Origin of the sequence: Amycolatopsis sp. NPDC049868, from assembly GCF_044461365.1 — a bacterium.
In the GTDB taxonomy this organism is placed as follows: Bacteria; Actinomycetota; Actinomycetes; order Mycobacteriales; family Pseudonocardiaceae; genus Amycolatopsis.
The window spans coordinates 1023592-1081262 of the sequence record NZ_JBITKV010000002.1 but is presented as its reverse complement, the minus strand read 5'-3'; the positions used below and the strand labels follow the sequence as shown (position 1 = coordinate 1081262).

The following is a 57671-nucleotide window of genomic DNA, read 5'->3' as shown; positions in this document are numbered from 1 at the left end:
AGCACCATCTTGATCACCCCGGCCACCCCGGCCGCGGCCTGCGAGTGCCCGATGTTCGACTTCACCGACCCCAGCCAAAGCGGACGGCCCTCCGGCCGCTCCCGGCCGTAGGTCGCCAGCAGCGCCTCCGCTTCGATCGGGTCGCCGAGCGTGGTCGCGGAGCCGTGCGCCTCCACCACGTCGACGTCGGAACCGGACAGCCGCGCGTTGGCCAGCGCGGCGCGGATCACTCGCTGCTGCGAAGGACCGTGGGGCGCGGTCAGCCCGTTCGACGCGCCGTCCTGGTTGATCGCGCTGCCCCGGATCACCGCGAGCACGGGGTGGCCGTTGCGCTGCGCGTCGGAAAGCCGTTCCACCGCCAGCACGCCGGCGCCCTCGGCCCAGCCCGAACCCTCCGCGTCCGCGCTGAACGAACGGCAGCGCCCGTCGGTCGACATGCCCCGCTGGCGCGAGAAGCCGACGAACACGCCGGGCCCGGAGATGACCGTGACCCCGCCGACCAGCGCCAGTGAGCACTCGCCGGAGCGCAGCGCCTGCGTGGCCAGGTGCAGGGCCACCAGCGAGGAGGAGCACGCCGTGTCAAGCGTCACAGCCGGGCCTTCCAGCCCCATCGTGAACGCCACGCGTCCGGAAAGGACACTCGTCGACACCCCGGTGACGAGATGGCCTTCCGAACCGCCGGCCTCGGCCGTGGGGTTGGCGCCGTAGCCCTGGTTGTAGGCGCCGACGAACACGCCGGTCTTGGTGCCGCGCAGGGAATCCGCCGGAATGCCCGCCCGCTCCACGGCCTCCCAGGCCACCTCCAGGAAGAGCCGCTGCTGCGGGTCCATCATCAGCGCTTCGCGCGGGCTGATCCCGAAGAACTCGGCATCGAACCCGGCCGCGTCGTAGACGAAGCCGCCGTGCCGGGCGTATGAGGTGCCCGGATTGTCCGGGTCGGGGTCGTAGAGGTTCTCCAGATCCCAGCCCCGGTCCTGCGGGAACTCGCCGATGGCGTCGGCGCCCTCGGCGAGCAGCTGCCACAGCGCGTCGGGGCTGTGCGCGCCGCCGGGGAACCGGCAGCCCATGCCCACGATCGCGATCGGCTCCTGTCCGCGCTGCTCGACGTCGGCGAGCTGGCGACGGGCCTGTCGCAGGTTGGCCGTCACGAGTTTGAGGTAGTCGCGGAGCTTGTCTTCGTTCGCCATCTGGTCCCAACCTCGCCTGACTACCGGGGTTCTGTCTCTTGCGCACTACAGCGCCGCGGTGGGGCGACCGCGGCGTAATAACAGACGGATTCGCGGCCGCACCCCGAACGGGCGCCCGCACCGTGCGGCCCAGCGCATTTCAGTGACGCGTGTCGAAATCGGCTTCGGTGACCGGAGAGTCCCGCGAGGTTCACGCCGTCGGCCGAGACCCGCGCGCCACCGTGACCCGACGGCGGCGCGCACCCGGAAACTCGAGAGCACCAGTCATGACCTCAGCCTCGTCGTCGGCCGGGAAAAAGCGCAAGGCCGAGAGAGTTGTTCAACTGCCCTTTCCGTGCGGCTGAACGACTTCCGGACGCGCGGGCGGTTGAACGCCCACCCCCGCGACCCCGGTTCTCCTAGTGTGCACAGCACGCCAGCCAATGCACGAGCCTGCCAATTCACCAGCCAGCCGGGGAGAGCCAAGGGCCATGGAAGTGTCACTGCTGAGTCATGTCATGGGGTCGATCTCGTCGGCCGCGATCGGCGCCGTCGCCCGCCTCGGCATCGCGGACGCGCTCGCCGACAGGCCGAAGACCGGCGCCGAGATCGCCGAAGCGATCGAAGCCGACCAGGTCTCGCTGGAATCGCTGATGCAGGCAGTCGCCGCGCTGGGGATCTTCACCGTCGACGAGGACCGCCGCTACGCCAACACCGCCGCCTCCGAGCAGCTGAAATCCGACCACCCGCAGTCCATCCGGCACCTGGCGTCGCTCATCTGCGGCCTCTACGGACAGGCGGCCGCGGGCGGGCTCGCGAAGGCGGTCAAGGACGGCACCGCGGTGATGCCCGCCGCGTTCGGAGTTTCGCTGTACGAGTACCTGGAGAACGACGCCGAGACCTCGCGGATCTTCGACCTCGCCATGCAGGACTGGTCCCGCCCGATCGGCGTGGTGCTGGCCGAGCACGTGCCCTTCGAGAACGTCCGCGTCGTGGTCGACGTCGGCGGCGGCAACGGCGCGCTGCTCAAGACGATCCTGGCGGCCCATCCGCACCTGCACGGCGTGTGCGTGGACCGGCCCGACACCTGCCATCGCGCGGAAGCGGACCTCCAAGCCTCCGACGACGAAGACCTCAAGCAGCGCCTCACCTACCGCCCGGCGGACATCCTGAAGGAAATCCCCGAGGGCGGCGACCTCTACCTGATAAAGAACGTGCTGCACGACTGGAGCTCCGAGAGCAGCGTGCGGATCCTGTCGAACATCCGCACCGCGATGGCCGCCGGCGACAACCCGACGCTGCTGGTCATCGACCCGCTGGCCGAGCACGATTCCGGCGCGGCGTTTCGCAACGTGATCAAGATGGTGGTGGGCGAGACCCACGCCCGCGAACGCACCGAGGCCGACATCCGCCGCGAAGCCGCGGACGCGGGCCTGCACGTCGAGTCGATCACCCCGTGCCCGGCCGACCTCAGCGTCGCCACCTGCAAGCTGGCCGAGGCGCCGGCCCCGGTCTGATCCGCACGTCGAGAACGCCACGGGCCGGGCGCCCGTGGCGTTCCTTTACGTCCGCTGCTGTTTTCACGGTTGTCCGATCCCGTTTCCCCCGGTGTCAGGTTGTTTGTCCGGCTCCGCTTTCTTTCGCACCCCCGGAGCGGAAACGCGCTCCCCCCTGAACCCGAACATTCGGACACCCCGCCTCCGGCCGCGATCCCGAAGCACACACCAGAAAAAGCGGCTCCCCCGCCACACCGGCGGGGGAGCCGCGAAATCCTCTCTCGGGCCGGTGGCTCAGGCCACTCCGCTAGCCCTTGCGCGTCGAGCCAGTTCCTGGGCGAAGTCCTCCCAGATCCGGGAGTTGTCCCGGGACAGCTGAGTGACCATCTCGATGCAATGCGAGGGAACCGACGCCGCGATATCGGTCAACGCCTTCGCGCCCAGCACGTTGTCCCGGAACATCCGCAGCAGCCGACGGCCCAGTTCGCTCTGCCGCAACGACGGATCGCGCATCAGCACTTCCAGAGTGACCGCGGGCGGCACACCCGGTTCGGCCGGCTCCGGCGCGGGCGCGGCAGCCTTCGGGGCGGGCGTTTCGCCACGGTCGCGACGGTCCTGGCTCGGCACCGGACCCGAACCGCGCTCCAGGCGGCGGCGCACGTCGAGCGCGGTCGCGGGCGACACCCCGGCCGTCCTGGCCAGCTGGCGCAGCGACGCGTCCGGGTTCTCCCGCATCAGCTCGGCCACCCGCAGCCGGCCCTTCGTGCTGTTGAGCGGACGGACCTTGCCGTCCCGCCCGACCCGGAAATTCGACTGCGGCACCGAATCCGACGACCGCCGCAGCGCCGCGACGGCCTGCGCGCCGAGCCCGGTGGACTTCGCGATGGCCCGGTCGGACATGGTGGGATGAGAGCGGAGGATCCGCAGCGCGGCGGCGGAGCGGTCGGCTTGGGTCAACGGCAGACCGTGCTCGACGTTCGCCTCCACCGATTTGAGGAACGCGTCTTCCGGGCTGCCGTCGAAGAACTCGACGGCGATGGTGTGCTCGCCCTTGAGCGAGGCCGCCATCAGCCGGTGGATGCCGTCCACGACCCGCATCGTCGCGCGGTCCACCTGGATCGGCGGCAGCATCGTCTCCATCGCCGCCAGGCGCAGCACGTGCACCTTGTCCTCGCCGTTGAGCCGAGGCGAATCGCCGGGGAGCAGGCGCACGATCGGCACCGCGTACACCCCCGGCCCGATCAGGTCGTAATCCTGCGGACCCGTTTCGGCAGAAGACACGTCGCTGTCTGCAAGCAACACTGTGCGAACCCCCATATGACGATGGAAAACCGGGGCGGACAGAGAATGGGAACGCCTTCCGTGACCGCGCCCACAGCGACCGCGCCGCAGCCGTCCGCCCCCAGACGCGGCCGCGCGAAAAACGGTCCCCATTATCACGGCAAACGTCGCCGGACTTACCGGAAACATTCGCCGGAACACCCGCCTTCATTGGCGGATGCCTCGCTTCCGACACTATTTCCGCGCCGACCCCCCAGCAACCCCTAGCCGATCACCCGGCACCCCTTACCGGGCCCGCACCGCCCCTCGAATCGGCGGGGCGGGCAGTTGAACACCGGGCTGAACACCCGCGCGGCTGCGTATCTTTCGAGACGGGTGCGTGGAGCAGGTCGTGTCCGGGTGCCCGCCTACCGTTCACAATGCTTGGCAACGTTGAGAGGTGACGTTACGTGGGGCACAAGTTTTCCCTCGTCCTCAGCCGCGAGATCACCGAAGAAGAGTCGGTCACGCTGAAGGAGCTGGGGTTCGGCGAGGCGACGTTCGGCACCGACTCGCTCCCGACCAACGCGGACATTCAGGTCACCAAGGTCGATTTCGACGAGACCGTTTCGCCGACGCTCGCCGAGGCGATCGAAGCGGCGCTCGCCGCGGTCAAGAAGGTCCCGGACCTGACCGTGCCCGGCCTGTCCGTGCCCGCCGTGCCGAAGCAGGCGTCGGAAGGCGATGTGATCGAAGGCGAGACCGTCGAGGCGGCCGTGGGCGCCGACAAGGCGTGAGGCGCGCACGAGAGCGCGGCGACCCGGCCGAGACCGGGTCGCCGCGCTCTCGTGCGTTCAGTCCGGCAGCGCGTCCGCCGCTGTTCGGTCCAGTTGCGCCAGCAACGCGTCCGCCGCCAGCACCGCGCCGCGACGTTCCCGCAGCTTGGCACTGATTTCGTCGAGGTTCGCGCGGATCCGCTCGTCGGCGGCGACCGCTTCCACGCTCTCCCGCAGCCGCGCCGCGGTCAGCTCCTCCGGCGCGAGGACCGTGCCGAAGCCCAGCTCCGCGGCGCGTTCGGCGTTGATCAACTGCTCAGCCTGTTGCGGCACCCCGACCAGCGGGACCCCGAAGAACAACGCCTCCATCGTCGAGTTCATGCCGCAGTGCGAGACGAACGCCGAGGCCTCGCGCAGCACTTCGAGCTGCGGGAAATGCGGTCGCACGTCGATGTTGCCCGGCAACGGGCCCAGCTCCGCGAGGTCGACCTCCGCGCCCACCGACATCGCCACCTGCCATTCCGTGCCGCCGAAAGCGTCCAGGCAGCTGCGGTAAAATTCCAGGTTGTCGTTGAACAAAGTCCCGAGCGAGATGTACAGCAGCGGGTTCCCGGCGGGCTGCCAGTTCCCGGCGTCGGGTCGTTCGACGATCGTCGGCCCCGGGAAACGGAACCGGTCGTCGAAAGTCTCCCCCTTGATCTGGAATTCCCGGGGGATGAAAACGAGGTTGTGGTCGGCCGGATAGTCGAACATGTCGTAATCGGGGTCGACCCCGTTTTCCTCGGCGAAAGCGCGGACCTTGCGGCCCACCTCCTGCACGGCGCCGACGACCACCTCGACCGAGGCCGGGTCCGAAAGCGCTCCTTCGATGCCCATCACGGTGGCACGGAGCGAGAATTCCTTGTTGCTGGCGTGGGTGGGATGCATGGCGGCCAGCGGGACGCCGAGTTTCTGCGCGACCATCCGGCCGACCGGCGTCATCGCGTCGACACAGAACAGCTCGGGCCGGTCCGCGGCGAAATGCTCCACCAGCCGGGGGAAGACCTCGACGACCGATTCGTAGAACTCCTCGAACCGCAGGCCGACGGTGCCGGCGTCGAGGAGTTTGCCGTCCCCGGGCGGCAACGGCAGCCGGAACGGAGCCGGCACCGGCTCCGCACCCGCCGCGGCGACCTGGTCGAGCCGGGCCGGCGCGGTCGCGTAACTGACCCGGTGTCCGCGCGCGACCAGTTCGGACACCAGCGGCAGCGCGGGATTCACGTGGCCCTGCGCCGGGATGCTGACGAAAGCGATGTGTTTGCCCATGGATGTGCCCCTCTGCGAGATTCCCAGAACAGTGGTGGGGACCGGATCAGGAAAAGCCGGGGACTCCGCTCACATGTACGGGACGCCCGCTTCGACCTCGACCGCTTCGGCGAAACCCTTGCGGCGCGCGTAGATCCGGGTGGCGACCTCGATCACAATGTACACACCGATGAACTGCAGACCGCTGATCAGCGGCACGCTGTCGATCGGCAGGGTGTAGGCCAGCAGCACCCGCACCCCGGCGTCGAGCACCAGCACCACGCCCCAGATCGCGGTGATGACCCGGATGATGTGCCGGTAAGTCGGCGATTTGGCCCATTTGAGATCGGCGCGCTCGCGGGCCTCGTCGGACATCATCGACCGGGTGAGCTGGAAGATGAACGGCATCCGCAGCAGGCTGAGCAGGATCCAGCCGCCGATCACCACCGTCAGCAGGCCGTCCTTGGCCAGCAGCAGCCGCGGGCTCCCGGTGACGAAGGAGATGACGATGCTGAACAGCATGACGCTCAGCGAAAACAGCGCGGTGACGTCGATCTTGCGTTGTTTGACGACCGTGTACACCGCGCGGAGCAGGGCGGGCGCCATGCCGATGGCGAGCGCGACCCACTGGTTGAGCCCCGCGCCGCGCAGACCGTAGAACAGCGCCATCGGGGCCGCCACGTTGATGCCGAGGTTGAGCAGCATCTCGCGGCGGATGTTCTTGGACTCGTGCTCGCTCGAGACGGACTGCACCGTGCTCGTCTGGCTGATGTTCACTGGAATTCCTTTCAGGGGAAGAAAATCAGCTGCCGATGGTCGGTTCGGGTGCGGACGGGGGCGGGCAGCAGCGCGTCGGGCGTCCAGCCGCCGTCCGGCCGGTCCGCGCGGACGCGGTCGACCAGGACGAACCAGGCGGTCACCGTGACCGTGAGGCAGGCCGCCATGGTCAGCGCGAGCCGCAGCGGCTCAACGAGCGCCGCGGCCGCCGAAGCCCCGCGCCTCCGGCGGGCGAGCGCGGCGGCGGTGTAGGCGACCGGCGGGCACACCGCCACCGCCCAGCGCAGCGCCCGCGCGTAGTCGGGATAGGTCTCCGGGCTGATCAGCACCGTGGCGCGGTCGGCGTAGTGCGTGGCCAGCCGGCGGGGGTCGCCGAGGTCCCCGAGCGTGGAGTACTCGGCCTCGTAGGTCGATTCGCCCAGTGCGATGCGTTCGTCGATTTCACTGGTGATCACGGCGCGCAGTTCCCGTTCGAGCTGCGGCCGCGCCCGACACGACACGTGCCGCAAAGCGGCGGCCACGTACCGGTCGGTCAACGTCGCGATCATGCTGCCTCCTTTCGAATGAACTGAGAGTGGTTGATCCTGTTCGCTGTGTAAGCGGCTGAGGGCATGACGAAACCCGGGCGCCGGAGACCCGTGGGGACCGGTGCCGCTGGCCCGCCGGACTGGCTAGCTGGCTCTGTTCAGGTAGGCGAGGACCGCCAGCACGCGGCGGTTGCTGCTGTCGTCGTCGGTGATGCCGAGCTTGCCGAACAGGGAGGTGGTGTACTTGCTGATCGCGCTGTCGCCGAGGAAGAGACGCTTGGCGATCGCCTGGTTGGACAGCCCTTCGGCCATCAGGCCGAGCACCGAGTGTTCACGTTCGGTCAGTGCTTCCAGTCTGCGGTTCGAACTGCCGCTGGCAAGCAGTTTGCTGATCACCACCGGGTCCATCGCGGTGCCGCCGCCCGCCACGCGCTCCAGCGCGTCCATGAACTGGTCGGCGTCGAACACGCTTTCCTTCAGGAAGTACCCGACGCCGCCGGTGCCGTCGGCCAGCAGTTCGCGGGCGTAGAGCTGTTCGACGTGCTGGGAGAGGATCAGCACCGGCAGGCCCGGCATCTCGTTGCGGGCGGCCAGCGCCGCGCGCAGCCCCTCGTCGGACTGGGTCGGCGGCATCCGGACGTCGAGGATGGACACGTCCGGCTTCAGGGTCCGCAGGGCTTCCAGGGTCTCCGGGCCGGTGGAGGCCGTGCCGACCACCGTGTGGCCGTACGCCTCCAGCAGGCGGACCATTCCGTCCCTCAGCAGATACAGGTCCTCGGCAACGACTACTCGCACGGCACGCTCATCCTCACTCGGGTCGGACCGCCCACGGGGCTGGTGATCTTCAGGTCGCCATCGAACACCGCCAGGCGCCGCCGCAGTCCGGCGAGCCCCCCGCCGTTCTGTTCGTTCGCCCCGCCCTTGCCGTCGTCCTCCACTTCGATGGCGATGCTGGTGGAGTCCCGGGCGATCAGGACGGTCGCCTTCGTCGCGCTCGCGTGCTTGGCCGCGTTGGTCAGCAGCTCGGCGACGCCGAAGTACAGCGCGGACTCGATGGGCGCGTCCAGGCTCAGCTGCACATCCGTGCTGACTGTCGTTTCGAGCGGGCTGTCCAGTGCGAAAGCGCGCACCGCGTCGGTCAGTCCTCGTTCGTTCAGCACCGCGGGCCGGATGCCGCGGACGAGTTCGCGGAGTTCGGACAGCGAGGCGGCCGCACCGGCCCGCGCATCCCGCAGCAGCGCCCGCGCACTTTCCGGGTCGGTCTCCATGAGTTTTTCCGCGGTGGCCAGCGAAAGCCCGAGCCCCACCAGCCGCGCCTGTGCGCCGTCGTGCAGGTCGCGCTCGATCCGGCTGATCTCCGCGGCCTGCGCGACCGTGGTGTCCGCGCGCTGGGCGGTCAGCTCGTCCACCCGGTCGGCCAGGATCATCGCGGGCGAGCCGCGCAGGAACCGATCGGTCACGGGCGCGATGACCCGCCAGGCGTAGGGCGCGGCGCCCACCGCCGCGACCAGGCCGACCCCCGCGAGCAGGATGCTGGCCAGGCCCGGATCGAGGATCCCCCAGACCAGGCAGGCGACCCCGGCGAGCGGGACGGCCGCCACGATCCCGGCCGTGAACGGCGCGATCCAGACGAATCGCAGATCGCGCCAAGTGGCGGGGTCGCTCCAGAGCATCCGCAGCCGCTGGTCCTTTTCGGCCTCGCGGCGGCTCTTCGCGTACGAGGACCCGTTCCACCAGTACCCGGTGGACATCTGCACCGCCGGCACCGGTTCCCGGTACCCGCCGGGCACGACCACGCCGGTCCAGCTCCGGCGGAAGAACCGGAAGGTCCAGCAGATCGGCCGGGCGAGCAGGAAGGTGGCCACCACCGCCCACAGCGCGGGCGCGGTCGCCGCCCACGGGCTGCCCCACGCGATCATCAGCCACACCGCGGCGGCCCACATGGCCGGGACGACCATGCTGACCGCGGTCAGCGCCGCTGCCCGCCAGAACCCCGTTCCGGCGTCCGCCGCCCACTTCACCAGCCCTCGCATGGCCACGTCCTTTTCCTGTTCGCGCCGGTCCCGTCGATCGGATCTGCGACAAGTCTGCACCGCGAGGTGACCCATTGTCCGCACCGAGCCACCCGGAGTAGGGCTAGCCCCACCAGGCTGGGCGCACAAGCCCCCGCCCCTTGACCCACCCGAGGCCGACACAACCGCCGAATCGGACGTTTCCGACCTGCCGCGCCGCCCGTTCGGCCCAGCACCGGCGCACGCGCCTGGGCGGCCGAAAAACCCAACCTCCTCGACGTCGCCGCCTCCCGCGCCAAACGCCGCCTCTCCATCATCGGCAACCACGACAACTGGAAGCACCTCCGCTACTTCAACTTCCTCGCCACCACCATCCCCGCCGACCGGCAGTAGCGTCAGACCTGAGGCGGTCCGGCAGATCGATCACTGCGGCGAGTGCGTTGCGCAACAGAAGCTGAGTATGCAGACGACTGCTGCTCAGGTTTGTCCCGCCTCTCGCACCGGCGGATCAGGTGCTCGCGGAAACACTCTTCGACGAGAGCCCGGACGTGGTCGCACAGATAACCTCGACGTCACCGGGCTCGCCCACACCCTGCACATCCGGGACGGCATCGCCGCCGAAGGAAAACGATGGATCGAACGCGACCCATACCTCACCAAGCCCCTCAAAGGACTCGCGGACGAGCTCAACCGTCCGAACCCGCCGAGCGCTAACGGCGCGAAAGCCCATAATTAGGAGAAACGGGAGACGAAGGCCTGCAGAACCAGAGGAGCGCCTGGTCAGGAGCTAGTTCGATCTTCCTGACATGGAAGTACTCACTCGCCGGCTACAGACACACTCAACTACCAGTCACTACTTCAACCAAAGGCGTGTGGATAGTGAGCAGCACGCCCCTCGGACACACGCAGTATCTACACCGGGGCTGGTCATCGCATAGATGGCCAGCTCTTTTGGTTCGTAGCGTAACTCCAGGTTCAGCCGCTGGTAGAGCCGGGCCAGCCCGGCTGGCTTCGCATCGGCGAGCATCGCTCCGACATCACCGAGCGAATCGATCATCGCGTAGATCTCTCCGTCTGTGACTCTCCGGCTCGCAGGCGCTCCGTCCAGCTCGGCCTTCGCCGCAACTCGCTCCGCGTGTGCCTGGTTCATGGCATCGACGACGGCCGTGGGATCCACCCCTGCCCCGATAGCTTCCTGGAACCGGCGAAGTCGCGCTTCCGCGTCCGCCAGTCGGCGCCGAGCCGCCTCATGCGCACCTCCGAGTCCAGGTCTGCCTGCGCCGAGCACGCCCTGTGGTACCCGCCGGACCCCGCGAGCGCACCGTGGTCGACCATCGGCGGCAACGTCGCCACCAACGCGGGCGGACTGTGCTGCGTGAAGTACGGCGTCAACCGGCGACTACGTCCTGGGCCTGGAGTTCGTGACCGGGACCGGCGAACTCGTCCGTGTCGGCCGCCGCACCGCCAAAGGCGTCGCCGGTTACGACCTCGCCGGGCTCATGGTCGGCTCCGAAGGCACGCTCGGCGTCATCACCGAAATCACCCTGCGGCTGTGCCCTGCCCGCCAGCCCGAACACACCGTCGTGGGCTACTTTTCCTCCGTCGTCGACGCGGGGAACGCGGTTGCCGCCGTCGCCGACGCCGGGTTGGTGCCCTCCGCGCTGGAACTGATCGACCGGCACTGCCTGGCCGCGGTCGACGAGTGGAAGCACATGGGCCTGTCGACCGAGGCCGACGTCGTGTTGCTGGGCCGCACCGACAGCGCTGGTCCGGCGGGCGAACGAGAAGCCGAGGCGATGCTGGCCTGTTTCGAGAAGGCGGGTGCGACATTCGCGGCGCGCTCGACCGACCAGCAGGAGGCCGACGCGCTGTTCGACGCGCGGCGGCGCTGGACCTGGGCGGCACGGTGACCGGCGAGCACGGAGTCGGTCTCTCAAACGGGAAGGGTTGGCCGCCGAGGCCGGGCCCGCCGTGCTGGCGCTCAGCCGGGCGGTCAAGGACACGTTGGACCCGCACGGGATCTTCAATCCCGGCAAGGTAGTGGCGACCTAGCGGGAAGGGTCGTAGGCGGAATCTCCGATTGGGCGATGGCGAAGTCGTCGAAGAAGTCTGGCCACGTAACGAAAACTGGCGGAGCGCACCGCGCGCGCGAGGTTCTGAGCACGTTGCCGCCGACTCGACGGCTGAACCCGGATCAGGCGCAACGGGTCGTCCGGCATTTCACCCGCTTGCTCTGATCCGCACCCGGCGGGGTTCAGAGCCCCGAACCGACATCACCGACATGCGAAACACCGTGATCGTTGCATCGGCCCTGGACCTCGCCGAGGAGCACGCGTAGCAGTGCGGAGAGCTGGGCGCGCTGCTCGTCGCTCAGCCCGGAGATCAGCTCGAGCTCCCGCTCCAGCACCCGATCGACCGTCTGCTCCACCAGGGCGTGCCCGGCCGGGGTCAGTGTCACGTACACGCTGCGGCCGCGCGGTTCGGTGTGCCGCTCGACCAGCCCCTCGCGTTCCGCGCGGGCCACCCGCTGCGAAATCGCCCCCGCCGTGACCAGGGTCAGCCTCGCCAGCTCCCTGGTCGTCAGCGAGTACGGCGGTGAGCTGCGCCGGAGCATGCTGAGCAGGTCCAGCGTGGCCGAATCGACGTCGGAGTCCAGCAGGACGCGGCGCCGGTCCTCGCCGAACAGCTTCGCCAGCTGCCACACCCGGGTCACGATCCCGATGGACTCGGTCGACGTGCCGGGCCGTTCGCGCTGCCATGCCGCCTCGATCTCGTCCGCGGCGTCCGGCGTGGGGTCCTTTTCGGACGCTGCACTCATCCCAGACCTCCACCGCGGTTGTCGGCTGCACGACGCACAGCCTATCATTTAGGTCTAAACGTGAGTTGAGACTGGCGAACACAAGGAGGCTAGATGACCCGGACGATCCTGGTCACCGGCGGGGGAACCGGCATCGGCAGGGCCGTGGCGGCGAGATTCGCGGCGTCCGACGCCGTCGTGCACATCACCGGCCGCCGCAAGGACGTACTGGTCTCGGCGGCGGCCGACCTCGGCTCGTCGGTCCGGCCGCTCGTCTGCGACGGCACCGATCCCGAACAGGTGACCGCCGCGCTGGACGCGCTGGACGGGCCGATCGACGTACTGGTCAACAACGCGGGCGGCAACACCGACTTCGACCTCCCCGAGCAGGACGGGCTCGCCGGGGTCCTCGCGCACTGGCGGGCCAACCTGGACGCCAATCTGATCAGCGCGGTGCTGACCACCACCGCTGTCCAGGACAAGCTGACCGAAGGCGGATCGGTGATCCACATCGGGTCCATCGCCGCGGACCAGGGCGCCGGATCGTACGGCGCGGCCAAGGCGGGACTCGCGTCGTGGAACGTCGACCTGGCCAAGCAGCTCGGGGCCCGCAAGATCACCGCGAACGTGGTTTCGCCGGGATACATCCGCGAGACCGAGTTCTTCCGGGACAAGCTCCCCGCCGAGCGGGCCGAGCAGCTGATCGACGCGACCAGCACCGGCCGCGCCGGGATTCCCGCTGACATCGCCGAAACGGTGTACTTCCTCGCTTCCGCCGGTGCCCGGCACATCACCGGGCAGACTTTCGGTGTCAACGGCGGCGCCCACCCGACCAGGTAAGGACGAGAATGGTTGCCGTCGCGGAAATATCCCCACCCGGCAGCCGTCGCGCTCCAGCGGTGAGTCGCGGGCAAGACGTGGTGCTATGCCGCCACGTGGAGATCCGCGATCCGGTCGGCGAGGTCGCGTGCGTCGGCGTTGGTCCGGCGCCGGTGCGCCTGCGCCCACAGCGGCCGCAGCCGGTCGGTGAGACGGGTGGAATTCAGGCTCGCCGCACCGGCCAATGCCGCGTCGGCCACCTCGACCGCGTGGTCGGCATCGCCGTTGACGAGGTGACTCGTGGCCAACATCGTCAGGCAGAACGCTTTGCTGCGCGCCATGGCGTCAGTGTAGGAGTTGACCACCTCGGTCAATTCGGTGATCGCCGCGGCGGCGTAGCCGGGATCCGCGGTGGTGGCGAGTTCGTTGTGCACCGTACCGGCCATCGCCATGAGGTCGGTCTCGCCGAAGAACGCCACATACGGCGGAACGTCGGTCAGATCGGCTTCGTCGAACGCCGCCCGCGCCCGGCCGAGCCATGCGGTCGCCTGACGGCAGTCGCCGAGCATCGCGTACGCCCAGGCCATATTCGCGCGCAGCACACTCACCATCAGCGACGAGCCGCCTGCCGCCGCCACGCGCTCGCCGCGCCGGAACGCGGCAAGTGCCGGCCAAGGCTCGTTGTAGTGCAGGAAAACCCGCCCCTTGCGGTAGCAGATATTCGACACCAACACGACATCGTCGCCGGCACCGGCCAAGTCCAGTGCCCGATCGAACGTGGCGTGCGCGAGATCGGCGCGGCCCGAGTCGAACGCGGTCCACCCCACCAGATTCGTCAGATCCGCCAACGCCGCGGACAACCGCCGCCGCACCGCATCACCGCAGATCCCGGCGAGCAGACGTGACGCCCACATCTGCTGAACCGCCACGGCATCCGAGCACCACCCACCGCCGTAGCGGTAGTCAAGCGCGCGGAAAGTCCTGGTCCTGGCCTCGACCTGCCGCACGTCCCCGAGCCCGAGACGGCCACGGGCAACCACCGGGCGAGAAGGCTGACACATGGCGGGCTCGTGACGCATGACACTCACCTCAGGGTTCAAGCGGCAGTTGCTCGGATTTCACCCCAACATCCCGCACTTCGTGCACCCGTTCGAGAGGCGAAAGTCCTCGGCCGACCGGTGAGAACAGACCAGTTGCCACACCACGCCCTCGACCAACTCGTCCGATATCGCGACCCCCGGTCACCGATCAGGACGAGGCTACGGAATAGCTGTTCGCCGCGAAGTTCATGCCACCACTGGACGACGTGATCTCGAAGCCGAACTGGACCTCACCGACCGTCACGTCGCCGTACCAGCCACGATTCTTGATCCAGTTCAGCACGGCCAGCACGTCCACCGAACCCGCGTTCGTGTCGGAGGTGCGCAGGAAGGAGAACACCGCGTTGGCGCCGTTGCTCCCCCGGTAGACGTCCCAGGTGTGGCCACCGACGGAAACCGTGGTCTCCTTCGAACCGATCGCACCCACCGCGCCCTGCTTGTTCATCCACAGCATGATCTCGTAGGCGTTGTTGTTCGCCCAGATGTCGTACGCCGTCGCGTAGGCGCCACCACCCGGCCTGGAAACGTTGAAACTGCTGGAAAGGCTCCGCAGCCCGCTCAACTGGCGGCCGACGTGCTTCGCCGAATGCGGATACGACTTCACCCCGCCGGTGTTCGGGTGGTCCGCCCAGACACCGAAGTTGCTGTAGGAGTTCGCCCAGATCGATTGCGGGCCGGCGCCGCCGCCCCAGACGTTGTTACGGACGGTGTAGCCGCCGTTCGACCAGGTCCCCCACTTGTCCGAAGAACTCCAGGTGGCGGCCTGCGCCGTCCCGCCCATCACCAGGACGGCGACCAACGCCATGACGACACTGCCCATAAAGAATCGTGCTTGCCTGCGCATAGCCGGGTTCCTTTCGTGTCATTTCACCAATGGACCGCTACCGAAGGGAAAACGTGCTGATTCTCGAGTCGGACGTGAAGACGAGATAGACGTCGTGCCGTCCACTCAGGCCGGACACCGTCGCACTGGTGGTCGAGTACGTGTACTTGTTGCCGGTACTGACGATCCGCGCGGTTCCGGCGAGTCTGCCGTGCGGGCCGCCGAGCCGGATTTCCACGGTGGACGTTCCCGGTTCGGCGCGAGCCGTCCGGGCGGTGAAGGTCCTTGCCCCGGCACGGAAGTCCACGTCGCTGAAGCGCAGCCAGTCTCCCGCGCCGACGCCGACCGCGTCCCCGCGGACCTTGCTTTCGTCGACCAGTTCGACGCCCGAGTAGTCGTCGAAGTCGATCGCCCTGGTGTCCCTGGTCAGGTCACGCGGCGGGATCTGCTCGCCTCGTACGGGGAGCGCGGAGCGCAGCCTGACATCGGAAGCGGACGCCCCGACCATGACTTCGTGGACGGACGATTCCAGTACCCATTTGCCCCGGGTGACGTCCCAATGCCGGAGGTCGGGCACCGACAGGCGCACCGTCTTGCTCTGTCCGGGTTCGAGGTTCACTCGTTGGAAGGCGCGGAGCTGCTGATTCGGCTGCTTGTCCCGGGACACGAGCTGGCGGGTGTAGAGCTGCACCACTTCGTCACCGGCGCGTTCGCCGGTGTTGGTCACCTTCACCGTCGCTTCGAACGTCCCTTGTGGACCCGGTTTGCCGAGGCGCAGGTCGCTGTAGCGGAAGTTCGTGTAGGACAGTCCATGCCCGAAGGCGTAGAGCGGATCGCCGGTGAAGTACTGGTAGGTGCTGCCGCGTTTCATGATGTCGTAGTCGAGGATGTCCGGGAGGTCGGCGTCCGAGCGGTACCAGGTCTGGGTGAGCCGGCCCGCCGGGTTCACGTCCCCGTACAGCACGTCGGCCAGGGCGTTGCCGGTCTCCTGGCCGGCGTGCGAGGTCCACAGGATCGCCGGGATGTTCTCCTGTTCCCAGTTCAGCGTCGTGGGATAGCTGTTCTCGACCACAACGACGGTGTTCGGGTTCGCCTCGCGCACAGCTTTGATCAACTCGCGCTGGCTCTCCGCCAGTGCCGTCGTGGTGCGGTCATGGTCTTCCCTGCCGTTGATGAACGGCATGCTGCCCACCACCACGACCGCCGTTTCGGCCGATCGCGCCGTCTTCACCGCGCTGTCGATCCCGGAAATGACCTGCTCCTTGCGGAACTTGGTCGCTCCGGCCGCGTCCGGTGAGCCCAGGGTGAGCGTGCCGTCGGCGGCGACCGTGAGATAGATGTTCGGGCCGTCCCAGTCGTTCGGGACTTCGTAGCCGGCGTACCTGATCACGACCGTGCCGTCCCCCGCGTCCTCCAGCTTGAACTGCTGGTGGACGAACCAGTCCCGCGGCTGCGGTGCCTGGTTGACGAACCGGCTGGTGGCGTCCGCGAGGTTCTGCCGCTCGACGTACTTGCTGTTGGCGACACCGCGCAAGGTCAGCACGCCGTCGCCCCAGCCGAAGACGTCGAACTGTTCCGTGGCGCCGGCGCTGGTGGGGCCGGTCTTGAGCACCGCGCCCGTCTCGCCCGCGCCGCCGCTGAGGTACTTGCCGGTGACGGCGTCGCGCAAGGCGATCCTGTCGACGGCCTCGGTGTCGGTGACCCGCGCCCCGGCGCCGAGCCGCGCGCGAATCCCGTCCACCGGGGTCACCTTGTACGGCAGTCCGCCGGAGTACCAGTCGGTGTACAGGGTCTTCTCCAGCGGTCCGATGACCGCGACGCTCCGCTTCGGATCCAACGGCAGGGTGCCGCGGTCGTTTTTCAGCAGCACCATGGCGTCGCCTGCCGCCTTGCGGGCGAGTTGCCGGTGCGCGGGGCTGTTGACCACGTCCTTGCCGATCTTGGCGTACGGGCCGCCGTCCGGGTCGAACTCGCCGAGCCGGAAGCGGACGCTCAGGACGTGCTTCACCGCCTTGTCGATGTCGGCTTCGGCGAGCATCCCCTTGGCCAGCGCGGAGGTGACGATCCTGATGGTGTTCGCGGGGTCCTGGTTGTCGACGGTGAACCCGTCGAGACCGGCCTTGAGTGCGGCAGCGAACCCTTCCTCGCTGGTGCCGAAGTACTTCTGTGAGCCGTTCAGGTTGTGCGGGCCGGCGGCGTCACTGACGTTGTAGAGCGTCTTGCCGGTCCACGACCGCACCACCTCGTCGAGATCGGGATTGACCGTCGCCGGCCGTCCGTTGACGAGGTTGTACGAGCTCATCACGCCGGTCGCCGCGTCGGCCGCGATCGCGGGTTTGAACGCCTGCTCGTCGTATTCCCGCAGAACCCGTGGACGCAGGTTGGACGACGTCGTGGTGCGGTCGACCTCGTTGTTGTTGGCCAAGTAGTGTTTCAGGACCGGAGCGGTCTTGAGGTACTGAGGGTGGTCACCGACCATGCCCTTTCCGTACGCCGTCGAAATGGCCCCGGTCAGCAGGGGATCTTCGGAGTACCCCTCCTCGTTGCGTCCCCATCGTGGGTCACGCAGCAGGTTCACCACCGGCGCCCACAATTGGAGGCCCCAGAAACCGGGGTCCTGCGAGTGGTAACCCCGCGCTTCGTCACCGACGACCGATCCGACCCGTTCGATCAACGCCGGATTCCAGGTCGAGGCCAGCCCGATCGCCTGCGGGAAGACCGTGGCGTTCGCGGTCACGACGGTGCCGTTCGTCCGCTCCGTCGTCCAGCCGAGGCCGTGGAGCGCTTCGGTTCCCGTTTTGAACTCGGGCACCCCCAGGCGCGGTATCGCCGGCTGGAACTGGTGCAGCAACGAGACTTTCTCGGCAAGAGTCAGCCGCCGGACCAGATCGTCCACCCTCGCCGTCAGCGGAAGGCCGGGATCGCGGAACGGGTAGTCGTCCGCGAGCGCCGGGGAAGTGAGTCCCACCAGCAGGGCGACCGTCGTGGTGAACATACCCATCCGGCGGAAGCGGAGGGAGAAAGCTGCTCTGCGCATGGGAACTCCGTCACTATCGAAGCGCTTCGATGAACTTCGTGGAGATATCCGTGGCATTCGTGTGCAGTGTTCGAGGTGGTGCGACCGAACGAGAGGACGGGGTATCGAAGCGATTCGATACCGCTGTCGCAGCGATGTTAGCGGACGGAACAGAGGGAGACAATGGCTCCACGTGAGGCTTCAGGGCAGGAAGCCGCTTCCCGCTCCTTCTGGCATTCTCGAACACAGTGGACAGTTCCCAGCCGGAAGGAATCCCGTTGACCTCTCAGCACGAACCCACCGGCCTCACCCTCGAGCAGAAGGCGTCGCTGCTGTCCGGCCGGGACTTCTGGCACACCGAGGCGATCGAAGCCGCGGAGATCCCGTCGATCCTGCTCTCCGACGGCCCGCACGGCCTGCGACGGCAAGACAGCGAGGCCGACAATCTCGGTGTGCACGACAGCGTGTCCGCCACCTGTTTTCCGCCGTCGGTCGCGGTGGGTTCCAGCTGGGACACCGAGGTCGCCGCGCGGATCGGCGCGGCCATCGGCAGGGAAGCTCGCGCGGCCGGGGTCTCGGTCGTGCTCGGCCCGGGTGTGAACATCAAACGGTCGCCGTTGTGCGGCCGCAATTTCGAGTACTACTCCGAGGACCCGTTGCTGAGCGGGGTGCTCGCCGGCGCCTACGTGCGGGCCATGCAGGCGGAAGGCGCGGGCGCTTCGGTGAAGCATTTCGCGGCCAACAACCAGGAGACCGACCGGATGCGGGTCAGCGTGGAGGTCGACGAACGGACCCTGCGCGAGATCTATTTCCCGGCGTTCGAACGTGTGGTGACCGAAGCGCACCCCGCGACGGTGATGTGCTCGTACAACCGGGTCAACGGCGTCCACGCCTCCCAGAACCGGCGTCTGCTCACCGACGTCCTGCGTGACGAATGGGGTTTCGAAGGCGCCGTCGTCTCGGACTGGGGCGCGGTGAACGACCGGGTCGCCGCGCTCGCGGCGGGGCTGGACCTCGAGATGCCGGGCACCGGTGGCAGCGGCGACGCCGAGATCGTCGCGGCGGTGCGGAGCGGAGAACTGGACGAAGCCGTCGTCGACAGGAGCGTCCGACGCGTTCTCGCTCTCACCGACCGGGTGATGCCCGCGAGCGGTGACGTCGATTCCGACGAGCAGCACCGGATCGCGAAAGAGGTCGCCGCCGACTGCGCCGTCCTGCTGAAGAACGACCGGGACACGCTACCCCTGGCCACCCGGTCGGTGGTGGCGGTCATCGGCGAGTTCGCCGTAAACCCCCGCTTCCAGGGCGGCGGCAGCTCCCACGTCAATCCCACCCGGGTCGACACCCCGCTCGACGCGATCCGGGCACTCGGGGAATCCGTGACCTACGCGAGCGGCCTGGCCGACAACGCCGTCGAGATCGCCGGTGAGGCCGACGTCGCGGTGGTGTTCACGGGCCTGGGCGAGAAGGACGAATCCGAGGGCTTCGACCGGGACACGATCGATCTTCCGCCGTCGCAGGTCGAACTCGTCAAGGCGGTCGCGGCGGCGAGCAGGCGCACCGTGGTCGTCCTGTCCCACGGCGGCGTGGTGTCGCTGGAGGGCTGGCATGACGACGTCGACGCCATTCTCGACGGCTGGTTGCTCGGTCAGGCAGGCGGAAGCGCGCTCGCCGACCTCCTCTTCGGCGTCACCAACCCGTCGGGTCGTCTCGCCGAGAGCATTCCGGTGCGGTTGCAGGACAACCCCAGCTATCTCAACTTCCCCGGCGAGTCGGGCCACGTCCGGTACGGCGAGGGGGTCATGGTCGGCTATCGCTACTACGAAACCGCCGAGGTCGCGGTCCGCTACCCCTTCGGCCACGGCCTGTCCTACACGACCTTCGAGACCACCGGCCTGACGGTCACGGCGACGGGCGACGACTCCGCCACCGTCGCGGTGGACGTCACCAACACCGGAACCCGCGCCGGTAAACACGTCGTCCAGGTCTACGTCGCCACCGGCGCCGCTCCCGTTCGCCGCCCGGCACGGGAGCTCCGCGCGTTCACCAAGATCTCGCTCGAACCGGGTGAGACGCGGCGGGTCGAACTGGCCCTCGATCGCCGCGCGTTCGCCTGGTACGACATCGAACTGAGCCGTTGGGTGGTCTCGCCCGGCGACTACACCGTCCAAGTCGGCCAGAGCGCCGCGCGGATCATCGCCGAAGCACCCATCAGGCTGGCCGGCGACGTCATCATCCCGGTCCTGTCGATCGACTCCACCGTCGAGGAATGGTTCGGTCACCCGATCGTGGGGCCGGAGCTCGGCAAGTTGCTCGCCGGCCAGGCCAATCGGGCCGAAAGCAGCGCGGACTGGATGCGGATGGTCGCCTCGATGCCGATGCGCCAGTTCACCAAACTCATGGTCTACCGCGGTGTCTCGCTGCCCACCGACGCGTTGCCCCGGCTGATCGAACTGAGCAAGGGCGGTACGCGACCCTCCGGGCGCTGAGACCGTCGAATCGATTCGACTCCCACTATCATCGGCTGATGGTCACCATCGCAGACGTCGCCCGGGCGGCCGGAGTCTCCCCGAGCACCGTGTCCTACGTGCTGTCCGGACGGCGTTCGATCTCGGAGGACACCCGCCGCCGCGTCCAGCACAGCATCAGCGAACTCGGTTACCACCCGAACGCGGGCGCCCGCGCGCTGGCCAGCAGCCGCACCAACGTGCTCGCGCTCGTCGTCCCGCTGCGGACGGACCTGAACGTCCCGGTGGTCATGCAGTTCGTCGCGGCCACCGTCACCGAAGCACGCACCTACGACCACGACGTGCTCCTGCTGACCAAGAACGAGGGCCCGGACGGCCTGCGCCGTGTCGCCGCGTCCTCCATCGCGGACGCGCTGATCGTGATGGACGTCGAAACCTCCGAGCCGCGTCTCCCGGTGCTGAGATCCCTGCACCGGCCGGTGGTGCTGATCGGCGTTCCCGCCGACCCCGGCGACCTGACCTGCGTCGATCTCGACTTCACCGCCGCCGGCGCCGCGAGCGTCACGCACCTGGCCGACCTCGGTCATCGCGAGGTCGCGTTGATCGGCCCCTCCCCTGCGGTCTACAAACGTGGCACGAGCTACGCGGGACGCTTTCTGCGCGGTTTCCGCCAGACGGCCACGAAACGCAAGGTGCGCGCCGGTTCGTTTCCGTGCGCGCCTTCCTACGACGCGCTGCGCGCCTGCCTCGACGACGTGTTCGCCGAACATCCCGGCGTCACCGGGCTGGTCGTGCACAACGAGGCCATCCTCGGCCCGTTGCTGTCCGAACTGAACCGTCGCGGCAAGCAGGTGCCCCGGGACATCTCGGTACTGGCCGTCTGCCCGGAGGACATGGCCGAGGCGCAGTCGGTCCAGCTCACCTCGATCGCCATCCCCGCCGCCGAACTCGGCAGCCTCGCCGTCGAGATGGCGATGCGCCGTCTCGACGACGGAGGCCAGGCCGAGGTCCGGCTGCTGTCGCCCCGCCTGACCGACCGGGGCAGCACCGGCCCGGCGCCTTCCTAGCCCGGTGTTGCGCGAGTGCGGTGCGGTCGTGAGTGTTTCGGGCCGCTCTAGCCCGAAACGCCACTCACGAGCCGGGTTGTACATGAAGGCCCCCTTCCTGTACCTAGGCGCAAGGAAGGGAGCCATCATGTACTCGGGAAGGTGTGAAGGTCGAGCTTCTGCGCACAGGCGACACCGGTCCGGCACCTTCCCTGAACCGGTGTCGCGAAAGCCACTTTCGGGACATCTGATGTCCCGAAAGTGGCTTTCGCGACGCTCAAGCCGGTACCCCAGGTGATCCAGCGCGGCCGTCCTAGGAGACGGCGCCGCGAATCGTCAACGCGCTCCCCGTCGCCACGATCGTCTCGTCACCCGAGGGAAAGGCCACCTGCCAGCCGTCGGGCGCGGAGTCGACGTCGATGTGGACGCTGTCGCCGTCCCGGCGCGTGTGGAACGTCGAACCGCCGACGCTGGTGGTGATCCTGGCGCCGTCGTCCAGCCGGTACAGCCGCAGCGTGACTCCGTCGGCGTAGTCGTAGTCCGGCCGGTCGTCGACGGCGCCCAGCGGCAGAACGGTGTTGGGGCGTACCAGCAGCGGGACGGTGAGCATGTCGCAGACGGTGGTCACCCACCGCGGCCCCTGGATCTCGTCGCCGGTGAAGAAGTCGGTCCAGACACCGTCCGGGACGTAGTACGTCACCTCGCCCTCGTCCGAGAACACCGGCGCCACCAGCAGCGAATCGCCGAGCATGTACTGCCGCTCCAGATGGGCGCACGCCGGATCGGCCGGGAACTCCAGCGCCATCGCCCGCATCATCGGCGTACCTTCGGCCGCCGCCTGTGCCGCCGCTTGCCACAGGTACGGCATCAGCCGCGCCTTGAGTTTGGAGAACACCCGCAGGACGTCGACGGCCTCCTCGTCGAACAGCCAGGGCACCCGATAGGACGAACTGCCGTGCAACCGGCTGTGCGAGGACAGCATCCCGAACGCGATCCAGCGTTTGAACAGCGCCGGATCCGGGGTGCCTTCGAAACCGCCGATGTCGTGGCTCCAGTACCCGAAACCGGACAGGCCGAGGGAAAGTCCGCCACGCAGGCTCTCGGCCATCGACTCGTACGTCGATTCGCAGTCGCCGCCCCAATGCACCGGGAACTGCTGCGACCCCGCGGTCGCCGAGCGCGCGAACACCACGGCTTCGCCCTCACCGCGACGCTTGCGGAGCACGTCGAAGACGGTCTGGTTGTAGAGATAGGTGTAGTAGTTGTGCATGCGCTCGGGATCCGAGCCGTCGAAGTAGACGACGTCCGTCGGCACCCGCTCGCCGAAATCGGTCTTGAAACAGTCCACACCCTGTTCGAGCAGAGTGTCCAGTTTGGACGCGTACCACTCGCGCGCGGCGGGGTTGGTGAAGTCGACCAACGCCATTCCCGGCTGCCAGAGATCCCACTGCCACACGTCACCGTTCGGTTTCCGCAACAGGTACCCGCCCGCGACGCCCTCGGCGAACAACGGTGACCGTTGCGCCACATACGGGTTGATCCACACCGAGATGCGCAGGTCCCGCGCTTTCAGCCGCTCCAGCATGCCGACGGGGTCCGGGAATGTCCGCGGGTCCCATTCGAAGTCGCACCAGTTGAACTCGCGCATCCAGAAGCAGTCGAAATGGAACACGCTCAGCGGCAGGTCGCGTTCGATCATGCCGTCGACGAATCCGGAGACGGTCTCCTCGTCGTAGGAGGTGGTGAACGACGTCGACAGCCACAACCCGAAGGACCACGCGGGCGGAAGCGCCGGTCTGCCGGTCAGCGCCGTGTATTTGCGCAGGATCTCCTTCGGGCTCGGGCCGTAGATGACGAAGTACTCCAGGGACTGGCCGACGACGCTGAACTGCACCCTCGACACCGCTTCCGAGGCGACCTCGAAGGACACGTGCCCCGGATGGTCGACGAACACGCCGTAGCCGGCGTTGGTCAGGTAGAACGGGACGTTCTTGTAGGCCTGTTCGCTGCTCGTCCCGGCGTCGGCGTTCCAGATGTCGACGACCTGCCCGTTGCGCACCAGGGGCCCGAACCGCTCGCCGAGCCCGTAGACCTGGGTCCCCACGGAGAGGTCCAGCTGGTCGCGGACATGGTGCTCGCCGTCGAGGCTCATGAAGCCCATGCCCTTGGCCCCGCTCGTGGTGAGCACCTTGCCGTCCGCGACGAAGTCGACCTTCCACCCTTCGCCGCGGTGGAGCCGCACCGACAACGCGCCCGCGGTGAGGGTGTTCCCGTCCTCGGAGACTTTCGCCTCGTCGTCGGCGGCCGACAGTTCGAAGCGCGGTTCTCGCGGCAGCCCGCCCTCGAAATGCGTGACACTCACCCCGATCACGTCCGGCATCGGCGAGGAGAACCCGACCGTCGCCACCGGCCCCTTCAACAGATCGCCGCGGTGGCGGACGGGATGGGTCGGCGCGTGCACCACGATCCGTCCGTCCCCCGCGGTGAGGTCGTACACCTCGACCGGATGCGCCGCCTGTACCCCGTCGCGCAGCAGCCAGTAGCCGTTGCTGAACTTCATTTGACCGCCCCTGCCGTGATGCCACGTGTCAACGTCCGCTGGAAGATCAGGAAGAAGGCGATCGCCGGGATGACCCCGAGCAACGCCGAGGCACTGGTCATGGTCGCGTCCATCATCCGCTGGCCCTGCAGCACACCCAAGGCGACCGGGACGGTCTGGGTGTCGTTGGAGATGAGCAGGATCAGCGGCAGGAAGAACTCGTTCCACGTCCAGATGAAGAAGAACACGAACAGCACACCGAGGGTCGGCCTGCTGATCGGCACCACGACCCGCACCAGGGTCTGCCATTTGTTCGCGCCGTCGAGATGAGCGGCCTCGAGCAGTTCGCGCGGGAATCCGACGTACGTCGAGGACAGCAGATAGGTGCCGAACGCGGCCTGGATGATCGTGAAGATGATGATCACGCCGAGTCGCGTGTCGTAAAGACCGGTCTCGTTGGCGAGGAAGTACAGCGGGTACGCCAGCGCCTCCTGCGGCAGCGTGTTCGCGATGAGGAAGGCGACCAGGATCCACGTCCTGCCGCGGACCCGGCCGATTCCCAGCGCGTAGGCGTTCAGCACCGAGATCACCACCGCGAGTACCGCGACCGACCCGCTGATCACGACGCTGTTGAGCAGTTTCTGCCCGAACCCGACCCGGACCCAGAAATCGATCAGCCCTTGCAGGTACACCCCGTCCGGAAAGGACAGCGGGCCGTCCGCCGCGTATTCGGCCGGGGACTTCAACGCGTTGAGCGCCACGACCAGGAACGGCGCCAGCATCACGACCGCGAGCACGATCAACGACCAGAGCGTCACATACCGTTTCACGCGCGCTCACCCCGTTTCTGCACACGGAGGAACACTGTGGTCAGCACAAGGATCAGCACCGTGAGCACGGTCGCGATCGCCGCGCCGTAGCCGACCTGGGTCTTCTCGAAGAAGTTCTGGAACGAGTAGTACGACGGCACGTTGGTGGATCCTCCGGGGCCTCCCCTGGTCAGCACGTAGATCGGGCCGAACACCTTCAGCGCGGCGATGGTGCAGGTCAGCAGGACCACGAAGACCTCTGGCCGTAGCTGTGGCACCGTCACATGCCAGAACCGGCCCCACCACGACGCGCCGTCCAGTTCCGCCGCCTCGTGCAGCGAAGGATCCGCCCGCTGCATCCCGGCCATGAAGATGACCACCGGGTAGCCGACCTGGATCCACACCATCACACCCATCACGCTCCACAGCGCGACATCCGGGTCGCCCAGCCAGTTCTGGCCGAGCGAGCCGAGCCCGACGGCGGAGAGGACTTCGTTCACCGCCCCCTCAGGCGCCAGAAGCCAGCTCCACACGATGCCGGCGACCGCGATCGGCAGCACCTGCGGCAGATAGACGCAGGCCCGCAGCACACTGGCCGCCCTCGTCCCGAACCGCTTGGCCACGAAATCGAACAGCGCGGCCGCGATCACCAGCCCGGCCACGGCAGGCACGATGGCCATCGCCACCACGAGCCCGAGGTTGTGGCGGAACGACGCCCAGAAGACGTCGTCCGCGAACAACCGCCGGTAGTTGTCGAGCCCTGTCCACTTCGGATCGCCGGCGCCGGACCACTGGGTGAAGCTGATGCCGATGTTCATCGCGAACGGCACCAGGATCACCGCGATCAGCAGCAGCGCGCCGGGGATCAGGAAGAGCAGGTAGTTTCCCCGTCCCCTGGTCATTTGCCGACGTTCGCCAGATTCTCTTCGTAGGGCTTGGCGAGCTCGTCGAGCACCTGCGACGGCTGGGCGCTCGAGGTGATGAGTTTCTGGGTCGCCGAGACATGGACGTCGTAGTAGCCGGGAGCGGGCCAGTCGGGATAGAACGCCAGATTGTCCTGTGTGGACAGAGCGGTGAAGTCCTCCACCAGATCCTTCAGCCGCGGCTCGGCCGGTGGTGTGGGACCGTTTACCACCGGGACACCGCCGGCCTCACGCAGCTTGTCCTGGATGGGCTGGGACATCGTGATCGCGATGAAGTCGAGCGCGAGGTCGCGGTTCTTCGACCCCTTGGGGATGACCCACATGTTGCCCGCGGACCCCGCGGTCATCCCCGGCCAGGGGACCGAACCCCACTGGAAGTCCTTGATGCTCTGGACCAGCCTGCCGTACCACCAGCTGCCGCTGATCATAATCGGGTACTTGCCCTGCATGAACGACATGCCCATCGCCTCGGCGTCGACCCCCGCCGATTCCTTGCTGATGTACCCCTTCTTCACCCAGTCGGCGAAGGTCGTCGCGCCGTAGGTCCACGCGGCGTCGTGGAAGTCCACCTTGCCGGTATAGCGCTGGTAACGGTCCACCCAGCCGCGGTCGGCCTTGGTCAGTGCCAGCTGGTACAGGACCTGGTGCGCCGGATACTCCGACCCGCCGACGGCCAGCGGGGTGATCCCGGCCCCGGTGAACTTGTCCATGGCCGCGGTCAACTGCTCGATCGTCCTCGGCGGTTCGAGACCCTGCCGCGCGAACATGTCCTTGTTGTAGAAGATCTTCACGTACTCGGCGTAGTTCGGGATCCCGTACCACTTCCCGGATCCCATCACGCCGTTCTCGTCGTACCGGGCGGTGGTCTGGAGCGCCGGGGTGAGCTGCTTGTCCCAGCCGCGTGCGGTCACCGCTTCGCTGATGTCGGTCAGCAAGCCCTGTTTGGACAGTAGCCCCGCGGTGGCGTTCCCCTTGTTGTACTCCAAGACATCCGGGGCGTCGCCCGAATTGAGCACCATCGGCGCGGTCTTTTGGATCTGCTCGAACCCCTTCTCCTCGAAGGCGACCTTGACGCCGGGGTGACTCGCTTCGAACTGCTTGATCGCTTCGGCCCAGGCCACACCCATCGCACTGTCCGGCGCCTCGTAGTGCCACAGCTTCAGGGTTTTCGGGTCACTGTCGCCGGATCCGGACCCGCAGCCCGCGATGGCCAGCACGGCGACCATCGCGGCGGCCAGTACTCGCTTGGACATCAAGGTTTCCTCCAGGGAAGTCTGGTGATCGTCAGCCGGTGAAGGTCCACGCGGCAGATACGGCATGGACCGCGGTCCGACGACCCTCCGGCCATGGCCGACCTCCCCGAATCCGCGGTGATCCGACTGTCGAAGCGCTTCGATGACACGATAGAGCCGTGCGCCCGATCAGCACAACGCCTTGACCTGGCGGGACTCCCCGTCTACCGTCAAGCCCTTTTTCGAAAACCTCCGCAACACCTTGACGCGCAAGACGGCATCGTTCACAGTCCATTGGCACGTTCACTCGCCACCCGCCCCCTCGATCACTGCTCGTTCAGCGTCGATCTCCGCGAATGTTAGCGCTAACACTCACTGAGGAAAGGAAGATGCCATGCCGATTGGGTCCGTGCGCTTCTCGAGGCAACGTCGCCGGTGGAAGTCGGGGCTCGCGACCGCGGCGGTCGTGGCGTTCGGCGGCGGGCTGCTCACAGCGGCCCCCGCACCGGCGGAGGCCGCCACGGTGGACACCACCGCCTGGTATGTCCTGGTGAACCGCAACAGCGGCAAGGCACTCGACGTCAGCGGTGCGTCCACCGCCGACGGCGCCGGCCTCGTCCAATGGACCCGCACCAACGCCTCGAACCAGCAATTCCAGTTCCTGGACGCCGGCGGCGGCAACTACCGGCTGCGCGCACGGCACTCCGGCAAGGTCGCCGACGTTCGGGAGGCCTCGACAGCCGACGGCGGCGCCGTCGTGCAGTGGACGGACAACGGCGGCCCAAATCAACAGTTCAGGCTCGCCGACTCCGACAACGGATACGTCCGGCTGGTCAACCGCAACAGCGGCAAGGCTGTCGAAGTGCAGGGCGCGTCGACCGCCGACGGCGCAGGCGTCGTGCAGTGGAGCGACTGGAACGGCGGCAACCAGCAGTGGCAGCTCGTCAAGGTCACCGGAGACACCGGCGCCTGCACCCTGCCGTCGACGTACCGCTGGACGTCGACCGGCCCGCTGGCGAGCCCGAAGGCGGGGTGGGTTTCACTCAAGGACTTCACCACGGTCGTCCACAACGGCAAGCACCTCGTCTATGGCACCACGCACGACACCGGCAAGAGCTGGGGGTCGATGAGCTTCAGTCCCTTCACGAACTGGTCCGACATGGCCACCGCGACCCAGAACACGTTGTCCATTGGTGCCGTCGCGCCCACATTGTTCTACTTCGCCCCGAGGAACATCTGGGTGCTCGCCTACCAATGGGGCGGGCCGACCTTCTCCTACCGCACATCGAGCGACCCCACCAACCCCAACGGCTGGTCCGCACCGCAGACGCTGTTCACGGGCAGCCTTCCCGTGGGGGCACCACTCGACCAGACCATCATCGCCGACGACACGAACATCTACCTGTTCTTCGCCGACGACCTCGGCAACATCTATCGCGCCGGCATGCCCATCGGAAACTTCCCCGGCAGTTTCGGCTCGAACTACACGAAGATCATGAGCGACACGCCTGCCAACCTGTTCGAAGCGGTGGAAGTCTACAAAGTCCAGGGCCAGAACCAGTACCTCATGATCGTCGAGGCACAAGGGGCGAACGGACGCTACTTCCGCTCGTTCACCGCCCCCAGCCTGAGCGGCTCATGGACTCCGCAGGCCGCGACCGAGAGCAACCCTTTCGCCGGCAAAGCCAACAGTGGCGCCACCTGGACCAAGGACGTCAGCCACGGCGATCTGGTTCGCACCAACCCGGATCAGACCAAATCCGTCGACCCCTGCAATCTGCGGTTGCTCTACCAGGGGCGTGATCCCAAGTCCGATGGCATGGACTACGGCCTCCTGCCCTACCGGCCGGGTGTGCTGACCCTGCAACGTTAAGCTCGTTCCGGAGGGTTGCGAAAGCCACTTTCGCGACGTGTGACGTCCCGAAAGTGGCTTTCGCGACACCCGCTTCGTCCTGGTTCTCTGCTCCAACCGCGTGATGGTGCCTTCTGGCACTCCCATTCCCGTGCCGACCGGAGGAGGCTGCTCTCTGTCCTGGTGGCGGCGGCTGGACCCCCCGTTGCCAGTGCCCTGTTGTGTCAAGGAGCCCTGACTGTGGCCGTCGTCCTCACCTTGCCTCGGCATGCACTGTTCGAGACCACCGACTACGACCAGGCAGGCGAGTATCTGACCGGTGTACACGGAACCAGCTTCCGGCTCTCCGGGGGCAGGGACGGCTACTGCTTCCGTCATAACCGGATGGCCACCGACGCGTTCTCCATCACCACCAGCACGCTGACCGACGACATCGCGTTCACCGTGGAGTCCATGCCGACGCTGCTCATCGCCCGCCCCCGCACGGTGACCGTGGATTTCCGGTCCGCCGGCACTGAGCAGCGGTTCGGTCCCGGCGAGGTGTTCCTGGCCGCCAAGACCGAGCACGGTCCCCCCTTCTGGACGCGGTGGCGTGGCGGCAGCAACCAGGCGGTCGTCCTCCCGTTCTCACAGCTGGACAAGGTCGCCGCCACCGGCGATGCGCGCCGCCCGGCGCCGATCCGGTTCACCGACCTGTGCCCGCGCACCCTGGTCGCCGCGCAGCACTTGGCCTCGACCATCGACTACCTCACCGACGCCCTAAACGACCGGCCCGACTCCATGAGCGAACCACTCGTGGTGGGCACCGCCGGTCAGTTGCTGGCCGCGACGGTGCTGAGCGTCTTTCCCAACACCGCGCTCACCGAACCCACCATCGAGGACCGGCACGATGCCCACCCGGCCACCCTGCGGCGGGCGATCGCGTTCATCGACGACCACGCCCAGCTGGACATCAGCGTCGCCGAGATCGCCGCCGCGGCCCACGTCACCATCCGTGCGTTGCAGTACGCCTTCCGCCGCCACCGCGGCACCACTCCGATGGGCTACCTCCGCCATGCCCGCCTTCAGCATGCGCACCAGGAGCTGCTGGCCGCCGATCCGGGTAGCGGGGTCACGGTGACCGAGATCGCCGCCCGCTGGGGCTTCTTCCACCCCGGACGCTTCGCCCACCACTACCGCAATGTCTACGGCTGCCCGCCTTACCGAACCCTGCTCCGCGACACCTAGCCAAGACACAGGGCAAGACCAGGCCCGTGCCGTCTTGACTGACGTCGAGCTCGGCATTCGCGGCGACGAAGGGATGGCCGACCGATTCCGCACGGGACCACGAGCGTCACCAATACGCGCCCGCTAGAGTTCGGTCTTACCGAGCAATGATTCGAACATTTCGTAAGCCTGATAGTTACGGAAGTGACGGGTATAGATCTCCGCACGGTCGCCTGGTGGACTGTCGGCCACTTCCGCCACATCGATGACGTGCTTGAGCTTCCAGGTAATCGTGTCACCGTCACGGTTCTGGTAACTCACTTCGCGCTCCACACCGTAGAGGTGTGCTTTACTTCTCGCTTCGTCGTCGGTATCGGCGACGAAGAGGGTCACGGTTTCCTCGTACAGTGGAGCAGCGTCGGGCGCGGACGACAAACTCTCATACACGATCACCGCAGCGAATAGTCTGCCTTTTTCACCCGCAACGGCCGACCTTTCATTCATTTCCCGAAACTACCGTCATTCAGCCGACTTCGGCAAGTCGATTTGGTTCTGGTCAGCGGTGTAACTCCCGATCATGGAAGTCGTCGGCGACGGTGGGCGTGGTCAGGATCGTGCGGGAGTACCGGGCGGCACGCGAGACACTCCCGCATGTCTTGGAGTGATCACCGCGAGCGCGACCGCCAGGACCAGGTCCGCCTTGTGCGTGATCGAGACCTGTACCTCCACGACCCCGAGCGCGGCGGCGCCCGCGGCCGCCGCGCCGGTGAGCACCACCAGGGCTTCTCCGGAATCGGCTCGTTCGACGGCGATCTGGCGCGGCGCGACGCCGTCGGCGAAACCGGTGCCGAGAGCCTTCGCGACGGCTTCCTTCGCGGCGAACCGGCCGGCCAGGAACTCCCGGCATCGATCGGGGCCGAACCCGGCCGCGGTGGCGAGTTCGGACTCGGCGTACACGTAGGCACGGAACCACGGCCGTGCCAGCAGCCGGTCCAGTTCGCCGACGTACAGCAGGTCGGCCCCGATCCGCATCGGGCTACCCGGCCGGGAAGGTGAAGGCCGCGGCGTGACTGCGACCGCTCACCGGATCGGTGTCGCAGAGCACGACCTTCCGGTACGTCTCCTGCCACGCCGGCCAGTTTCCCGCCAGGGCGAGCCACACACTGGTGCAGTACGAGCCCGGCGCGACCCGGTGGACGTCCCCCGCCTCGACGGCTTCCGTCACCCACGGGCCCAGGACCACGAGCGTGCCGGACTCCCGATGAGGTTCGAGCAACTCGCCCACCGTCCGGCCGGACGACACCGACGCCAGCCGTGGACCCGGCCCGGTGCCGAGGACGAGCGCGGCACCCGAGTCGACCAGCCCGCCGTCGTCGACCAGCGGATGCGGGGTCGGGAGCGTCGTCTGTTCCAGTACCGCGATGACCGCCTCGTCGCACCGTCCCGACCGCTGATACGCCGCCACGATGCGCAGGGCCGTGAACGGCGCCGCCAAACCCTGCTGTGCCACGGAGAACGTGGTCGCCGTGACGTCGAGCTGGTCAGCGAGATACGGCGCCACCGCGGTGAACGGGAGGACGTCGGGCAGGGCGTGGGTCACGATGATCAGCTGCGGGCGACTCGCACGCACGCCCTCGGCTTCCAGCAACCGGTCGGCCAGCGCCTTGTGCGAGACGTGCGCGCCGCGTTGCCAGCGTTCTTCATCCACTTTGGACCCGAACGGTTCGACGAGATCCGCGAGGAACCTCGAGACCGCCGCGTCCTCCCGGTAGCCGGGCCCCGGCGGTGAGATCACCGCGCTCGTGCCGCGTAGGGTCGGTTCGCCGTTCATGACACTCCTTCCCCGATGGCCTGCCTGGATTCGACGTAGTCGGCGAACGAACGGACGGTACGAAGGTGATCGATGTCGAGGTCGTCCGGATCCACCGTGATGCCGACGGCCATCTCCACCAGCATCAGCAGTTCCAGTACCTTCGACGAGTCCAGCCGCAGGTCGTCGAACAGCCGCGTGTCCTCGGTCAGCCCGGTGATCTCCCGTTCCAGGACGTCCCCGAGGGCGTCCCCGATCGCCGCCACCACCTCGTCGCGGGCCGTCACGTCCCGCTCCCCCGCGTCCGATGGGTGATCACCATGGCGCCGAACGTCGCACCGAGACCGACCGTGACGAGCACGTAGCGGCCGCCGTCGACGAGCCTGTCGCTCTCCCGCAAGGTCGTGTAGTTCAGGAACACGTCCGACGAGAAGCAATGGCTGAGCTTGGGGATGTTCTCCAGGAAGAACTTCTCCGGTGGCGCCTCCAGCGCCTTCACCGTCTGCCGCCAGGCGAGGGCGTTGACGTTGTGCGGGATCACCAGATCGATGTCGTCGAACCCGTATCCCGCCTCGGCCACCGCCTCCAGGATCACCTCGGCCAGCCGCGGTCCGTAGAGCTGGCCGAATTCGGTGTTCTGCTCCGGGGTCAGCGCCAGCCATTCCGCATACTGCCCCAGTGTCTTCGTGACGAAGGAATGCACGACGTCTCCGTCGCCGTCCACCGTCAGCAGGCACGCCGAGGCCGCGTCCGCCATGATCGCGGTGTTGGGGATCAGCTGCACGATCGGCGAGAACGCCCGTTCGCCGGTCACCATCAGCGCGTAACCGCCGGTCTCACCCTCGGCCCGCAGCAGCTCGGCCGCGACGTCGATGGCACCCAGACTGCTGACACACGCCTGGTGGGACAACGCGAACGCCTCGACGTCCACCAGCCCCAGCCGCCGCGCGAGCTCCTGGGCGATGTCGACGTCGGCCGGCGCGAGCGCCTGGGTCGTATGCGCGAACACCAGCCTGTCGATCCTTCGGCCGGCGGGCAGCGCCGCCAGCGCCCGCTTCGCGGCGGGCAACAGCAGGTCGAACAGGTCCATCCCGGGATCGAACCGGAGGGTGTCGAGGCCGTAGAACTTCCGGAACACGCCGAGTTCCGCCCGGCGCAGCCCGAGGTGCTCACCGAGCTCCTCGATGCGAACGCTGCGCTCGGGTACGAACGATTCGACGCGTTCCAGTGTGGTCGCGCCCATCAGCCCTCCAAGTATTCGGCCCGCAACAGCCAGAGCCGGTTGGCGCCGCGGCGTTCCGGCGGCTGTACCTCGTACGGCCAGCGGCCCTCACCCGCGCCGGGCTGGCCGGGTTCCTTGATCTCGTCGACCTTCCAGCCGTAGGCCAGCAGGAACTTCTCCGGCTCGTCGGTGCCGAAGATCCACGGTGTCCCGTCGTCGGCCAGCCGATCGAGGAACGGCTTCGAGAACGGGCTGCGCAGCAGGGCACGGCCGAGGATGTCCAGCGCCAGCCGGCTTCCCGGCGCCGACACCGAACCCAGCGTCTCCAGCAGACCGCCCGCCTGCTCCTCGGTCAGGAAGAAGGTCAGCGCTTCGGCCACCCACAACGTCGGGCGGGTCGGGTCGAAGCCCGCCTTCTCCAGTTCCGGCAGCCATTCACGGGTCAGGTCGGCGGGTACGACCCGGCGATCGACACGCGGCTCGGCGCCCAGTTCCGTCAGCCGCCGCTGCTTCTCCACCAGCAGCGGCTCGTGGTCCACCTCGAAGACGACGGTGTCCTCTGGCCAGTCCAGCCGGAACGCCCTGGTGTCCATCCCCGCCGCGATCAGCACGACCTGGCGGATGGCGGGATCCGACCGCAGCTCGCCGATCGCGTCGTCGAGGAACCTGGTCCGGATGCTGATGAACGGCAGCAGCCCGCCACCGGCGTAGCGCTCGATCAGCCGGAACCCGTCCGGCGCGGCGAGGGCGCTCGCCAGCGGGTCGACGAACAGCGCGTCCTCGCGCTCGGACTCGAGCGAGCGAGCCGCCGCCATCCACTGCGCGGTATAGGAAACGGCGTGCATCAGCTGACTCCCGCTCCGGCGAAGAACGCCTTCTCGATGGCCGACAGGGTTTTGAAGTCCGCGATGTCGATGTTGTCGAAGTCGACCTCGACGCCGCTCGCGTCCTCGATCACGTAGACCAGTTCGACGAACGACAGCGAGTCGACCAAGCGGCTTTCGATCAGATCCTCCTCGAACGCCAGCTCGGTGCGTTCCGGGTGCCTGCCGAGAATCCAGTCACTGACCTTTTCGATACCGGGGATGGCCATGTCTTCTCCTTCGAGGTTGTTTCCTTCTCAGTCCGCAACGGACACCGCGACCGCGATGGCGTACGCGTCGTCGTGGGTGATGCTGATTTCGATGTCGCCGAGCCCGGCTTCCCGGGCCAGCCGCGCGGCGCGTCCGGTGAGCCGGACCACCGGCCAGCCGCCGTCGCTCTTGAGCACTTCGGTCGAGAGCCAGGGCACGGGCTGCCCACCGACGTGGAAAAGTTTGAACACCGCTTCCTTCGCGGCCAGACGTCCCGCGATACCGGCCAGGTCCGGACCGTCCGGAGTGGACGAACTCAGCAGTTCGGCGGAAGAGAGCATGCGCCGCAGCGCGGGTTCCGCGTCCTGGCCGACGAGTTCGCGCACCCGGCTGAGCGGGACGACGTCGATGCCGATCCGTCTCGCGGGCATGGTCACCCGATCCGGCCGGCCGCCGCTCGGACGGCCGCCAGCGCCGCCGGGAGATCGCCGTGGTGGACCTCGGTCAGCACGGCGAGCCAGCGCTCCAGGCCGAACGCCACACAACTGGTGTAGGCGAACTCCTTGCCGTCGCCGAAGCGGATGTCGCACCGTTCGCCGAAGAAGTTCCGATGGGTGTTGACCGAGGCGATCGCGAGGGTGCCGTGCTGGAACTCGTATTTGACCGGGCTCAGCTTCTGCAGGAGAGCGCGGGCGCCGTCGTTCTGGAAGAACGGATCGATCGCGGCCTCCTTCTCCAGGCCGAGGCCGAGTTCGCCGGAGAACGCCAAGATCCGTTCAGTGAAGCGGGAAACGACTTCCTGCGTGTGCTCGAACGAGCCGAGCGCGACGATCTCACGCATCTGGAAACTCGCCAGCCGCCGCAATCCGCTGTAGTGGTCTTCGCTGCGGAAACAGCGGTTGACGAGCGTCACGATCTCCGTCTCGGACACCTTCGTGCCCTCGTAGAAAAGGTAAGCCCCGTAACAGGTCGCGTGCGGCAGACCGTAACGGCCGTCCTGCAGATCGCCGCCGGCGAACCGCCCGTCGACCGGCTTTCCCTCGCGGTCGGCCAGATCCAGCGGACCGGCCACGAACGCCAGATGCGGGAAGTTCGCGTAGACGTCGAACTTCTCCAGGTCGGTGACCGGGTACAGCGGCGGCGGACTGATCTCCCGCGCCCCGGCGGCGCCGGCCCAGCCGAGGAAGGTCCGGTCGAGTTCCTGGACGAGGGCCGTCTCGTCGGGACCGAGGATCGCCAGCGCTTCGGCGCCGTCCACTCCGGTGGTGCGGGTCATCGCAGGATCCCCGTTCGCTCCAGGTACTTCAAGGTCTTGCGGAACACCTGTTTCTCGGTGGCCTGCCGGGTGGGCGCGTCGAGCAGCGCACGCCGAAGTTCCAGCGGGTTCTCGATGCCGGCGTCGCGATAGACCTGCGGGTTGTACAGCGACTCGAAACTGTAGGAGATATACCGTCGGAGATAGGCCGAGACCTCGACGAGTTCCTCTTCGGTCGCCGTCTTCTTGAGGTCGCCGTAGAGATGCTCCACCAGCTCCCGGCCGAACGCGATATGCCGCGATTCGTCCTGATGGTGGATGCGGTTGATCGCGCGGATCGTCTCGTGCAGGCGTTCGTCCCGCGCCATCAGCGAGTTGTAGTGGTCCACCAGTTCCTCGAAAATCAGGATCCTCGCGAACACCAGCAGACTCTCCACTTTGGACGAAGACGCGGGCGGGATGGTGGCGCCGGCACCCGGTGCGCGATAGATCTTCTTGCCGTAGCGCAGACAGAATTCGGCGAAGAACCACATATGCTCGTTCTCCTCACCGATGAAGTGGTGGAAGAACTCCGACGGCGTCTCGAAGCCCGCCGTGTGGATACGCGCGACGACCTCGATGAGCAGCTCGCGGATCCCGTGCACGTTGAGGCTGTAGAAGTTGATGCTTTCGAACCGCGACAGGGCGAAGAGCTGGTCTTCGCCCAGCGTCGTGGCGAACTCGGTGCCGTGAGTGGTGGTGAGCTCGGGGCTCATCCACCACATCCGTTCGGGCAGGCTGTCCGGCCACTCGAACATCTGATAAGGGTTGTAGTAGTCGTCGATCGACTTCGACGAGAGGCGATCGAGCAGGCCGCGAAACCGTTCGTCCGCGTCGATGATGTCGCTGATATCACTGGCCACGAAGGTCTCCTCCGTTCTTCCGGACTCAATTCGACGCTACGGCACGGAATCCGCGCGATTCAACGTCCACAAGCGGTCTGGCCGACACCGGCCAGCACCCTGGTTTCCCGGTGCGGTGGCGACATAGGGTGGTCGCATGGCGAGGACGCACGACCCACTCGACCCTGCGACCGGCGCGAGGTGCGAAGGGACCGGGAACGGATGACCACGCTCGTCGGAGTGGACGCGCTGCGCGTGGCCGAACTCGATCTGCTCGCGCGGCGCGGCTGGTTCCTGAAGTTCCTGTTCTCCCAGGAGGAAATCGACGACCTCGCGACGGCGGACAGCGCCTGTCTCGCCTGCCGGTTCGCCGCGAAGGAGGCGGTGCTGAAGATGCTCAGGACCTGCCTGTCCGGTTCGGTTCCGCCGGCCCAGATCGTGATCCGGAGTTCCGGAGCGGGCGCGACGTCGGTGGAGTTGCGCGGTACGGCGGCCGACCGTGCCCGCGCGCTGGGCATCGAGCGGGTCGACGTCTCCATTTCCTGTGCGCGGGGGCTTGTGATCGCGGTCGCGCTCGGGACTACGTGATTTCAAGTCGTGAGCAGGTTCGCCACCCGGAATCGTTCGACCGAACCACAGTCGGCGAGGATGTCGTGAGCCTTCCGCAGAAGTCCCTGCCCGGCGCCGGGATCCCGTTTCGCGGTGACTTCACCGAGGACGGCGAGCGCGTGTCCCTCGCCGATCCGGTTGCCGGTGCAGCGATGCAGTACCAGCGCCCGCTCAGCGCATTCGGCCGCCTGTTTCCGGTCGCCGCGGTCCCGCCGGGTGGTGGCCAGCACCGTCTGTGCCCGGGCCGCGAGGAGCCGGAAGTCCCTCCGTGCGGCCAGTTCCGCGGCCGCGCCCGCATGCGTGACGGCCTCGTCGAGCCGTCCGCCACGACGACTCACCTCGGCCAGCGCCAGCAGACTGACGATCTCCGCGCGGGTGTAGTGGATCTCGTGGGCGAGCTCGACCGCCTGTCCGGCCAGGACCTCGGGAGCCACGGACAATTCGGTCCGGCCACCGAATTCGGCCAGCGCCGCGAGCGCGTTCGCCTCCGCCCGGCGATCACCTGTCTCCCGGGCCAGTTCCAGCATCGCCTCGGCGTGCTGGGCCGCTTCGGCGAATTCCCCGGTCTCGGCGCATACCGCCGCCAGTGAGCAGAGTGCGGTCGTCTCACCGTAACGAGCGCCGTTCTCCCGGTGCAGGGAAACCCCCTTCGACAGGGACTCGCGCGCATCGGTCAGCCTGCCGAGGTCGAGATAGACCTCGCCGAGCGTGGTGTACACGTGCGCGGCGCCGTCGCGATTGCCGGCGCGTTCGATGAGGGAAAGGGCCTGGGCCAGCCGTCGGATGGCTTCCTGCGGCTTGCCCAGCTCCCGCAGCAGTGTCCCGATGTTGTGCAGGTTGGCCGAAAGTCCCGCTTCCCAGCCCATCCGGCTGTTCAGTTCGATCGCGCGGTCGAGTTCGGCGACGGCCTCGTCGAGCGCGCCGAGCTCCCAGTGGACCCCGGCGAGATTGCCGCGCGCGGCGGCTTCCGCTTCCGGCCAGCGTTCGGTGGTCGCCAGCTCCAGCGCCCTGGTGTAGTGCGTGACGGCGGCCGCGTAGTCGCCCAGCCCGCGATACACCTGCGCGAGGCTTTGCCGGGCGGCGATCCGGCCGCGCGGCTCACCGTCCACGACCGCCGCGGCCAGCCCGGCCTTCGCGACGGCGACCCAGTCCACGGAATGCCTTCTGAGCCAGAAGAAGCCGCGAAGGGCGTCCGCCAGTAACCAGACGACCCGGTGCGGGCCCTGCGCGGCGGCGTCGTGGACGATGGCCATGAGGTCGGCACGTTCCGCTTCGAGCCACTCCAGCGCCTCGGCGTCGTCAGCGAAGACGACGTCGGTATCGCCGAATTCGGCTCCTTCACGAAGCCGGAGGATCTGCGGCGTGATCCGCGTGACCGCGACGGTCACCGTCGCGAGATACCAGCCGAACAGCCGGAGCCTGGCCGCGTCGCGTTCGGCCGCGTCGTCCTCGGCACGCGCGCGTTCGGTCGCGTACAGCCGAAGCAGGTCGTGGCACTGGTACCGGCCGTCGGCGCCCCGGGCGACCAGATGAGCACGCTCCAGTTCGGCGAGAGCCTCGGACGTGCTCTCGGGGGCCTGCCCGGCGAGCACGGCTATCGACCGTGCGGTGAAATCCGGCACCTGGACCACGCCGAGCAACCGGAACAGGCCCCGCGCGGCCGGACCGAGCCGCCGGTACGAGAGCGCGAACGCGGCGCGGACCGCGGTCGACGGGTCGCCGTCGACCCCGAGCCGGTCCAGCCGGTCGGTCCGCAGCAGCCCGTCGACCACGGCGCCGATCGGCCGGTCCCGGCCGATGCCGATGTCCGCGGCCGCGATCCGCAACGCGAGCGGCAGCCCGGCGCACAACCGGACCAGCGTCGCCGCCGCCCGCCGTTCCTCCCTGACCCGCTGCGCGCCGACGATCCTGGCGAGCAGCTTGAGCCCGTCCTCTTCGGTCAGCAGGTCGAGCCGGACGGCGGCGGCGTCGTGCAGGACGACGAGCCCGGGCAGTTCCTGCCTGCCGGTCACCACGACGAGGCTGCCGGGACGGCCGGGCAACAGTGGCCTCACCTGATCGGCCGTGCCTGCGTTGTCGAGCACCACGAGCATCCGTTTGCCGGCGAGCTCGGACCGGTAGAGCGCGGCCAGTTCGTCGGTGTCCACCGGTATCCGGTCGGGCGGGACACCCAGCGAGCGCACGAGCCGGACCAGCGCCTCGGCCGCGGTCACCGTGGCCGACCGCGCGTAGCCGTGCAGATTCAGGTAGAGCTGGCCGTCGGGGAACCGGTCGAGGGCGCCGTGTGCCCATTGCAGTGCCAGCGCGGTCTTGCCCACCCCCGCGGTGCCGCTGATGACCACCACCGGTGCGCCGCCGGCGACCAGGACGTCGATCCGGCGCAGCTGCGCGGTGCGGCCGGTGAATGTCGGCACCGCGGCGGGCAGCTGCCTCGGCCCGGCGGAAACCGGCTGTTCGGGGGTGGGCAGGTCCAGTGCCGGATCGGTGCGCAGGATGGCCTGGGCGAGGTCGGTCAGCTCCGCACCCGGTTCGAGACCGAGCTCGCCGGTGAGCAGGGCACGTGCCCGTCGGTAGACCTTGAGCGCCTCGGCCTGGCGCCGCGACCGGTAGAGCGCGAGCATGAGCTGAGCCTGGAAACGTTCCCGCAACGGATGTTCCGAGACCAGCTCGGTGAGTTCGGCGACGACGTCCGCGTGTCTGCCGAGCGCCAGATCCGCGTCGATGCGCTGCTCCAGCAGGACCAGCCGTCGTTCCTGCAGCCGGTCCGCCTCGACCTGGAGCGCGGCGCTGCTGTCGGCCAGCCCGCTGAACGGAGGGCCCTGCCAGACCGCGAGTGCCTGCCGCGCGAGACTTCCGGCGACGACCGCGTTCCGCCGCTCGTGTGCCGTACGCGCCTGGTCGGCGAGGTCCTCGAACCGCCGCACGTCCAGCTCGCCGGGATTCACCACCAGCAGATAGCCGGGTCTGCGGTGCACCACGCGATCCGGATCCGCCAGCGCGCGGCGGAGCTGGAGGACGTAGAGCTGGAGGTTCTTCACGGCGGTACGTGGTGGGCGGCCCGCCCACAGGCCGTCGACCAGCGCGCTCACCGGCACCACCTCGCCCGCGCGATGGAGCAGCAGTGCCAGCAGACGGCGGACTTTCGGTGCGCCCAGCTCGAGTTCGGTATTTCCGTCGCGGACGCCGAGCGGCCCGAGAATCGTGAACTCCATATGACCCCCACTCACCTCGCCGGAATAATCGCGAAGCGCTCGCGACCTTTCCGATTAGTGGTCCATACCAAATCTATACCGGCTCTCCGCATGCTTCGGAACAAGAATTCAGCTGGCGGGAAACAAAGTGCGACCGTGTAGGACGAACACGCCTGGGGGCTAGGTCAGTGTCTGCGTCATCCGCTCCGAACCCGACCGTTGGAACGAGCCTGTCGACTGTACTCGATCTGGTTTCCACCGCAAGACAGGAAGTGCTGACCACCGCGACGGGCGGTTCGCCGTGGTTCGGCGGGACCGTCACCGCGGCCGCGCGGCGCGGCGCCTTCCCGCCGCACGTCCGGGTGCGGCTGCTGTGCACGACACCGGCGGAACACGCGCGCGGCGAGATCATCGAGGCGGTGCGGCACGGGCTCCGGGTCAAGGTTACCGATCGGGCGATCGAAGAATCCCTTTTGATAGACCGCAGACTGGCGCTGGTCCCTTCGGGTGGCGACGACACCAGAAGCTTGCTCATGGTGACCACGCCGACCTTGATCACCGCCCTCGCCGACGCCTTCGACCCTCGTTGGGAGGAGGCCACGCCCTGGGAGATGACGTCCGCTCGGCCGGACGAGTTCGAACAGGCGATCCTGCGCTGCCTGGTCGACGGAATGACCGATGAAGCGGTCGCGAACCGGCTGGGCGTATCCGCGAGGACCGTTCGGCGGTATGTGAACGTCCTCATGGCCCGCGTCGGTGCGAGGAGCCGGTTCGAACTCGGGTTCCGGGCAGCGGAATGCGGATGGCTTCCCGCGGACGCACTCGACTGAAGCGGCTGACCGGTTCCGGCCGCATTCTTCGTCCATTGTGGATTGATCATTACCGGCGCCGCCGACAGAGGTCTCTTTCTCCGGTCGCCGAGTCCGCTTTCGGCCAAATTCTGGTGGCACCGGCCGGGACCGACCTAGATTCCGTTCTGGATCGTCTCGAATTCTCGTCCTGATTGGACCTGCCACGTGACCACTCCGACTCCCCGCCACGACATAGTGCTCACCGGTGCCGTCATGACCCATCCGCGGCGGCCGGGACTCACCGGCCGTCTGCTGGCCGCCGCGCCCGCCGGGGCGCTACGACCGGTCACCGATCCGGAGCCTGCCGGACCGCCGACCGCCCTGCGCACCGCGATCCGGGCCTGGTCCGCGATCGCCGAAGGCACGACCCACCACCTGGTACTCCAGGACGACGCCGTTCCCGCCGACGGCTTCTTCGACCACGCCCGGGCCGCCGTCGCGGCCGCGCCCGATGCCGCGATCGCCTTCTACACCAACTGGAACTCCCGGAACGGCGCCGCCGTACGGCTCGCCACGCTGGCCGGGGCGAGATGGGTCACCGCGACCCACGAGTACACCCCGACCGTCGCGCTGGCCCTGCCCGCCCGGATCGCGGCCGGTTTCGCGGATTTCGCCGAAGCGCACGGCTCGACCTGGCCCGACGACGTCGTCATGTCCCGGTACCTGCGCGCGGCCGGGGTACCGGTGCTCCTGATCGCGCCGAATCTCGTCGAGCACGCGGACGAACCCAGCGTCCTCCGCAACGATTCCCACGGCTCGCGGCGGTCGGCCTGCTTCGCCGTCCCGCCCGGCGACGACTGGTCGCTCGGCGCGGGCCCGCTCGATCCCGACGTCATCCCGTTCTTCAAGCACGGGATCGCCCAGTGCGTCGTCCGTGACGGCGGAAGGCAGACGACCATCGACGCCGAGCGGTACTTCGGCCGGGCGGGCTTGGATTTCGACGCCTGCCAGAAGCAACGGCTCGAAGTCACCGGGTCGGTGTTCGACGCTCTCGCCGATCTGGAACGGCATCTCGACGAAGAAGCCGTCGAAGGACTCTGGACCACGGCCTACCTCCTCGGCGCACTCGGGACCGGCCGTCGGCTCGACCGGGTCGGCTCCCTCGCACTGGGCACGATCGGTGCGGGCGGTGTGTGCACCACCGTCGGCGCTTCCACGCTCCGGACGCTGCGGCCCGCCATGTCCGAATTGGCCCGCCTCGGCCACGAGGCCGGTGCCCGGGCACCACGTTCGCCCGCGCCCCGGCGGGAACGCGTCCTCGTCACCACCACCCACCGCCCGCTCGGCCGGGAGATCGCGCGTCATCTGGCCGATCGCGGATACGAGGTCCTGGACGGAAACGACCGACCGGACGTCGACGCCGTGGTCCACGTCGCCGAACCCGGTTCCACGCTCCCGGCCGTGACGGCGCGGCACGTGGTCCAGGTCTGCCCTCCCGGCGCACCCGTCCCCGCCGCCGCACCGGGCACCAGCGTCCTGCGGACCGGTTCGCCGTACGGGCCCGGTATCGAGGGCTATTCCGTCCTGGAGACGTTCACCCGGCAAGCCCTGCTGGCACAACCGATCCAGGCCGACGTCCCGGCGCGGGCGATCCATCGGCCCGCCTACATCCGGGACATCGCGCTCGCCGTACACCACCTCCTGCACCAGCCCGTGCCGCGGCGGACCGTCGCGACGCCGTCCCCGCTGACCAGCCAGGAACTGGCCGACGCGGTCGCCAGGGCCGTCCGGCGGGTTCCGGTCAGCTGGCCGGCGTCGCCGCACGGCCCTTCCGCCCCTCGCCTCGTCGCCGACGAACCGGCGACGGAACTCGATCAAGGCATCCGCGCACTGGCCCAGTGGCTCGCCTACGAAAAGGAAGAAGCATGAAAGTCGATCGTCTCTCCCAGCCGGGTGACGGCCTGGTCAACGAGGATCTGGTGCTGTCGGGCCGGTATCACGCGCTGGTCATCGACGGCGCGACGGCGGAACCAGGCGCGGAGACCGGCTGCGTGCACGACGTCCGCTGGCTGGTGGCGAGGCTCGGCACCGCGCTGGACCGGCTCCTCGTCGAACGTCCCGCGGAAGACCTGCGCGCCGTCCTCCGCGCGGCCATCGAGTCGGTCCGCGACGCCCACTCCGGCACCTGCGATCTCGGCAATCCCTGCGGCCCGACCGCGACCGTGGCGATCCTGCGCGAACGGGACGGACTCGCCGACTACCTGGTGCTCAGCGATTCGGCGGTGGTGCTCGAACGGCTCGACGGCACCGTCGAGGCCGTCATCGACGACCGGATCGACCGGCTGCTGCACCTGTCCTGGCAGGAGGTCCGGCCCTTGCGCAACGCGCCCGGCGGGTTCTGGGTCGCGGGCAGTGATCCGGCCGCCGCCGACCAGGCCCGCACCGGCACCGTGGAACTCTCGCGGCTGCGGCGTGCCGCGCTCCTCACCGACGGCGCGTACCGGCTCGTCGAACGCTACGGGTGGACCTGGCACCAGCTGCTCGACGTCGCCGAGTTCGACGGCCCGGCCGCGGTCGTCGGCGAGACCCGCCGCGCCGAACTCCGTACCGCGCCGGGCCACTTCGCCGGGAAACACCACGACGACGCGACAGTCGCCTTCTGCCGGTTCGAGACCACCGCCACTCCCCTGACCCGCCCGACCCACGAGGTGACGAAATGACCCGGTTCCAGGTCCGTTTCACCGGCAAGACGGCTCGCTCCGGTCCGCTGGCGTTCGGCCACGCGAACATCGTCCGCGCCATCACCCTCGACGACGATCCGACGCGGCTCAACCTCGCGATGGTGTTCGACGTGCCCGGCGCGTCGTTGGACCAGGTCGCCGGCTGGATCCGGGTGCTGCTCGAACGCCACGAGTCGCTGCGGACGACTTACTCGTTCGGAGACCGGACGCGCCAGCACGTGCTCGCGGAAGGCGAGGTGGAGGTCGAGGTCGTCGAGAGCGGCGGCGATGTCCTCCAGACGGCCGAGAGCACCGCGCGCGCCCTGCGGTCCCGGGTCTTCGATCTGACCGCGGAGCTGCCGCTGCATCTCGCCGTGGTGACCGAGAACGCCGTCCCGCGCCGGCTCGTCTGGGTGGTGAGCCACGCCGCGATGGACGTCGCCACCTGCGAACTCCTCCTCGGCGAATGGACCGAGCTGGCCGCCGGGCACGAGCTGCCCGTGGACGACTCGCCGCAGCCTCTCGACGTCGTCGAACTCGAGAAGACGCCCGCGGTGCAGCGGCTGGGACAAGCGGCGACGCGGTACTGGGAAAGCAAGCTGCGCACGGTTCCGCAGGCGATGTTCCCCGTGCCCGCCACCGGAACCGGCTTCCTCCGGCCCGGGCTGCGAGTCCGTTCACGGGCCGCGATGGGCCATATCGCGGCGATCGCCGAGCGGACCAGCGCGAGCCCCTCCGCCATCGCCCTCGCCGCGCTCAACGCGCTGATCGCGCACTGGACCGCGCAATCCGCCTGCGTGACGACGTCCTTGTCCGGTAACCGGGTGCTCAAGCAGTTGCGCCGCTTCTTCGGTTCGATGGCGCAGGACGCGCTGCTCCCGGTCATCATCCCGGAGACGTTCGACGAACTGGTCCACGCCGTCCGCGCCGCTTCCGTGCCCGCGTACCGGCACAGCTGGTTCGAAGCCGACGCCATCTGGGAAGTGATCACCCGCGTCACCAGCGAACGGGGCTTCTCCTTCGCCAGGGATCTCGTGTTCAACGACATGAGCGCGCTGGGCGACGCCGCGGTCGGCGAGCCGCCTCGCGCCGCGTACAGCAGGTTGCCGTCGGTGTGGCTACCGGGTGGACCGGACGTCGAAGACGACCCCGAGATCGGTGGCACGCTGGAGCTACTGCCGCAGGAGGACATCCCGACCCGCTTCTTCGGCTGCCTGTACCGCCTCGACACGGAACTGGATCTGACGCTGTGGGTCGACCCCGGCTGTCTCGGCACCGCCGAGGTGACCGAGTTCGGCCGCGGCCTCCTGGCGTTGCTGCGTGCGGCGGCCGAGGCGGATCTTCCCTTGAAGGAACTGCATTCGCTCACCACGCTCGCACCCATCGAACGCGGGGAAGGCTGGTACCTCTCGGACTCGTGCTGGGTCGAGCTGGACGCCGTCCGGGAACTGGTCTCCGACGTCCTCGGTGACCGGCCGCATCTGGTGACCGCGGAGCCCGACGACGTCCTGGGGCACCGGCTGGTGTGTCATCTGACCGGCCCGGCGGCGCCCGCGGACCTGCACGCCGAAGTACTGGCCGCGCTGCCGGGACGGCCGACCGCGCTGGCACCGCACCACTACGTGATCTGTGCCGAGCCTCCCGCCGATCCGCTGGATCCGGGCGCCTGGACGGCCACGGCCATCGACTCCGCGAGCGGACGGGAGCTGCCGGTATGAGTCATGACACGGAAACCCTGACCGGTGAGGGAAAACCGGCCGCAGGGCGGCTCTGGTCCGGCAACTTCAAGCTCTACCTCACCGCGCGCAGCGGGTCGATGCTGGGCGACGCGATGCTGCCCGTCGCACTCTCGATCGCCGTGCTGGCTGCGGGTCACGGGATCGACGGCGTCGGCTACGCCCTCGGCGCGTGGATGGGCGCGCTCGCGCTGTTCATGCTGTTCGGCGGCGTGCTCGCGGACCGGTTCACGCCGCGCCGGATGATGATCATCGCGGACCTCGTCCGGCTGGTCGTCCAGGGCGGGATGGCGGTCGCCTTCGCCGTCGGAACGCCGTCGCTGCCGGCGATCGTCGTCCTGCAGTTCCTCAGCGGTGCCGCCACCGCGTTGTTCCAGCCCGGGGTGGCGAGCATGGTCCCGCAGGTCGCGGAGGACGTCCAGGGCGCGAACGGCGTCTTGCGGATTTCCGAGGCGATCTCGGGCGTTCTCGGCCCGGCGCTCGCCGGTGTGCTGGTCGCCGTCGCCGGCACCGGAACAGTGTTCGGGATCTACGCCGCGACGTACGGGATCAGCGCGATCTGCCTGTTCGCCCTGCGGCTCACGCCGGTGAAGTCCACTGAGGACAGTGAACCGTCGTTCTGGCGTCAGCTGGTCGAAGGCTGGCGGGAGTTCGCCGCCCGCGGCTGGCTCTGGGGCGTGATCGCGATCCACCTGGTGTACGGCTGTTTCGTGGCGGGCGTGTCCCTGCCGGTCGGCGCGGACCTGGTCGTCTCGGACTACGGTTCGACCGCGCTGGGCATCGGGATGGCCGCCTTCGGCGCGGGCGGGGTCGCGGGCGGCGCGGTCGCCATGCGCGTCCGCCCGAGCCGTCCGCTGTTGTCCGGGGCGATCGGCTGGGCGTTGTTCGCGCTGTACCCGATCACGCCCGCGGTGGGACTTCCGGTCGCCTTCCTCATCGTCGGCTGGGCGCTGGCCGGTTTCGGCCTCGCCTACTGGGGTGTCCTGTGGTCCACCACGGTCCAGACCCAGATTCCCGCGGAACTCCTGAACCGGGTCTACGCCTACGACGTCTCGGGGTCGCTGCTCGCGTTGGTGCTGGGCAGGTCGCTCGCCGGGCCGATGGCGAGCCTTTTCGGCGCACGGCCACTGATGATCCTCGCGACCGTGCTCGGGCTCGCCTGTACCGTGCTGCTGCTCGCGGTCCGCTCGATCAGGGATCTGCGAAGTGCTCAGTGACCGGATCGAGCCCGACGAATTCGCCGTCGAGGTCTACGAACGGATCCTCGACGGCGACGGGCCCGCGGAGATCGCGGCCCGGCTCGGTGTCCCGGCGGCCGAGGTGGACCGCGCGTTCGGCCTCCTGCGGCGGCTGCGGCTGATCCGGGAGACCCGGGACGGCGAGGTCGTCGCCGTCAACCCCGACAGCGCGCGGACCGAACTGCTGCTGCCGCTGGAACGGGCGATCCACGACCAGCGCAGCCTGCTGCTGGCCCGGCGGCGGCAACTGCGTTCGTTCGCCGACGCCTTCGGCCGCGCGGAACGGGCGAACTCGCGCCACTCGCCGATCCAGGTCTCGCGCGATCCGCGCGAAACCGAATTGCGGCTCGTCGAAACGGCGAACGGCTGCAAGTCCGAAATGCTGATGATGCAGTCCTGCGTGGCGCACGAGCCACCCGAAGCGCGGCATCTGCGGCCGCTCGTACTGGACGCGCTGCGGCGCGGGATCCGCGTCCGGGTGCTGTATCCGCACGCGGCCCGCGCGGACGCGGCGACCAGGTCGTTCCTGTGCAACGTCGCCTCCCTCGGCGGCCGGGTGCGGACCTCGGACGAGATCTTCGACCGATTCGCCGTCTTCGACCGCGAGGTCGCGTTCCTCCGGGCCGGGCTCGAAGGCGATCAGGCCGTCGCGATGGTGCACGGTCCGGTGATCGCGCAGTTCCTCGCCGGGACACACGACCGAGGCTGGGAATCCGGCACCGACTTCGATCCCGGCCGGGCCGGCTACGACGGCACCCTCGACGTCGTCAAGTCCCGGGTGCTGGACCTGCTCGCCGCCGGTCTCAAGGACGAGGTGATCGCGCGCCGGGTCGGTCTGTCCGAACGGACGTTGCGCAGGCATATTTCGGCGATGATGCAGGAACTCGCCGCGGAGAGCCGGTTCCAGGCCGGCGTCGCCGCCGCGCGGGCGGGTCTGGTCGCCACCACCACTCGTACGCATCCCCAATAGAAAGGGTCTTCCATGCGACCGAAGAATCTGGCCTTGCGGCTCGGGCTGTGCCTCGCCGCGGTCCTGGTACTGCTCCCCGCCTCGCCCGCTTCCGGGACACCGGAGATCGAGGCAGCCCCGCCACCGGATCGGCCGGTCCTGGAGGCGTTCTGGGGTGGCACGCCGCCCGCCGATCAGGTCCCCTGGGAAATGCTGAACACCATCAGCTACTGGTTCGCCTCACCGGCGGGCGGCCGGTGCAGCACCCCGGACGCCAAGCAGCGCAAGGACATCGAAAGCCTCGCGGCGGTGAAACGTGCTCACCCCGACCTGACCGTGCTGATCTCCATCGGCGGCTGGGCCGCACCGGGTTTCGGTGCCGGCGCCGCGACCGCGGAATCCCGGCGCGCCTTCGTCAAGTCCTGTGTGGACAACTGGCTGAGCGCGTTCCCGCCAGGGCTGGTCGACGGATTCGACGTCGACTGGGAGTTCCCGGTCTCCGGAGGGCTGCCCAGTATCGGCAACTCGCCGGCCGACCGCGCGAACTTCACCTTGCTACTCAAGGAATTCCGGGCACAATTGCAACGCTATGCCCGCGAACACGGCAGGCCTGGCCGCGCCATGAAGCTGTCCGCGGACATCCCCGCGGGCCGTGTCCAGGACGACGGAACCGGGACCGGGGGCGCGCCCTACGACGCGTCCAACAGTTTCGACCTGCGTGAAGTCGGCAGGCTCGTCGACATCTTCAACCTGATGACCTACGACTTCTGCACGGGCTACTCGAAGTTCTCCTGCTTCAACGACCCGCTGGTCAAACGGCCCGGTGATCCGAACGACGAGTACAACAACAACGTCGGCGCGCTGAAGTACATGACCGACCACGGTGTCCCGCGCGAGAAGATCGTCCTCGGCGTTCCTTTCTACGGCCGGGCGTTCACCGTCACTTCGACCGCCAACGACGGCCTCTACCAGCCGTACACGAACATGCAGTTCCTCGACTACAAGGTCCTCATGGGCCCGGAGTGGGCCGGTGACACCGGATTCCGCAAGGGCTGGGACCCGATCGTGCGCTCGCCGTACCTCTGGAACCCGGAGAAGAAGATCTGGGTGAGCTACGAGAACCCGCGGTCCATTCAGGACCGCTCGCTGTTCGCGAAACGCCACCGCCTGGCGGGCATGATGATGTGGGAGCTGGGCGCCGACGATCCGCAGCACAGCCTTCTCGCCGCGATGACCGGGCCCTGGCTCCGGCCCTGATGGAGCGGCCGGCGGTTGCTCGACGTGGGGAACCGCCGGCCTCCTCGGGATCATGGAACGGTCACTCTGTCGAAGCCACCGCTGTTCGACCGGTTGAAGTCCGCGCCGAGACACGGCATAGCGCGTGACGCTGTGCGGCTGCGGGCGCTGGAGGTGAACGGCGATCCGTGCACCGCGGTCATCAAGCAGCTCGTCGCCCGGCACTCGGTCTCAGGGGTCAGGGGTTTTCCGCTTCGAACTCGCGGACCGCGGCCTCGGCCTCCCGCGAGCCCGGTCGCAGATGCGTGTGCGCCTCCCCCTGCTCATGGCCCCTCTGCAACCACTCCATGAACTCGCGACGGCGTTCCTCGCTTGGCATCCGCCGCCTCAGCCATCCTGAGTTCTCGAGTTCCTGCTTGTTCCCGTCGCTGATTCGCTGCCGACGGGGCATGTCGTTCTCGTCGCCCTCGCCGTACTTCTCCTCGTAGTAGTCCTTGTCACGAGGCCCCCCGGACATGGCCATCGCGGACGGGCCCGCAGTGATCCCAAGTTCGCCGGCGACCGCGGCTGGAATCGTGTCGACCGCCACGATCACCAATTGCCCTCGCGATGTCGCCAGTACCACGCCCGCCCCAGGCGGAGGTGGGCCTGGTAACGGACTGCCGCCACGCGGACCGCCACCGGCGGTTCGCATGATCAAGAACAGGATGGCGTCGACTTCGACTTCCGCCACCGCACGGGCGAACTCGTTGCCTGCAGCGTTGATCTGGGCCTGTGTGGTCGCGTTGCGTGCATCCGCGAAATTGATCAGATGGTTTGCCGCCCGGAACAGACCTGTCCCGATGAAGACGGCGGTCAACCCGAGCGCGATATCGGCCGCCCAGCCGACTGGGGTGAACTGCGAGGCGATGAATACCGCGGCGAACGTGATGACCGCGGCGACCAAGGCCTCCGGCGTCAGGACGCTGAGGATCTTCTCCCGGACCGCCGCGTTGATGTCGGCCCGGTGGAACGCTTCCACAAGTCGTTCGGTCGGCGTCATGGCAGCAATCTGTTCGCCGGACAGATCCGGCCCTTGCGCGACGGGCGCCCGCGGCCTCGGCGCTTGACTGCTGTTCGGACCGGCCGTGGACGCTCGAGGGGCGCCGGGCCTTGTCAGCTCGGCGATCTGAGACCCAGGCCCGACCGCCGGATTGCTTGTCGCGCCGACGTGCATGTAGTTGATCTGTTCATCGGTCAGTTCGGCAAGCTTGCGCAGGATGTCCTGCCTGTTGAATCCGTTGAGCAGCTCAGCGGTGTTCCTGAAATCCCCAGTCTCCGTCGCGGTCCGGAGGGCGGCACGATAACGCTCGTCGAGTGACGGTCCCGCGGCAAGCGGCTCTCGTTGTACCGCCAGCAATTGGCACGCGGCTTGGTTCCCGGCTGATCTCTGCAGCCTGCTGATGGCCGACGGATTCAGATGTGCCCCAGCGACACCGGCAACGCTTTCGGGTGACCTGCCGCGCCGCGTCACGTCACCCTTTGGGTTTGGAGACAGGACGGGCGTGTCGTGCTGCTGCCGTGACATGGATCCTCCCATCGCGGGCAGGACTGCTCTTCAGTTCACCACAGCGCCGAGGGGCAAGGCAATCAGCACGGTCGGAGCCTGCCCAAGCGGGCAGTCGAATTCGCCTGTTGAGGCCCGCGATGACAGCTTGCCCCATTGCCGGTTGAATAAGGGAGGCCGGTCTCACATGACAATCTCAGCGATTGGGCGTCAAACTTCAGACTTCACCGGGGCAAGAGAGGGTTACTGTGAGGTAAGGCAAAGGTGGCGTGCTGAAGCCGGCAGCCTGAGCGGGCTCGCCACAGAGCCTGACACCTCCGCACTATCCATAAAGGTCACATTTCGAGATTATCTGAAGATCAGGTACGGGAAGCCCAGGAGCACGTCGGCGGTCCAGGTGACCACCCGGTCCCACCAGCCGCCCAGGGATCCGGCGGGCAACCCGGTCGGCCCGAGGTTGGCGATGTCCGGGGTGAGGCTCTGTCCTTCGACGAGGACGAGCAGATCCGCGGCGGCCGCCATGGCCAGGATCAGCACCACGACGATCGAGCAGGTGAGCGTCCATCCGCTGAACCGAACCGCGGACGGCAATGAACGTGCCGCCGTCGGCGGGATGCCTTCGGGCAGCAGCAAGGGATCGGGCACAGCACCTACTCGGGTTCATCTGATCGGGTGACGATCAGCGACCCTAAAGAAAGTCCTGTTTGGACGGCTATGGGACGTATGCGCGGACGAAGGTGTCGACGGCCGCCTCGGCTATGCCGTCGAGTTCGTCCTTCGGGAGGGTGCGAGCGCCGAGCCGCGAGCGGGCCTCCAGCGGTCCGATCAACAGGGCGAGGAACTGCTCGGCGGCCCTGGCCGGGTCGCAGGACCGGAGAGCGCCGGAAAGGACGAGGCGGGCGAACCGGTCGGCCAAGGCCTCGGTCAGGTGCACCGACGTCCGCTCCTGCATGGTGGCCGCCAGCTCCGGGAACGCGGCGAGCTCGGCGTAAGCCAGAGACCGGAGCGCATGCGAACGCTCGCCCGAGCAGATCCGCAACAGCCGGGAAGCCGCGGTTCGCAGTGTCGCGCGAACGTCGGTCCCCGCGTCGCGGAGCGGTTCGATGGCGTCGAGCGAGTCAGCGGCGACACTGTCGGCGGTTGCGGCCATGGCACCGCGGAACAACGTTTCCTTGTCGCTGAAATGGTTGTAGACGGTGGGTTTCGCGGCCTTCGCCTCGTCCGCGATCTCCTGGACGGAAGCCCGGGCGTACCCGTGGCGCGCGAAGACCGTGAAGGCCGCGTCCAAGATCGCTTGACGCTTGTCGACTCGTCCCCCCGGTGCGGTCGCCTTCGTCACGCGACGATCCTATCCACCGGACTTCCGGCACCCGACATTGCACATGAACCTTCCTGTTCACTACGTTGAACTCGTTGGTTCAATCTACCGGGAGGAAGTCTTGATCGTCCAGTTCATGCGCTTCGCGTTCCGCGACGACAGCACCGCGGAGCAGAAGGCCCGCGCCTTGGAGTTGATCCGCCGCACCGCGGCGGTGGAGTCGGTGGCGTTCTCCACGGTCGGCGGGCTTCTCGGCGATCCGGCCGAGGGCTACACCCATGGCTATTCCTTCGGCCTCGCCGACCTCGACGCGTTCGAGCGCTACATGTACGACCCCGTGCATCTGGCCGGAGACCCGGAAATCCTCCCGCACTACGCCAAACTGCACGTCGGGCTCGCCGTTTCCGACGACCCCGATCCGGAGCTGGCCGCGAAGATCACCGCCGTCTACGAAGGCAAGCTCGCCAGGTATCCCGAGTGGGAACGGCTGATGGCGGCGATCCCCGAAGTCCGGTTCGGCTGACGGCGGAGAACCCGGCCGTCATCGACCATCCGCGTGATCCGGATCCGGACGCGAGGTGATCTCCGCGGCGTTGGCGCGGATCCAGTCCAGCAACGGCGTCAACGCCGCCGCGGCACCACGCCCCAGTTCGGTCACCGAGTACGTCACCGATGGAGGTTGTTCGGAACCGACCTCGCGGCGCACCAGGCCGTCTTCCCGCAGCGACCGGAGCGTGGCCGTCAGGCTCTTGTCGCTGACGCCCGCGACCACGGCCCGCAGTTCGTGGTACCGGTGCGGCCCGCGCAGCAACGCGGTGAGCACCAGGATCGTCCACCGGCCCGCGAGATGCCCGAGTACCTCTCGCGCCGGGCAGTCCTTGTGGAACACGTCACTCACCACAGCTCCCCTACTCTCCCGCGCTGGGTGCTCACCTTCGGGTGAGTACCGGACCGCGAGGTGAGCGCCTTCCGCCCGAACCCGCACTCTCCCTAGGTTAGTGACCTGTTCACGACCGAGGAGGAATACGTGCCGACCACGACACTCGTCACCGGCGCAGCCCGCGGGCTGGGCGCCGCGATCGCCCGGCAGCTGGGTGTGCGCGGGCACCACGTGATCGTCAACTACCGCACCGACTCCGACGGCGCGGCTGGCGTCGTCGACGACATCGAGGCCGCGGGCGGCACGGCGTCGAGCGCCCGCGCCGACGTCACCGACCCCGAGGCGGTCGACGCTCTCGTGACCGGAATTCTGGCCCGGCACGGCCGGATCGACACCGTCGTCGTCAACGCGAACACCGCACCTCCCCCTTTCGCCCCGCTAGCCGCCTTGTCCTGGACGGATTTCCTGAACAAGGTGACCGGTGAACTCGCGGGTGCCTTCCACATCACCAAGAGCGTCCTCGGACCGATGCGAGCCCAGGGCGACGGCCGGATCGTGTACATCGGCAGTACCGCGGCGGACTACGTCGGAGAAGGCCGCCTCGCCCACGGCACCGCGAAATCCGCACTGACGACGTTCGCCCGTCACGTGGCCGCGGAGAGCGGACGCGACGGTGTCAGTGTCCTGGTAGTCGCGCCCGGAGCGGTCCGGACCCCGGCGACGGCGGGAATTCTCGCAGGCGACCGCGGCGAAGTCCTCGCCAGGGAATCGGTGCTCGGCAGGATCCTCGAACCCGAGGACGTCGCCGCCGCGGTGGCGCTGGCCGCCGATCCAGCGCTTCGCCCGGCCACCGGGACGGTGCTCCGCGTCGACGGCGGCTGGTCCGTCCTCGTCGGCGGACCGGCGAGCTAGGCCGGCCCCGGGGACCCGCCCGGCGCTGTCAGGCGGCGGAAATTGCACGAAGAAATCCATCGGGTTGAGACCGAGCAGCCGACGAGGCAAGAAAGTGCGGCATTTGACGGCAAACCGGAATTCTCCGGCGAATTCCGTATCGGCGGCCTGGAGCCTGCCGGAAAGGCTGCGAACAGACGACAAAATTCCTGTCCCGCGCCTGCGAGTTCGGACCGAATCCTTCATTGACATACTCGATGCCGGCGTATGCGAAGACGCCGAACAGTCGATTGACTCGGGGTGGGCCTCGTGGGGTACTGGGTTTTCATTCTTCGCAGGAGGTCGAGCGGTGCGCGTTCTTCTGATAAAACCTTCCGTTCGTGGATGCCGGGTCGAAATCGGCAGACATATTCCGATCGGGCCCGCCTATCTGGCGTCGTGCCTGCGCGATCGTGGACACGAGGTCGTTCTGTTCGACGCGCTGTCGTTCACCGAGGACAATCACATCGTCGATCCCGAGGCCTACACCGACGTCGACCGGCTGAAGATCGCCCGGCACCCACGGTGGCGGCATCTGGTGCATTGGGGCGCGAGCTGGGAACGCGTCGGACGAGCGATCCAAGACGCCGAGCCGGACGTCGTGGGCATCTCCTGCATGTTCACGCCGTACTACGAGTCGGCTTACGAGACCGCGAGGCTGGTGCGGAAGGTGGCTCCGGACGCGTTGGTGATCTTCGGCGGCCAACATCCCACCGTGGCACACCACCACGCGTTGCAGGAGCCGTCTTTCGACGTATTCGTACGCGGCGAAGCCGAGTTCACCTTGCCCAGCGTCCTCGACTCCGTTGGCACCGGAGCGCCGTTGACCGGTATTCGTGGCCTGGTATTCCGCTGTCAGCCACGGTTCTGCGGTTGCGACCTTGCCGGTCCCGGCGTGCACGTCACGCCCGCCGCGCCGCAGGTCCCCGATCTCGACGCGTTACCTCTTCCGGCGACCGACCTGCTCGACTTCGACCGCTACGAGCGCGCGACGACGCTCATCACCAGCCGCGGCTGCCCGTTCTCCTGCACTTTCTGCACCGTGCACGCCACGGTGGGCAAGGCGTTCCGGTACCGGTCACCGGAATGCGTGGTCGCGGAGATCCGGCACTACGTCTTCGACCACGGTATCCGTGAGTTCCGCATCGAGGACGACAACTTCACGTTCGACACGGACCGAGTGCGGGGGTTGTGCCGGGCGATCAAGGCCGCCGGTCTGGACATCGACCTGCACCTGCCCAATGGCATGACCGTCGTGAAGCTCTCGCCCGAGCTGGTCCGGGATATGGTCGATGCCGGTTTCAAGAGCCTGTTCCTCGGCCTGGAGACCACCGAGCCGGCGCGGTTGCGCAAGCTGCGCAAGGGATTCACCTCGGTGGAGAAGGTTCGAGCCGGAGCAGGATGGTTCCTCGATCAGGGTGTGGAAGTCAGCGCGTCACTGATCGTCGGCCTGCTCGGACAAGACCTCACCCGGGCCGCGCAGGACGCCGCCCGCCTGGCGACGGCGGGGCTCGGGTTCGGCTCGAATCCGTTCTACCCGATTCCGGGTTCGACCGATTACGAGAACTGCCTCCGGCACGGGATCATCGCGCACGACACGGAACTGGGCTTGTTCGAGGGCTTCAACTTCGCGGTCGGCAGCGACCTGCTCTCACCTGAAGACGTCTGTTGGGCGTGGGTGTACGCCCAAGCGCTGTCGTTTTGGCCGGGCTATGTCCTCGAAGGCGTCGGCCGTCCGGAACACGAGGCTGAGGCGTCGATCGAGACCACGCTGACCGGTCTGTCGGCTTGGCACTCGAAGCAGTCCAGCAGAGCGGATCGGTTCGAACTCCTCGCCGCGCCGGGACGAGTGGTGGGCAGCACGGTCGAACTGACCGAATCCGGCTGCTTCTGCCGTCTGCAGAAGGTGCGTGAACTGACCGAGGGCGGCGGCCCTGCCGACTTCTGCGCCTGCAGCGGCGACATCGTCGCTGCCGCGGCCGGGCTTCATCTCGGCCGTCCTCTGTCGGCCTACCAGGTGTCCTCCGCGGTTCGTGACCCCGGGCGGTTGTGCTCGTTCGACATCCGGGCGGGTGGAGCCGCGGCGGCGCGAGCGGTGCACGCGGCCTACGTGCGCGAGCTCAGAGCGCTGCTCGATCAGCCGGTCGAGGTCTGAGGCCGCCACAGCACGACAGCGTCCCGGCCGAACCGCCGGAGTAGTTCCGGTGAGCCGTTCACCCACTCGTCCCGGTCGCCGTACCTGTCGAACTCCGGCAGCGGCTCGAGGACGTGGAACGACCAGGTCCAGACTTGCGCCCAGCCCAGCGACCGTCCCAGCTCGGCCAGCCTGATCGGGTCGCGGTGGTGGATCGGCAGCCCTTCTTTCCCCGTGGCGGCGCGCGCGACCTCGTCGAACCGGGCCCGATCGACCCGATGCGACTCGACGCCGTGCTCGGTCATGCGGTCCAGGCTGAACTGTTCGTCGCCGACAGGGGCTCGGGTACAGGTCAGCATCAGCACGCCGTCCGGTGTGATGAGCTCGCGGATCGAGTTCAGCAACGGCACCAGGTCGGCGGTCGGGATGTGTTGGATAACGTGGCTGCACAACACCAGATCGAAAGGGCCTGCCCGCAACTCGTGAAGGTTTCCCACCTGGGTGACGATCTCGGCTGAATCACCCAGCTCGCGTGCCACTTGGGCCGCTTTGGCCAGCCGGCCCGGATCCGGGTCGATCGCGGTGACCCGGCCGGCCAGCTCGGAGAGCCACGGTAACATCCTGCCCGGCCCGCAGCCCACGTCCAGGGCCCGCACGCTGTCCTTCGGGCCGAGCAGCTCTTTCAGCTTCTCCGCCGCGCGCGCCATGGCACGTTCGTCACTGTGGTCCCAATAGCCGGGGTGCGGCTCCGCCTGTTCGATGAAACGACGGGTAATGCGATCGTCGTCGTCCGGATACGCGTAGGTGCTCGACACCACCATGGGCCACCGGTCGATCATGAGTCCGTTCCCTGGATCGCGCTGATCTTCTCCGCCAGCGTCGTGGCCTCAGATCTTTCCAGCTGCACGAAGATGGTGCGACCGCGCTGCCACGCGGCGAGCGCCGCGGCATGATCGTCCGCGGCGAAGGCGGCGTCGCCGAGGTGGGCCACCGCGGTGGCTTCTTCGAAGGCCATGCCGACTTCGTGGAACAGCTCGACCGCCCCGCGGTGGTACTTCATCGCTTCGGCGGCCTTGCCGAGGTTGCGATACGCGTCGCCGATATGGTCGAGAGTGAAGGCCACACTATGCCGCTGACCCAGCCCCTCGAGCACGGTGAGGGCGGCCTTGCAGCAGGTGAGGTTCTGTTCGTGGTCACCGACGAGGCCATGGAGCCATCCCACGGTGTTGAGAGCCTCGGCCTCGCCGAAGCGATTACGGCAGGTTTGATGGATCTCCAGCGCTTGCCTGCCTTTCACCAGCCCCTCGGCGTACCGTCCTTGCCTGGCCAGCATCCAGCTCATCGAGTGGAAGGCATGGGCTTCACAGACCTGGTCCCCGAGTTCTTGGAACACCGCGAGTGCCTGCTCGATCTGGTCGTAGGCTTCGGCGTTTCGCTCACGTTGGGCATAGGCGTGCCCGAGGTTGTACCTCAGCCGGGCCTCTCCGGCACGGTCGTTCAGTCGCCGAGCCGCCACGATCGCCTTTTCGGTGATCGCGATCCAGTCGTGCCAGTGCACTTGCCGGTCCATGAAAGTGGCGAGCGACCACGACAACTGCCACGTGTAGCGGTCCAGCTCCTCCTCGGCGGCGTGGTCGGCAGCCGCGAGAAGACAAGGGTATTCGGTGGTGAGCCACGCCATCGCTTCGTCGTAGTCCCGGAACTGTCGCGGATCCACCCGCTCGTCGTGCGGTGACAGCACGATGGGCTCGCGGTGCGGATACAACTGCCGGTCGGCGGCGACCGCGGAATGCAGATAGAAGTCCAGCATTCGTGCGACGGCCCGCTCGCTGTCCGGTCGGCTCTCCTCCGCCGAAACCCGATCGCGCGCATACGCCCGAAGCAGGTCATGAAACTGGTAGCGGCCCGGCTCGAGCTCTTCCAGCAGGTGAGCGTTGACCAATTGCTTGAGCAGCGCGCGGGTTTCGCGGAGTGACGCCCCGCCCAGGGCGGCGGCCGCCGGCGCGCCGATGTCCGGACCAGGATGCAGGCCGATCAGCCGGAAGAGCCTCGACGCCTCCGGCGTGAGCGCCAGGTAGGACCAGGAGAACACGGCCTGCAGATTCACCTCGACCTCGCCGAGATCGAATTCCTCCAGCCGGGCCCGCCGATCACGCAGCTCGGCGACCAGACCGGCGAGCGTGACCGGGGCGTTCGCGGCGGCCCGCGCCGCCGCGATGCTCAA

51 protein-coding genes and 1 pseudogene (2 of these 52 only partly in view) are annotated in these 57671 nt (G+C 68.0%); 19 read left to right on the top strand and 33 right to left on the bottom strand.

Annotated elements, in window-relative coordinates:
- The coding region annotated (locus ACIBTM_RS13385) for a type I polyketide synthase (protein ID WP_395876754.1) crosses the window boundary (this coding region is incomplete at its 3' end): on the bottom strand, nt 1-1187 show 1187 of its 2096 nt. 909 nt of the annotated region lie to the left of the window's left edge.
- Nucleotides 1188-1657: 470 nt separating this feature from the next.
- Between ACIBTM_RS13385 and ACIBTM_RS13380 the strand changes: the two genes are divergently transcribed.
- Nucleotides 1658-2683 (top strand): methyltransferase, encoded by a 1026-nt coding sequence (locus ACIBTM_RS13380; RefSeq protein ID WP_395876753.1) that lies wholly within the window; start codon nt 1658-1660, stop codon nt 2681-2683.
- Between the two features lie 273 nt (nt 2684-2956).
- On the opposite strand, the gene ACIBTM_RS13375 is transcribed toward ACIBTM_RS13380, so the two are convergent.
- The gene (locus ACIBTM_RS13375) at nt 2957-3943 is read right to left on the bottom strand and encodes a transcriptional regulator (protein WP_395876752.1); all 987 of its coding nucleotides are present in this window, start codon (nt 3941-3943) and stop codon (nt 2957-2959) included.
- A gap of 449 nt (nt 3944-4392) precedes the next feature.
- Between ACIBTM_RS13375 and ACIBTM_RS13370 the strand changes: the two genes are divergently transcribed.
- Nucleotides 4393-4719, top strand: coding sequence for a hypothetical protein (locus ACIBTM_RS13370; RefSeq protein WP_395876751.1), 327 nt, complete (start codon nt 4393-4395; stop codon nt 4717-4719).
- A 57-nt stretch (nt 4720-4776) separates the two neighbouring features.
- Here ACIBTM_RS13370 and ACIBTM_RS13365 read toward each other — a convergent pair whose 3' ends face one another.
- The 6 genes from ACIBTM_RS13365 to ACIBTM_RS13340 all read right to left on the bottom strand — a co-directional run bounded on the left by ACIBTM_RS13365 (nt 4777) and on the right by ACIBTM_RS13340 (nt 10475).
- Nucleotides 4777-6003 carry a macrolide family glycosyltransferase gene (locus ACIBTM_RS13365; RefSeq protein WP_395876750.1) on the bottom strand — a complete coding sequence of 409 codons (1227 nt, stop codon included), beginning with the start codon at nt 6001-6003 and terminating at the stop codon, nt 4777-4779.
- Nucleotides 6004-6072: 69 nt separating this feature from the next.
- On the bottom strand, nt 6073-6759 hold the full coding sequence (locus ACIBTM_RS13360; RefSeq protein WP_395876749.1) for a VC0807 family protein: 687 nt from the start codon (nt 6757-6759) through the stop codon (nt 6073-6075).
- 11 nt (nt 6760-6770) lie between these two features.
- Complete coding sequence (locus ACIBTM_RS13355) at nt 6771-7307, bottom strand: hypothetical protein (RefSeq protein ID WP_395876748.1); 537 nt, start codon at nt 7305-7307, stop codon at nt 6771-6773.
- 123 nt (nt 7308-7430) lie between these two features.
- The gene (locus tag ACIBTM_RS13350) at nt 7431-8081 is read right to left on the bottom strand and encodes a response regulator (protein ID WP_395876747.1); all 651 of its coding nucleotides are present in this window, start codon (nt 8079-8081) and stop codon (nt 7431-7433) included.
- The gene (locus tag ACIBTM_RS13345) at nt 8072-9319 is read right to left on the bottom strand and encodes a sensor histidine kinase (protein WP_395876746.1); all 1248 of its coding nucleotides are present in this window, start codon (nt 9317-9319) and stop codon (nt 8072-8074) included. Before ACIBTM_RS13345 ends, ACIBTM_RS13350 begins: the two co-directional genes overlap by 10 nt.
- An 832-nt stretch (nt 9320-10151) precedes the next feature.
- Nucleotides 10152-10475, bottom strand: coding sequence for a hypothetical protein (locus ACIBTM_RS13340; protein WP_395876745.1), 324 nt, complete (start codon nt 10473-10475; stop codon nt 10152-10154).
- 90 nt (nt 10476-10565) lie between these two features.
- Here ACIBTM_RS13340 and ACIBTM_RS13335 point away from each other — a divergent pair.
- Nucleotides 10566-11350: pseudogene (locus ACIBTM_RS13335) on the top strand (FAD-binding oxidoreductase); the annotation flags it as partial.
- A gap of 202 nt (nt 11351-11552) precedes the next feature.
- Here the strand turns inward: ACIBTM_RS13335 and ACIBTM_RS13330 are convergent.
- Nucleotides 11553-12116 carry a MarR family winged helix-turn-helix transcriptional regulator gene (locus ACIBTM_RS13330; RefSeq protein WP_395876744.1) on the bottom strand — a complete coding sequence of 188 codons (564 nt, stop codon included), beginning with the start codon at nt 12114-12116 and terminating at the stop codon, nt 11553-11555.
- A 93-nt stretch (nt 12117-12209) separates the two neighbouring features.
- Here ACIBTM_RS13330 and ACIBTM_RS13325 point away from each other — a divergent pair, with 93 nt between their 5' ends.
- Nucleotides 12210-12935 (top strand): SDR family NAD(P)-dependent oxidoreductase, encoded by a 726-nt coding sequence (locus tag ACIBTM_RS13325; RefSeq protein ID WP_395876743.1) that lies wholly within the window; start codon nt 12210-12212, stop codon nt 12933-12935.
- Between the two features lie 83 nt (nt 12936-13018).
- Here ACIBTM_RS13325 and ACIBTM_RS13320 read toward each other — a convergent pair whose 3' ends face one another.
- From ACIBTM_RS13320 to ACIBTM_RS13310, 3 genes are all read right to left on the bottom strand, one after another.
- Entirely contained in the window at nt 13019-13993 is a 975-nt protein-coding gene (locus ACIBTM_RS13320) for a transcriptional regulator (RefSeq protein ID WP_395876742.1), read from the bottom strand.
- Nucleotides 13994-14162: 169 nt separating this feature from the next.
- Nucleotides 14163-14858 carry a hypothetical protein gene (locus ACIBTM_RS13315; RefSeq protein WP_395876741.1) on the bottom strand — a complete coding sequence of 232 codons (696 nt, stop codon included), beginning with the start codon at nt 14856-14858 and terminating at the stop codon, nt 14163-14165.
- A gap of 37 nt (nt 14859-14895) precedes the next feature.
- The gene (locus ACIBTM_RS13310; RefSeq protein WP_395876740.1) at nt 14896-17874 is read right to left on the bottom strand and encodes a glycoside hydrolase family 3 C-terminal domain-containing protein; all 2979 of its coding nucleotides are present in this window, start codon (nt 17872-17874) and stop codon (nt 14896-14898) included.
- A 257-nt stretch (nt 17875-18131) separates the two neighbouring features.
- Between ACIBTM_RS13310 and ACIBTM_RS13305 the strand changes: the two genes are divergently transcribed.
- Nucleotides 18132-20342 (top strand): glycoside hydrolase family 3 C-terminal domain-containing protein, encoded by a 2211-nt coding sequence (locus ACIBTM_RS13305; protein ID WP_395876739.1) that lies wholly within the window; start codon nt 18132-18134, stop codon nt 20340-20342.
- A gap of 38 nt (nt 20343-20380) precedes the next feature.
- On the top strand, nt 20381-21388 hold the full coding sequence (locus ACIBTM_RS13300) for a LacI family DNA-binding transcriptional regulator (protein WP_395876738.1): 1008 nt from the start codon (nt 20381-20383) through the stop codon (nt 21386-21388).
- A gap of 292 nt (nt 21389-21680) precedes the next feature.
- Here the strand turns inward: ACIBTM_RS13300 and yicI are convergent, their stop codons facing one another.
- Genes yicI through ACIBTM_RS13280 form a run of 4 tightly spaced genes read right to left on the bottom strand, consistent with a single transcriptional unit; the run spans nt 21681 to nt 26891 of the window.
- Nucleotides 21681-23927 carry an alpha-xylosidase gene (gene yicI / locus ACIBTM_RS13295; RefSeq protein WP_395876737.1) on the bottom strand — a complete coding sequence of 749 codons (2247 nt, stop codon included), beginning with the start codon at nt 23925-23927 and terminating at the stop codon, nt 21681-21683.
- A complete protein-coding gene (locus ACIBTM_RS13290) occupies nt 23924-24736 on the bottom strand; it encodes a carbohydrate ABC transporter permease (RefSeq protein ID WP_395876736.1) in 813 nt (270 codons plus the stop codon). Before ACIBTM_RS13290 ends, yicI begins: the two co-directional genes overlap by 4 nt.
- Nucleotides 24733-25617 (bottom strand): carbohydrate ABC transporter permease, encoded by an 885-nt coding sequence (locus ACIBTM_RS13285; RefSeq protein WP_395876735.1) that lies wholly within the window; start codon nt 25615-25617, stop codon nt 24733-24735. Before ACIBTM_RS13285 ends, ACIBTM_RS13290 begins: the two co-directional genes overlap by 4 nt.
- Nucleotides 25614-26891: an ABC transporter substrate-binding protein gene (locus ACIBTM_RS13280; RefSeq protein ID WP_395876734.1), complete on the bottom strand. Its 1278-nt coding sequence runs from the start codon at nt 26889-26891 to the stop codon at nt 25614-25616. Before ACIBTM_RS13280 ends, ACIBTM_RS13285 begins: the two co-directional genes overlap by 4 nt.
- 373 nt (nt 26892-27264) lie before the next feature.
- Here ACIBTM_RS13280 and ACIBTM_RS13275 point away from each other — a divergent pair, with 373 nt between their 5' ends.
- Both ACIBTM_RS13275 and ACIBTM_RS13270 read left to right on the top strand, forming a co-directional pair.
- The gene (locus ACIBTM_RS13275; RefSeq protein WP_395876733.1) at nt 27265-28743 is read left to right on the top strand and encodes a non-reducing end alpha-L-arabinofuranosidase family hydrolase; all 1479 of its coding nucleotides are present in this window, start codon (nt 27265-27267) and stop codon (nt 28741-28743) included.
- A gap of 219 nt (nt 28744-28962) precedes the next feature.
- Entirely contained in the window at nt 28963-29949 is a 987-nt protein-coding gene (locus tag ACIBTM_RS13270) for a helix-turn-helix transcriptional regulator (RefSeq protein ID WP_395876732.1), read from the top strand.
- A gap of 123 nt (nt 29950-30072) precedes the next feature.
- Here ACIBTM_RS13270 and ACIBTM_RS13265 read toward each other — a convergent pair whose 3' ends face one another.
- From ACIBTM_RS13265 to ACIBTM_RS13220, 10 genes are all read right to left on the bottom strand, one after another.
- Complete coding sequence (locus tag ACIBTM_RS13265) at nt 30073-30432, bottom strand: DUF4288 domain-containing protein (RefSeq protein WP_395876731.1); 360 nt, start codon at nt 30430-30432, stop codon at nt 30073-30075.
- A 102-nt stretch (nt 30433-30534) separates the two neighbouring features.
- Nucleotides 30535-30960, bottom strand: coding sequence for a holo-ACP synthase (locus tag ACIBTM_RS13260; protein ID WP_395876730.1), 426 nt, complete (start codon nt 30958-30960; stop codon nt 30535-30537).
- Between the two features lie 4 nt (nt 30961-30964).
- The gene (locus ACIBTM_RS13255; protein ID WP_395876729.1) at nt 30965-31759 is read right to left on the bottom strand and encodes a hypothetical protein; all 795 of its coding nucleotides are present in this window, start codon (nt 31757-31759) and stop codon (nt 30965-30967) included.
- The gene (locus tag ACIBTM_RS13250; protein WP_395876728.1) at nt 31756-32025 is read right to left on the bottom strand and encodes an acyl carrier protein; all 270 of its coding nucleotides are present in this window, start codon (nt 32023-32025) and stop codon (nt 31756-31758) included. Before ACIBTM_RS13250 ends, ACIBTM_RS13255 begins: the two co-directional genes overlap by 4 nt.
- Nucleotides 32022-32981 carry a 3-oxoacyl-ACP synthase III family protein gene (locus ACIBTM_RS13245; protein WP_395876727.1) on the bottom strand — a complete coding sequence of 320 codons (960 nt, stop codon included), beginning with the start codon at nt 32979-32981 and terminating at the stop codon, nt 32022-32024. The genes ACIBTM_RS13250 and ACIBTM_RS13245 overlap by 4 nt, the downstream gene beginning before the upstream one ends.
- A complete protein-coding gene (locus ACIBTM_RS13240; protein ID WP_395876726.1) occupies nt 32981-33805 on the bottom strand; it encodes an SAM-dependent methyltransferase in 825 nt (274 codons plus the stop codon). Before ACIBTM_RS13240 ends, ACIBTM_RS13245 begins: the two co-directional genes overlap by 1 nt.
- Nucleotides 33805-34053 carry an acyl carrier protein gene (locus ACIBTM_RS13235; RefSeq protein ID WP_395876725.1) on the bottom strand — a complete coding sequence of 83 codons (249 nt, stop codon included), beginning with the start codon at nt 34051-34053 and terminating at the stop codon, nt 33805-33807. Before ACIBTM_RS13235 ends, ACIBTM_RS13240 begins: the two co-directional genes overlap by 1 nt.
- Before the next feature lie 27 nt (nt 34054-34080).
- Nucleotides 34081-34464, bottom strand: a complete 384-nt coding sequence (locus tag ACIBTM_RS13230; protein ID WP_395876724.1) for a holo-ACP synthase — start codon at nt 34462-34464, stop codon at nt 34081-34083.
- Nucleotides 34465-34466: 2 nt separating this feature from the next.
- Nucleotides 34467-35309 carry a hypothetical protein gene (locus ACIBTM_RS13225; RefSeq protein WP_395876723.1) on the bottom strand — a complete coding sequence of 281 codons (843 nt, stop codon included), beginning with the start codon at nt 35307-35309 and terminating at the stop codon, nt 34467-34469.
- Entirely contained in the window at nt 35306-36190 is an 885-nt protein-coding gene (locus ACIBTM_RS13220; protein WP_395876722.1) for a diiron oxygenase, read from the bottom strand. Before ACIBTM_RS13220 ends, ACIBTM_RS13225 begins: the two co-directional genes overlap by 4 nt.
- Before the next feature lie 201 nt (nt 36191-36391).
- On the opposite strand from ACIBTM_RS13220, the gene ACIBTM_RS13215 reads away from it, so the two are divergent.
- Entirely contained in the window at nt 36392-36757 is a 366-nt protein-coding gene (locus ACIBTM_RS13215; protein ID WP_395876721.1) for a holo-ACP synthase, read from the top strand.
- Nucleotides 36758-36759: 2 nt separating this feature from the next.
- Here ACIBTM_RS13215 and ACIBTM_RS13210 read toward each other — a convergent pair whose 3' ends face one another.
- On the bottom strand, nt 36760-39990 hold the full coding sequence (locus tag ACIBTM_RS13210) for a BTAD domain-containing putative transcriptional regulator (RefSeq protein ID WP_395876720.1): 3231 nt from the start codon (nt 39988-39990) through the stop codon (nt 36760-36762).
- A gap of 251 nt (nt 39991-40241) precedes the next feature.
- Between ACIBTM_RS13210 and ACIBTM_RS13205 the strand changes: the two genes are divergently transcribed.
- From ACIBTM_RS13205 to ACIBTM_RS13175, 7 genes are all read left to right on the top strand, one after another.
- Nucleotides 40242-40799, top strand: coding sequence for a LuxR C-terminal-related transcriptional regulator (locus ACIBTM_RS13205; protein WP_395876719.1), 558 nt, complete (start codon nt 40242-40244; stop codon nt 40797-40799).
- 186 nt (nt 40800-40985) lie between these two features.
- The gene (locus ACIBTM_RS13200; RefSeq protein ID WP_395876718.1) at nt 40986-42689 is read left to right on the top strand and encodes a hypothetical protein; all 1704 of its coding nucleotides are present in this window, start codon (nt 40986-40988) and stop codon (nt 42687-42689) included.
- On the top strand, nt 42686-43480 hold the full coding sequence (locus tag ACIBTM_RS13195) for a protein phosphatase 2C domain-containing protein (RefSeq protein WP_395876717.1): 795 nt from the start codon (nt 42686-42688) through the stop codon (nt 43478-43480). The genes ACIBTM_RS13200 and ACIBTM_RS13195 overlap by 4 nt, the downstream gene beginning before the upstream one ends.
- On the top strand, nt 43477-45198 hold the full coding sequence (locus ACIBTM_RS13190; RefSeq protein ID WP_395876716.1) for a condensation domain-containing protein: 1722 nt from the start codon (nt 43477-43479) through the stop codon (nt 45196-45198). Before ACIBTM_RS13195 ends, ACIBTM_RS13190 begins: the two co-directional genes overlap by 4 nt.
- Nucleotides 45195-46433, top strand: coding sequence for an MFS transporter (locus ACIBTM_RS13185; RefSeq protein WP_395876715.1), 1239 nt, complete (start codon nt 45195-45197; stop codon nt 46431-46433). Before ACIBTM_RS13190 ends, ACIBTM_RS13185 begins: the two co-directional genes overlap by 4 nt.
- Complete coding sequence (locus ACIBTM_RS13180) at nt 46423-47424, top strand: LuxR C-terminal-related transcriptional regulator (RefSeq protein WP_395876714.1); 1002 nt, start codon at nt 46423-46425, stop codon at nt 47422-47424. Before ACIBTM_RS13185 ends, ACIBTM_RS13180 begins: the two co-directional genes overlap by 11 nt.
- A 12-nt stretch (nt 47425-47436) precedes the next feature.
- A complete protein-coding gene (locus tag ACIBTM_RS13175) occupies nt 47437-48660 on the top strand; it encodes a glycoside hydrolase family 18 protein (protein ID WP_395876713.1) in 1224 nt (407 codons plus the stop codon).
- Between the two features lie 217 nt (nt 48661-48877).
- Here the strand turns inward: ACIBTM_RS13175 and ACIBTM_RS13170 are convergent, their stop codons facing one another.
- The 3 genes from ACIBTM_RS13170 to ACIBTM_RS13160 form a co-directional block, all read right to left on the bottom strand.
- Nucleotides 48878-50206 carry a hypothetical protein gene (locus ACIBTM_RS13170; RefSeq protein ID WP_395876712.1) on the bottom strand — a complete coding sequence of 443 codons (1329 nt, stop codon included), beginning with the start codon at nt 50204-50206 and terminating at the stop codon, nt 48878-48880.
- Nucleotides 50207-50533: 327 nt separating this feature from the next.
- Nucleotides 50534-50830: a hypothetical protein gene (locus ACIBTM_RS13165; protein WP_395876711.1), complete on the bottom strand. Its 297-nt coding sequence runs from the start codon at nt 50828-50830 to the stop codon at nt 50534-50536.
- A 67-nt stretch (nt 50831-50897) separates the two neighbouring features.
- A complete protein-coding gene (locus ACIBTM_RS13160; RefSeq protein WP_395876710.1) occupies nt 50898-51524 on the bottom strand; it encodes a TetR/AcrR family transcriptional regulator in 627 nt (208 codons plus the stop codon).
- Between the two features lie 100 nt (nt 51525-51624).
- On the opposite strand from ACIBTM_RS13160, the gene ACIBTM_RS13155 reads away from it, so the two are divergent.
- Nucleotides 51625-52026: a Dabb family protein gene (locus ACIBTM_RS13155; protein WP_395876709.1), complete on the top strand. Its 402-nt coding sequence runs from the start codon at nt 51625-51627 to the stop codon at nt 52024-52026.
- An 18-nt stretch (nt 52027-52044) separates the two neighbouring features.
- Here ACIBTM_RS13155 and ACIBTM_RS13150 read toward each other — a convergent pair whose 3' ends face one another.
- Complete coding sequence (locus tag ACIBTM_RS13150; protein ID WP_395876708.1) at nt 52045-52401, bottom strand: winged helix-turn-helix transcriptional regulator; 357 nt, start codon at nt 52399-52401, stop codon at nt 52045-52047.
- A gap of 129 nt (nt 52402-52530) precedes the next feature.
- Here ACIBTM_RS13150 and ACIBTM_RS13145 point away from each other — a divergent pair, with 129 nt between their 5' ends.
- On the top strand, nt 52531-53295 hold the full coding sequence (locus tag ACIBTM_RS13145; protein ID WP_395876707.1) for an SDR family oxidoreductase: 765 nt from the start codon (nt 52531-52533) through the stop codon (nt 53293-53295).
- A gap of 328 nt (nt 53296-53623) precedes the next feature.
- Nucleotides 53624-55468, top strand: coding sequence for a B12-binding domain-containing radical SAM protein (locus tag ACIBTM_RS13140; protein WP_395876706.1), 1845 nt, complete (start codon nt 53624-53626; stop codon nt 55466-55468).
- On the opposite strand, the gene ACIBTM_RS13135 is transcribed toward ACIBTM_RS13140, so the two are convergent.
- Nucleotides 55450-56286, bottom strand: coding sequence for a class I SAM-dependent methyltransferase (locus ACIBTM_RS13135; RefSeq protein WP_395876705.1), 837 nt, complete (start codon nt 56284-56286; stop codon nt 55450-55452). The two genes, ACIBTM_RS13140 and ACIBTM_RS13135, sit on opposite strands and share 19 nt — an antisense overlap.
- Nucleotides 56283-57671: the 3' portion of a tetratricopeptide repeat protein gene (locus ACIBTM_RS13130; RefSeq protein ID WP_395876704.1), read on the bottom strand. The gene runs 777 nt beyond the window's last position; the window shows 1389 of its 2166 coding nt (coding positions 778-2166); the start codon falls outside the window, past its right edge; it ends in the stop codon at nt 56283-56285. Before ACIBTM_RS13130 ends, ACIBTM_RS13135 begins: the two co-directional genes overlap by 4 nt.

Bases quoted from the DNA above. Each gene is read 5' to 3' on its own strand.
- ACIBTM_RS13380 (WP_395876753.1), top strand. From the start codon at position 1,658: ATGGAAGTGTCACTGCTGAGTCATGTCATGGGGTCGATCTCGTCGGCC.
- ACIBTM_RS13365 (WP_395876750.1), bottom strand. From the start codon at position 6,003: ATGGGCAAACACATCGCTTTCGTCAGCATCCCGGCGCAGGGCCACGTG.
- ACIBTM_RS13355 (WP_395876748.1), bottom strand. From the start codon at position 7,307: ATGATCGCGACGTTGACCGACCGGTACGTGGCCGCCGCTTTGCGGCAC.
- ACIBTM_RS13345 (WP_395876746.1), bottom strand. From the start codon at position 9,319: ATGCGAGGGCTGGTGAAGTGGGCGGCGGACGCCGGAACGGGGTTCTGG.
- ACIBTM_RS13330 (WP_395876744.1), bottom strand. From the start codon at position 12,116: ATGAGTGCAGCGTCCGAAAAGGACCCCACGCCGGACGCCGCGGACGAG.
- ACIBTM_RS13325 (WP_395876743.1), top strand. From the start codon at position 12,210: ATGACCCGGACGATCCTGGTCACCGGCGGGGGAACCGGCATCGGCAGG.
- ACIBTM_RS13320 (WP_395876742.1), bottom strand. From the start codon at position 13,993: ATGCGTCACGAGCCCGCCATGTGTCAGCCTTCTCGCCCGGTGGTTGCC.
- ACIBTM_RS13315 (WP_395876741.1), bottom strand. From the start codon at position 14,858: ATGCGCAGGCAAGCACGATTCTTTATGGGCAGTGTCGTCATGGCGTTG.
- ACIBTM_RS13310 (WP_395876740.1), bottom strand. From the start codon at position 17,874: ATGCGCAGAGCAGCTTTCTCCCTCCGCTTCCGCCGGATGGGTATGTTC.
- ACIBTM_RS13300 (WP_395876738.1), top strand. From the start codon at position 20,381: ATGGTCACCATCGCAGACGTCGCCCGGGCGGCCGGAGTCTCCCCGAGC.
- yicI (WP_395876737.1), bottom strand. From the start codon at position 23,927: ATGAAGTTCAGCAACGGCTACTGGCTGCTGCGCGACGGGGTACAGGCG.
- ACIBTM_RS13285 (WP_395876735.1), bottom strand. From the start codon at position 25,617: ATGACCAGGGGACGGGGAAACTACCTGCTCTTCCTGATCCCCGGCGCG.
- ACIBTM_RS13280 (WP_395876734.1), bottom strand. From the start codon at position 26,891: ATGTCCAAGCGAGTACTGGCCGCCGCGATGGTCGCCGTGCTGGCCATC.
- ACIBTM_RS13275 (WP_395876733.1), top strand. From the start codon at position 27,265: ATGCCGATTGGGTCCGTGCGCTTCTCGAGGCAACGTCGCCGGTGGAAG.
- ACIBTM_RS13265 (WP_395876731.1), bottom strand. From the start codon at position 30,432: ATGAATGAAAGGTCGGCCGTTGCGGGTGAAAAAGGCAGACTATTCGCT.
- ACIBTM_RS13260 (WP_395876730.1), bottom strand. From the start codon at position 30,960: ATGCGGATCGGGGCCGACCTGCTGTACGTCGGCGAACTGGACCGGCTG.
- ACIBTM_RS13255 (WP_395876729.1), bottom strand. From the start codon at position 31,759: ATGAACGGCGAACCGACCCTACGCGGCACGAGCGCGGTGATCTCACCG.
- ACIBTM_RS13245 (WP_395876727.1), bottom strand. From the start codon at position 32,981: ATGGGCGCGACCACACTGGAACGCGTCGAATCGTTCGTACCCGAGCGC.
- ACIBTM_RS13240 (WP_395876726.1), bottom strand. From the start codon at position 33,805: ATGCACGCCGTTTCCTATACCGCGCAGTGGATGGCGGCGGCTCGCTCG.
- ACIBTM_RS13235 (WP_395876725.1), bottom strand. From the start codon at position 34,053: ATGGCCATCCCCGGTATCGAAAAGGTCAGTGACTGGATTCTCGGCAGG.
- ACIBTM_RS13230 (WP_395876724.1), bottom strand. From the start codon at position 34,464: ATGCCCGCGAGACGGATCGGCATCGACGTCGTCCCGCTCAGCCGGGTG.
- ACIBTM_RS13225 (WP_395876723.1), bottom strand. From the start codon at position 35,309: ATGACCCGCACCACCGGAGTGGACGGCGCCGAAGCGCTGGCGATCCTC.
- ACIBTM_RS13215 (WP_395876721.1), top strand. From the start codon at position 36,392: ATGACCACGCTCGTCGGAGTGGACGCGCTGCGCGTGGCCGAACTCGAT.
- ACIBTM_RS13210 (WP_395876720.1), bottom strand. From the start codon at position 39,990: ATGGAGTTCACGATTCTCGGGCCGCTCGGCGTCCGCGACGGAAATACC.
- ACIBTM_RS13195 (WP_395876717.1), top strand. From the start codon at position 42,686: ATGAAAGTCGATCGTCTCTCCCAGCCGGGTGACGGCCTGGTCAACGAG.
- ACIBTM_RS13190 (WP_395876716.1), top strand. From the start codon at position 43,477: ATGACCCGGTTCCAGGTCCGTTTCACCGGCAAGACGGCTCGCTCCGGT.
- ACIBTM_RS13185 (WP_395876715.1), top strand. From the start codon at position 45,195: ATGAGTCATGACACGGAAACCCTGACCGGTGAGGGAAAACCGGCCGCA.
- ACIBTM_RS13175 (WP_395876713.1), top strand. From the start codon at position 47,437: ATGCGACCGAAGAATCTGGCCTTGCGGCTCGGGCTGTGCCTCGCCGCG.
- ACIBTM_RS13170 (WP_395876712.1), bottom strand. From the start codon at position 50,206: ATGTCACGGCAGCAGCACGACACGCCCGTCCTGTCTCCAAACCCAAAG.
- ACIBTM_RS13135 (WP_395876705.1), bottom strand. From the start codon at position 56,286: ATGATCGACCGGTGGCCCATGGTGGTGTCGAGCACCTACGCGTATCCG.